At 72.8% G+C, this 56,058-nt stretch carries 55 protein-coding genes and 1 riboswitch (1 of these 56 running past the window's edge); of the genes, 28 read left to right on the top strand and 27 right to left on the bottom strand.

The window, feature by feature from the left end; translation table 11 throughout:
- The 8 genes from ACIQNU_RS07995 to ACIQNU_RS07960 form a co-directional block, all read right to left on the bottom strand.
- Positions 1-458, bottom strand: the beginning of a protein-coding gene (locus ACIQNU_RS07995) for a zinc-binding dehydrogenase (protein ID WP_401362200.1). It extends 586 nt beyond the left edge of the window; 458 of the gene's 1,044 nt are visible here — the first part of the coding sequence; the start codon lies at positions 456-458; its stop codon lies beyond the left edge, outside the window.
- A gap of 56 nt (positions 459-514) precedes the next feature.
- Complete coding sequence (locus tag ACIQNU_RS07990; protein WP_401362198.1) at positions 515-1,261, bottom strand: lysoplasmalogenase; 747 nt, start codon at positions 1,259-1,261, stop codon at positions 515-517.
- On the bottom strand, positions 1,258-2,136 hold the full coding sequence (locus tag ACIQNU_RS07985) for a sterol desaturase family protein (RefSeq protein WP_401362196.1): 879 nt from the start codon (positions 2,134-2,136) through the stop codon (positions 1,258-1,260). The genes ACIQNU_RS07990 and ACIQNU_RS07985 overlap by 4 nt, the downstream gene beginning before the upstream one ends.
- A gap of 63 nt (positions 2,137-2,199) precedes the next feature.
- The gene (locus ACIQNU_RS07980) at positions 2,200-2,928 is read right to left on the bottom strand and encodes a VIT family protein (protein ID WP_401362193.1); all 729 of its coding nucleotides are present in this window, start codon (positions 2,926-2,928) and stop codon (positions 2,200-2,202) included.
- 92 nt (positions 2,929-3,020) lie between these two features.
- The gene (locus ACIQNU_RS07975; protein WP_401362191.1) at positions 3,021-4,361 is read right to left on the bottom strand and encodes an amidohydrolase family protein; all 1,341 of its coding nucleotides are present in this window, start codon (positions 4,359-4,361) and stop codon (positions 3,021-3,023) included.
- Positions 4,358-5,716 (bottom strand): amidohydrolase family protein, encoded by a 1,359-nt coding sequence (locus tag ACIQNU_RS07970; protein ID WP_401362188.1) that lies wholly within the window; start codon positions 5,714-5,716, stop codon positions 4,358-4,360. Before ACIQNU_RS07970 ends, ACIQNU_RS07975 begins: the two co-directional genes overlap by 4 nt.
- Positions 5,717-5,726: 10 nt before the next feature.
- On the bottom strand, positions 5,727-6,611 hold the full coding sequence (locus ACIQNU_RS07965; protein WP_401362185.1) for an SDR family NAD(P)-dependent oxidoreductase: 885 nt from the start codon (positions 6,609-6,611) through the stop codon (positions 5,727-5,729).
- Positions 6,611-7,417, bottom strand: coding sequence for an acetoacetate decarboxylase family protein (locus ACIQNU_RS07960; protein WP_401362182.1), 807 nt, complete (start codon positions 7,415-7,417; stop codon positions 6,611-6,613). Before ACIQNU_RS07960 ends, ACIQNU_RS07965 begins: the two co-directional genes overlap by 1 nt.
- Before the next feature lie 107 nt (positions 7,418-7,524).
- Between ACIQNU_RS07960 and ACIQNU_RS07955 the strand changes: the two genes are divergently transcribed.
- From ACIQNU_RS07955 to ACIQNU_RS07940, 4 genes are all read left to right on the top strand, one after another.
- Positions 7,525-8,178, top strand: coding sequence for a TetR/AcrR family transcriptional regulator (locus ACIQNU_RS07955; protein ID WP_401362180.1), 654 nt, complete (start codon positions 7,525-7,527; stop codon positions 8,176-8,178).
- Positions 8,179-8,263: 85 nt separating this feature from the next.
- Entirely contained in the window at positions 8,264-9,241 is a 978-nt protein-coding gene (locus ACIQNU_RS07950) for a DEDDh family exonuclease (RefSeq protein WP_401362177.1), read from the top strand.
- Between the two features lie 97 nt (positions 9,242-9,338).
- The gene (locus tag ACIQNU_RS07945; protein WP_401362174.1) at positions 9,339-10,127 is read left to right on the top strand and encodes an SURF1 family protein; all 789 of its coding nucleotides are present in this window, start codon (positions 9,339-9,341) and stop codon (positions 10,125-10,127) included.
- Between the two features lie 54 nt (positions 10,128-10,181).
- Positions 10,182-10,937: an SDR family oxidoreductase gene (locus ACIQNU_RS07940; RefSeq protein WP_401362171.1), complete on the top strand. Its 756-nt coding sequence runs from the start codon at positions 10,182-10,184 to the stop codon at positions 10,935-10,937.
- Between the two features lie 37 nt (positions 10,938-10,974).
- On the opposite strand, the gene amaP is transcribed toward ACIQNU_RS07940, so the two are convergent.
- From amaP to ACIQNU_RS07895, 9 genes are all read right to left on the bottom strand, one after another.
- Positions 10,975-11,562, bottom strand: coding sequence for an alkaline shock response membrane anchor protein AmaP (amaP, locus tag ACIQNU_RS07935; RefSeq protein ID WP_401362168.1), 588 nt, complete (start codon positions 11,560-11,562; stop codon positions 10,975-10,977).
- Positions 11,559-12,260 carry a DUF6286 domain-containing protein gene (locus tag ACIQNU_RS07930; protein WP_401362165.1) on the bottom strand — a complete coding sequence of 234 codons (702 nt, stop codon included), beginning with the start codon at positions 12,258-12,260 and terminating at the stop codon, positions 11,559-11,561. Before ACIQNU_RS07930 ends, amaP begins: the two co-directional genes overlap by 4 nt.
- Positions 12,257-12,613: an Asp23/Gls24 family envelope stress response protein gene (locus tag ACIQNU_RS07925; RefSeq protein ID WP_401362162.1), complete on the bottom strand. Its 357-nt coding sequence runs from the start codon at positions 12,611-12,613 to the stop codon at positions 12,257-12,259. Before ACIQNU_RS07925 ends, ACIQNU_RS07930 begins: the two co-directional genes overlap by 4 nt.
- Entirely contained in the window at positions 12,610-12,795 is a 186-nt protein-coding gene (locus ACIQNU_RS07920) for a hypothetical protein (protein WP_389890953.1), read from the bottom strand. Before ACIQNU_RS07920 ends, ACIQNU_RS07925 begins: the two co-directional genes overlap by 4 nt.
- Positions 12,796-12,895: 100 nt before the next feature.
- Positions 12,896-13,387, bottom strand: a complete 492-nt coding sequence (locus ACIQNU_RS07915; RefSeq protein WP_401362158.1) for an Asp23/Gls24 family envelope stress response protein — start codon at positions 13,385-13,387, stop codon at positions 12,896-12,898.
- Positions 13,388-13,642: 255 nt separating this feature from the next.
- Entirely contained in the window at positions 13,643-14,458 is an 816-nt protein-coding gene (locus ACIQNU_RS07910; RefSeq protein ID WP_401362155.1) for an enoyl-CoA hydratase/isomerase family protein, read from the bottom strand.
- 132 nt (positions 14,459-14,590) lie between these two features.
- Positions 14,591-14,812 (bottom strand): helix-turn-helix domain-containing protein, encoded by a 222-nt coding sequence (locus ACIQNU_RS07905; RefSeq protein WP_401362153.1) that lies wholly within the window; start codon positions 14,810-14,812, stop codon positions 14,591-14,593.
- A 335-nt stretch (positions 14,813-15,147) separates the two neighbouring features.
- On the bottom strand, positions 15,148-16,746 hold the full coding sequence (locus tag ACIQNU_RS07900) for an ABC-F family ATP-binding cassette domain-containing protein (RefSeq protein WP_401362150.1): 1,599 nt from the start codon (positions 16,744-16,746) through the stop codon (positions 15,148-15,150).
- 91 nt (positions 16,747-16,837) lie between these two features.
- Positions 16,838-17,767 carry a hypothetical protein gene (locus ACIQNU_RS07895; RefSeq protein WP_401362147.1) on the bottom strand — a complete coding sequence of 310 codons (930 nt, stop codon included), beginning with the start codon at positions 17,765-17,767 and terminating at the stop codon, positions 16,838-16,840.
- A gap of 284 nt (positions 17,768-18,051) precedes the next feature.
- Between ACIQNU_RS07895 and ACIQNU_RS07890 the strand changes: the two genes are divergently transcribed.
- Together ACIQNU_RS07890 and ACIQNU_RS07885 are read left to right on the top strand one after the other, a co-directional pair.
- Positions 18,052-18,939 carry a neutral zinc metallopeptidase gene (locus tag ACIQNU_RS07890; protein WP_401362144.1) on the top strand — a complete coding sequence of 296 codons (888 nt, stop codon included), beginning with the start codon at positions 18,052-18,054 and terminating at the stop codon, positions 18,937-18,939.
- Between the two features lie 94 nt (positions 18,940-19,033).
- Positions 19,034-19,447: a VOC family protein gene (locus ACIQNU_RS07885; RefSeq protein WP_401362142.1), complete on the top strand. Its 414-nt coding sequence runs from the start codon at positions 19,034-19,036 to the stop codon at positions 19,445-19,447.
- Positions 19,448-19,494: 47 nt separating this feature from the next.
- Here the strand turns inward: ACIQNU_RS07885 and ACIQNU_RS07880 are convergent, their stop codons facing one another.
- The 3 genes from ACIQNU_RS07880 to ACIQNU_RS07870 form a co-directional block, all read right to left on the bottom strand.
- Entirely contained in the window at positions 19,495-20,913 is a 1,419-nt protein-coding gene (locus tag ACIQNU_RS07880; protein WP_401362140.1) for a hypothetical protein, read from the bottom strand.
- A 133-nt stretch (positions 20,914-21,046) separates the two neighbouring features.
- A complete protein-coding gene (locus tag ACIQNU_RS07875) occupies positions 21,047-22,207 on the bottom strand; it encodes an alpha/beta hydrolase family protein (protein ID WP_401362138.1) in 1,161 nt (386 codons plus the stop codon).
- Between the two features lie 58 nt (positions 22,208-22,265).
- The gene (locus tag ACIQNU_RS07870) at positions 22,266-22,925 is read right to left on the bottom strand and encodes a class II aldolase/adducin family protein (protein ID WP_401362136.1); all 660 of its coding nucleotides are present in this window, start codon (positions 22,923-22,925) and stop codon (positions 22,266-22,268) included.
- A gap of 112 nt (positions 22,926-23,037) precedes the next feature.
- Here ACIQNU_RS07870 and ACIQNU_RS07865 point away from each other — a divergent pair, with 112 nt between their 5' ends.
- The 10 genes from ACIQNU_RS07865 to cobI all read left to right on the top strand — a co-directional run bounded on the left by ACIQNU_RS07865 (position 23,038) and on the right by cobI (position 37,616).
- Positions 23,038-23,781, top strand: a complete 744-nt coding sequence (locus ACIQNU_RS07865) for a lysozyme (protein WP_401362134.1) — start codon at positions 23,038-23,040, stop codon at positions 23,779-23,781.
- Positions 23,782-24,015: 234 nt separating this feature from the next.
- Positions 24,016-25,380 carry an anion permease gene (locus tag ACIQNU_RS07860; protein WP_401362132.1) on the top strand — a complete coding sequence of 455 codons (1,365 nt, stop codon included), beginning with the start codon at positions 24,016-24,018 and terminating at the stop codon, positions 25,378-25,380.
- A 13-nt stretch (positions 25,381-25,393) separates the two neighbouring features.
- Positions 25,394-25,678, top strand: a complete 285-nt coding sequence (locus ACIQNU_RS07855) for a hypothetical protein (RefSeq protein ID WP_401362129.1) — start codon at positions 25,394-25,396, stop codon at positions 25,676-25,678.
- Between the two features lie 193 nt (positions 25,679-25,871).
- Positions 25,872-25,997: riboswitch (cobalamin riboswitch) on the top strand.
- Between the two features lie 184 nt (positions 25,998-26,181).
- Positions 26,182-27,165 carry a cobalamin biosynthesis protein gene (locus tag ACIQNU_RS07850; protein WP_401362126.1) on the top strand — a complete coding sequence of 328 codons (984 nt, stop codon included), beginning with the start codon at positions 26,182-26,184 and terminating at the stop codon, positions 27,163-27,165.
- A gap of 14 nt (positions 27,166-27,179) precedes the next feature.
- Positions 27,180-28,796 carry a cobyric acid synthase gene (locus ACIQNU_RS07845; RefSeq protein WP_401362123.1) on the top strand — a complete coding sequence of 539 codons (1,617 nt, stop codon included), beginning with the start codon at positions 27,180-27,182 and terminating at the stop codon, positions 28,794-28,796.
- Complete coding sequence (cobN, locus tag ACIQNU_RS07840) at positions 28,793-32,500, top strand: cobaltochelatase subunit CobN (protein WP_401362121.1); 3,708 nt, start codon at positions 28,793-28,795, stop codon at positions 32,498-32,500. The genes ACIQNU_RS07845 and cobN overlap by 4 nt, the downstream gene beginning before the upstream one ends.
- Positions 32,497-34,665, top strand: a complete 2,169-nt coding sequence (locus ACIQNU_RS07835; protein WP_401362119.1) for a putative cobaltochelatase — start codon at positions 32,497-32,499, stop codon at positions 34,663-34,665. The genes cobN and ACIQNU_RS07835 overlap by 4 nt, the downstream gene beginning before the upstream one ends.
- On the top strand, positions 34,665-35,291 hold the full coding sequence (gene cobO, locus ACIQNU_RS07830; RefSeq protein ID WP_401362116.1) for a cob(I)yrinic acid a,c-diamide adenosyltransferase: 627 nt from the start codon (positions 34,665-34,667) through the stop codon (positions 35,289-35,291). Before ACIQNU_RS07835 ends, cobO begins: the two co-directional genes overlap by 1 nt.
- Before the next feature lie 22 nt (positions 35,292-35,313).
- Entirely contained in the window at positions 35,314-36,831 is a 1,518-nt protein-coding gene (locus ACIQNU_RS07825) for a cobyrinate a,c-diamide synthase (protein WP_401362113.1), read from the top strand.
- Between the two features lie 23 nt (positions 36,832-36,854).
- Entirely contained in the window at positions 36,855-37,616 is a 762-nt protein-coding gene (cobI, locus tag ACIQNU_RS07820) for a precorrin-2 C(20)-methyltransferase (protein WP_401362551.1), read from the top strand.
- Positions 37,617-37,642: 26 nt separating this feature from the next.
- Here cobI and ACIQNU_RS07815 read toward each other — a convergent pair whose 3' ends face one another.
- Positions 37,643-38,371 (bottom strand): ZIP family metal transporter, encoded by a 729-nt coding sequence (locus ACIQNU_RS07815; protein ID WP_401362110.1) that lies wholly within the window; start codon positions 38,369-38,371, stop codon positions 37,643-37,645.
- Between the two features lie 95 nt (positions 38,372-38,466).
- On the opposite strand from ACIQNU_RS07815, the gene cobM reads away from it, so the two are divergent.
- Genes cobM through cobC form a run of 6 tightly spaced genes read left to right on the top strand, consistent with a single transcriptional unit; the run spans position 38,467 to position 45,000 of the window.
- Positions 38,467-39,399 carry a precorrin-4 C(11)-methyltransferase gene (gene cobM, locus ACIQNU_RS07810; protein ID WP_401362107.1) on the top strand — a complete coding sequence of 311 codons (933 nt, stop codon included), beginning with the start codon at positions 38,467-38,469 and terminating at the stop codon, positions 39,397-39,399.
- Complete coding sequence (gene cbiE, locus ACIQNU_RS07805; RefSeq protein ID WP_401362105.1) at positions 39,396-40,682, top strand: precorrin-6y C5,15-methyltransferase (decarboxylating) subunit CbiE; 1,287 nt, start codon at positions 39,396-39,398, stop codon at positions 40,680-40,682. The genes cobM and cbiE overlap by 4 nt, the downstream gene beginning before the upstream one ends.
- The gene (gene cobJ / locus ACIQNU_RS07800; protein WP_401362103.1) at positions 40,679-42,409 is read left to right on the top strand and encodes a precorrin-3B C(17)-methyltransferase; all 1,731 of its coding nucleotides are present in this window, start codon (positions 40,679-40,681) and stop codon (positions 42,407-42,409) included. Before cbiE ends, cobJ begins: the two co-directional genes overlap by 4 nt.
- On the top strand, positions 42,406-43,014 hold the full coding sequence (locus tag ACIQNU_RS07795; protein WP_401362100.1) for a precorrin-8X methylmutase: 609 nt from the start codon (positions 42,406-42,408) through the stop codon (positions 43,012-43,014). Before cobJ ends, ACIQNU_RS07795 begins: the two co-directional genes overlap by 4 nt.
- Positions 43,011-43,934 (top strand): sirohydrochlorin chelatase, encoded by a 924-nt coding sequence (locus tag ACIQNU_RS07790; RefSeq protein ID WP_401362097.1) that lies wholly within the window; start codon positions 43,011-43,013, stop codon positions 43,932-43,934. Before ACIQNU_RS07795 ends, ACIQNU_RS07790 begins: the two co-directional genes overlap by 4 nt.
- Entirely contained in the window at positions 43,924-45,000 is a 1,077-nt protein-coding gene (gene cobC / locus ACIQNU_RS07785; RefSeq protein ID WP_401362094.1) for an Rv2231c family pyridoxal phosphate-dependent protein CobC, read from the top strand. Before ACIQNU_RS07790 ends, cobC begins: the two co-directional genes overlap by 11 nt.
- A 410-nt stretch (positions 45,001-45,410) precedes the next feature.
- Here cobC and ACIQNU_RS07780 read toward each other — a convergent pair whose 3' ends face one another.
- The 3 genes from ACIQNU_RS07780 to ACIQNU_RS07770 form a co-directional block, all read right to left on the bottom strand.
- Positions 45,411-46,370, bottom strand: coding sequence for an SCO1860 family LAETG-anchored protein (locus tag ACIQNU_RS07780; RefSeq protein WP_401362092.1), 960 nt, complete (start codon positions 46,368-46,370; stop codon positions 45,411-45,413).
- Between the two features lie 350 nt (positions 46,371-46,720).
- Positions 46,721-47,812: an amidohydrolase family protein gene (locus ACIQNU_RS07775; RefSeq protein WP_401362089.1), complete on the bottom strand. Its 1,092-nt coding sequence runs from the start codon at positions 47,810-47,812 to the stop codon at positions 46,721-46,723.
- Between the two features lie 80 nt (positions 47,813-47,892).
- Positions 47,893-48,282, bottom strand: a complete 390-nt coding sequence (locus ACIQNU_RS07770; RefSeq protein ID WP_401362086.1) for a hypothetical protein — start codon at positions 48,280-48,282, stop codon at positions 47,893-47,895.
- A gap of 98 nt (positions 48,283-48,380) precedes the next feature.
- Here ACIQNU_RS07770 and ACIQNU_RS07765 point away from each other — a divergent pair, with 98 nt between their 5' ends.
- Complete coding sequence (locus tag ACIQNU_RS07765; RefSeq protein WP_401362569.1) at positions 48,381-48,545, top strand: hypothetical protein; 165 nt, start codon at positions 48,381-48,383, stop codon at positions 48,543-48,545.
- 73 nt (positions 48,546-48,618) lie between these two features.
- On the opposite strand, the gene ACIQNU_RS07760 is transcribed toward ACIQNU_RS07765, so the two are convergent.
- From ACIQNU_RS07760 to ACIQNU_RS07750, 3 genes are read right to left on the bottom strand one after another with little or no spacing between them, the layout of a single operon-like run.
- Positions 48,619-49,401 carry an amino acid ABC transporter ATP-binding protein gene (locus tag ACIQNU_RS07760; RefSeq protein WP_401362083.1) on the bottom strand — a complete coding sequence of 261 codons (783 nt, stop codon included), beginning with the start codon at positions 49,399-49,401 and terminating at the stop codon, positions 48,619-48,621.
- Entirely contained in the window at positions 49,398-50,294 is an 897-nt protein-coding gene (locus tag ACIQNU_RS07755; RefSeq protein WP_401362081.1) for an amino acid ABC transporter permease, read from the bottom strand. Before ACIQNU_RS07755 ends, ACIQNU_RS07760 begins: the two co-directional genes overlap by 4 nt.
- Positions 50,291-51,145 (bottom strand): ABC transporter substrate-binding protein, encoded by an 855-nt coding sequence (locus tag ACIQNU_RS07750; RefSeq protein ID WP_401362079.1) that lies wholly within the window; start codon positions 51,143-51,145, stop codon positions 50,291-50,293. The genes ACIQNU_RS07755 and ACIQNU_RS07750 overlap by 4 nt, the downstream gene beginning before the upstream one ends.
- Positions 51,146-51,340: 195 nt before the next feature.
- Here ACIQNU_RS07750 and ACIQNU_RS07745 point away from each other — a divergent pair, with 195 nt between their 5' ends.
- The 5 genes from ACIQNU_RS07745 (at position 51,341) to thpD (ending at position 56,032) form a co-directional block, all read left to right on the top strand.
- Positions 51,341-52,396: a pyridoxal-phosphate-dependent aminotransferase family protein gene (locus ACIQNU_RS07745; protein ID WP_401362076.1), complete on the top strand. Its 1,056-nt coding sequence runs from the start codon at positions 51,341-51,343 to the stop codon at positions 52,394-52,396.
- Positions 52,397-52,802: 406 nt separating this feature from the next.
- Positions 52,803-53,357: a diaminobutyrate acetyltransferase gene (gene ectA / locus ACIQNU_RS07740; protein ID WP_401362074.1), complete on the top strand. Its 555-nt coding sequence runs from the start codon at positions 52,803-52,805 to the stop codon at positions 53,355-53,357.
- A 16-nt stretch (positions 53,358-53,373) separates the two neighbouring features.
- A complete protein-coding gene (ectB, locus tag ACIQNU_RS07735) occupies positions 53,374-54,645 on the top strand; it encodes a diaminobutyrate--2-oxoglutarate transaminase (RefSeq protein ID WP_401362072.1) in 1,272 nt (423 codons plus the stop codon).
- Between the two features lie 77 nt (positions 54,646-54,722).
- Positions 54,723-55,121 (top strand): ectoine synthase, encoded by a 399-nt coding sequence (locus ACIQNU_RS07730; RefSeq protein WP_401362069.1) that lies wholly within the window; start codon positions 54,723-54,725, stop codon positions 55,119-55,121.
- Positions 55,118-56,032 (top strand): ectoine hydroxylase, encoded by a 915-nt coding sequence (gene thpD / locus ACIQNU_RS07725; protein WP_401362066.1) that lies wholly within the window; start codon positions 55,118-55,120, stop codon positions 56,030-56,032. Before ACIQNU_RS07730 ends, thpD begins: the two co-directional genes overlap by 4 nt.
- The last annotated feature ends 26 nt before the right edge of the window (positions 56,033-56,058 follow it).

Raw genomic sequence — 56,058 nt, 5'->3', positions numbered from 1 at the left:
TCGGAGAGGGCGAGCAGCGCGGACAGCAGACGGTCGTCGGACGCGGCGTCGGCGGGCAGCCGGACGAGGGTCGGGTCGGCGTAGGGCACGCGCACGGCCTCGCCCTGGCCGCCGTCGTAGCCGACCGCGCCCCAGATGCCGCCGTGCACACAGGACGTGGTGAGTCCTTCGCGGCAGAAGTCGCAGACGCCGTCCGACCACATGAAGGGCGCCACGACGAGGTCCCCGCGCCGTACGCCGGTCACCTCGGAGCCGGTGTCCTCGACCACGCCCAGGAACTCGTGCCCGATCCGCTGCCCCGGCTCCCGCGCGGCCACCCCGCGATACGCCCACAGGTCGCTGCCGCAGACACAGGCCCGTACGACGCGCACGATCGCGTCCGTCGGGAGCTGGACGAGGGGTTCGGGGACGTCGTCCACGCGCACGTCGAAGGGGGCGTGGACGGTGGTGGCGCGCATGGGGTCCTTCGGCTGGTTCCGGGAGCGGGGCGCTCGTTCGGGGAGCGGGGCGCTCCTCAGGTTTCCTCACCGTACGCCGGGGCCGGGTGCTGTCGCGCGCGCGGGACGTCGGCGGCGGCAAGCACGCCACGGGCCAGCAGCGCCTGGGCGGTGAGGTAGGTGAGCATGATCCAGAAGTCGGGGCGCGGGAGCTGCGGCCAGTCGGCGATGCCCGTGGCGATGAGGGTGTCGGACAGCAGGAACAGCGCGCCACCGACCGCCGCGGCCGGGCCCAGCCGGGTGGCGCGGAAGGCCATCGCGGTGAGCAGCAGGCTGTAGCCGGCCATGGGCACCCGCATGTCCCCCGGCAGGTCGGACCAGAGCAGGGCGACGGTGCCGACGAGGGCCACGGCGTAGACACCGGCGAGAGACGCGGTACGCGCGCGGGACGGCCCGTACGGCGGAAACCCGTATCGCTGGAACCCGTACCGCTGGAAGAGGACGAGGTAGCAGACGTGGCCGAGGGCGAAGGAGCCCATTCCGGCGAGGAAGAGGGGGTCCCGGTCGGCGAGCAGCAGGACGTCGCCGCCCCAGCCGAAGAGCAGCGCGGCGGTCAGCAGCGGCGGTCCGCCACGGGTGGCCGCCCAGGCGGCGAGGAGCGGCAGCAGCAGCGGTTTGAGCAGGGTGTGCCCGAGGTCGGCGGCGGCGAGCAGGGCGACGAGGTCGGCGAGCGCGACGACGGCGTACGCGGTCAGCAGCGCGCGGGCGAGCGTGTCGCGGCGTACCGCGCGCGGGGCCGCGGGACCGGTGAGCGGGCGGGTCACGCGGCGCCCTCCGGGACCGTGGCGGTGTCGGGAGCGGATTCCCTGGGGCCCGGCTGCCAGCCAGGTCCCCGGAACACGCGTCCGGCCCGCTCCCCCCAACCGGCCGCCCCGCGCACGTCCTTGGCGATGGCGGCGTACTCATGGGTGGCGACGCGCAGCGGGTTGTACGTGGTGATGTTCTTGGTGAGGCCGAACACGGGCCGCGCCGTCTCGGGCACGAACGAGCCGAACAGCCGGTCCCACACGATGAGGATCCCGCCGAAGTTACGGTCCAGATAGCTGCCCTGGGACGCGTGGTGGACGCGGTGGTGCGAGGGCGTGTTGAGGACGAACTCGACGGGGCGGGGCAGTTTGTCGATGCGCTCGGTGTGGATCCAGAACTGGTAGACGAGGTTCACGCCGGAGCAGAACGCGAGCGCCGCCGGATGCACCCCGCACAGGATCAGCGGCACGTAGAACGGCCACACCGTGAGGGTCGTCCAGGGCTGGCGCAGCGCCGTGCTCAGGTTGAACTTGCGGCTGGAGTGGTGCACGACGTGGCAGGCCCACAGGACGCGGACGACGTGGTGGCCCCGGTGCGACCAGTAGTAGAAGAAGTCCTGCGCGAGCAGCATCAGCGGGACGGTCCACCACAGCACGGGCACGCGCAGCGGCGTGAGTTCGTACAGGGCGGTGTAGATCGCGACTATCGGGATCTTCCACAGGAAGTCGAAGACGAGACTGCCGAGCCCCATGGTGATGCTCGTGGCGGCGTCCTTCGTCTCGTAGCCGGCCGCGTCCTCGTCCGGATGCAGCCGGTAGCTCACGATCTCGACGACCGTGAGCACGACGAAGGCCGGTACGGACCACAGCACGGCATCGGGCAGGTTCGGCATGCGTGCACCGTAGAGGCGCCTGTGCGGTCACCGCCAGACGTTGTTACCGACAAGTATTACCGGTCAGGCCCCCACAGCCCCCAGCGCGGCGCCCGCCCCATAGGTGACGGCCATGGCGAGCGCGCCGCCCGCCACGTTCCGCACGATGGCGCGCCGGGGGGACGCGGCGCCGAGGCGGGCGCCCGCGTAGCCGGTGAGGGTGAGGGCGGCGAGCACCGACAGAACGGTGACCGGCAGCCGCCACACGTCGGGCGGCAGGACGATCGCGAGCAGCGGCAGCAGCGCGCCCGCCGTGAAGGCGAGGAAGCTGGCCCAGGCGGCGTGCCAGGGGTTGGTGAGTTCGTCGGGGTCGATCCCCAGCTCCACATCGGCGTGGGCCCGCAGCGCGTCCCGTTCGGTGAGCTGTACGGCGGCCTCGCGCGCGACCTCGTGGCTGAGGCCCCGGTCCTCCAGGAGCCCGGTCAGCTCCTGGAGTTCGGCCTCGGGCTGCTCCCGCAGCTCCCGTTTCTCCAGGGCGATGGCGGCCTTCTCGGAGTCGCGCTGCGTGGACACGGAGACGTACTCGCCGGCCGCCATCGACATGGAACCGGCGAGCAGCCCCGCGAGGCCCGCCGTCAGCAGGGTGCCCCGGTCGCCGGTGGCGCCCGCGACGCCGACGACGATTCCGGCGGTGGACACGACACCGTCGTTGGCGCCGAGCACGGCGGCCCGCAGCCAGTTGAGACGCCCGCCGAGACCCCCGCCGTGCGCTTCGTCGTGGTCCGGCCCGCCCCGCGCTCCCTGTTCGCTCACGCGGGGAAGGGTCTCACCCCCGGGTCCGCCACCTCGGCACCGGCGCACCGGACGCGGCGAGCCCGGGGTTCGCCCGGTGCCGTCACCACACGTCACCACACGCGTACCGACGCTCCCTTCGCGAACACAGGGCTCGTCGCGTCCGGTGGGGGTGTGGTGAGGGGTTCGTCCAGCTCCTGGACGGTCGGGCCGACCCGGGCGGCCAGGCGGTCCAGGCGGTCGAGGTCGAAGCCGTACACGCGGGCCGCGTTGCCGCCGACCATGGCGGCGATCTCCGCGCGCGGGAGGCCCGCGTAGGCGATGCGCAGGCCCTCGCGCGTGTAGGGGTACGTTCCCTCGTCGTGCGGGTAGTCGCTGCCCCACATGATCTTGTCGAGGCCGATGCGGTCGCGCAGCGGCACCTCGTGCGGGCGCATGAAGCTGGCGCCGACGAAGCAGTGCGCGCGCCAGACGGCGGACGGGGACTCCCCCATGGCGTCGGCGAGCCCCGCGCCGAACTTCGCCTCGGCGGACACCTTTCCCGCACCGGACGCACCGGATACCGTCACCGCTTTTGTCACCGCGGAATTCGTCGCCGCCTTTGTCACCCCGGACGCCTTCGCCGCCGCGTTCACCAGCCGCCCGTGGTAGTAGTCCAGCATGTCGAGCACCCCCGGGATCCAGCCGGAGCCCTGTTCGGTGAGGACGAGCCGCAGCCCGGGGTGGCGCCGGAAGGCGCCGCCGAAGACGAGGTGCCACAGGGCGCGGTGCGAGAACCAGGTCGTCTCGACCATGAACACCGCACGCGCCGCGGGCTCGTCACCGAGCGGCGGGGACGCCGATCCCGCGTGGTGGTTCACGGGGACGCCCAGCTCGGCGCAGACCGCCCAGATCGGGTCGTAGACGGCCGAGTACAGCTCGGGCAGCCCCGAGCCCGGTGGGGTGCCGGGCAGCAGCACACCGCCCGTCAGGCCCGCGTCGACCGCCCACCGGATCTCCCGTACGGCCTCGTCGACGTCGTTGAGGAAGATCTGGAAGACGCCCGCGCGGCGCCCGGGGGCCTCGGCGCAGAAGTCGGCGAGCCAGCGGTTGTGCGCGCGCAGCCCGGCCCAGCGCCGGTCGAACTCCGCGCGCGTGGGGGCCGGTGCCATCAGGGACGCGGACGGGAAGAACGGCGGCACGGTGTTCGGGAAGACGACCTCCGCGACGATGCCGTCGGCCTCCAGATCGGCGATCCGGCGGGCGGAGTTCCAGTTGCGGTCGGCGGTGTCCGCAAGCAGATCCGCGTACGGATTGACATAGGTGGCCGCCCACGCGTCGAAGGCGTCGTGGTGGCGGCGCTCCAGATAGGGCCGGTAGTCGAGGAGATCGGCGCCGGCGTGGCAGTCGGCGGAGATCACCGTGTAGCGGTCGACCGCGCCCCGCACTCCGGTCGGGTCGGCCGGGCCGGTCACGGGGTCACCCCCAGGGTGGGGAAGTCGTGGTCCGTCAGCCAGTGCCGGCCCACCTCGCGCGAGCGCGCCCAGGACGCCTCGACGGCCGACTGGTCCGCGGGCTGGCCGAGTTCGGCCGGGGTGGGGCCGATACGGGCCGCCAGCGGGGCGAGTTTCGCGGTGTCGAAGCCGAACACCTCGGCGGCGGCCAGGCCGAGCATCCGGCGGGTCTCCGTGACGGGCATGTCGTGGAAGGTTCTCCGCAGCCACGCGCGCGTGTCGGGCCAGGTCCCCTCGGGGTGCGGGAAGTCGCTGCCCCAGAGGATGTTGTCGACGCCGATCTCGTAGCGCTGGGCGAGTTCACGGCGCTTGGTGTTGGTGGCGCAGATGAACACCTGCCGGTCCAGGTACGCGTGCGGGGGACGCTTCAGCTCGGCGAACGGGGAGAGCTTCTTGCCGCCGTGGGCGCCCAGGTAGAGCCGGTCCATGAACCACAGCAGATTCGGCAGCCACCAGCAGCCGGACTCGGCGATCCCGAACCGCAGCCCGGGGTGCCGTTCGAAGACACCGGACCACAGCAGGAACCACAGGGGGCGCGCGGGCCACCAGGTGACCTCGGAGACGAAGATCCCGAGGTGGTCCCCGTACTCGTGGCGGGGTGACGCCCCCGAGTGCGTCATGACGGGCATCCCGCACTCGGCTGCGGCGGCCCACACGGGGTCGTAACGCCGGGCGTGGTACGGGTCCTTGTCGACCCACATCGACGGGATCATCAGGGCGCCGAGCCCGGACTCCTTCGCGCGGTGGATCTCGGCGACGACCCGTTCGGTGTCGGCGGTGACGGGCAGCAGGGCGACCCCGCAGTGGCGTTCGGGGTGGTCGGCGACGAATTCGGCCAGCCACCGGTTGTGCGCCTGCGCGCCCGCCATGCCGAGGTCGGGGTCCTGGTCGCCGGAGAGGCCGAGGCCGACCCCGAAGGGCGCCGCCGTACGGCTGTCCACGGCGTCCGCGTCGGGGAAGACGACCTCGGCGGCCACCCCGTCGCCGTCGAGTTCCTTGACGCGCTGCGCGCTGTCCCAGCCGCCGCGCAGGCCCTCCTCGTGCTCCTCGAACCAGCGGTCGGCGAACGCGTCGTTACGGATGCCGAGCCGGGTCGCCTCCTCGCGGCGGGCGTCGCGCTGCCCGAGGAAGTCGTCGAAGGCGCGGTGGAAACGGCTGTCGAGATAGGGCCGGTACTCCTCGGTGGGAAGCCCGGCGTGGCAGTCGGACGAGACGATCAGATAGGGCTGTTCCCGCTGTTCGGGCCGGTCGGGCCGGTCCCTCTGTTCGGGCCGGTCGGGCCGGTCGGGCCGGTCGGGCTGTTCGTCGGCGGTCATGCCGGCTCCCTCAGTCCAGGATGAAGCTCTCCAGATACGACGGGTTGGCGCGGTCGAGCATCGACCGGGACCTGGCGCGGATCTGCCGGTCGCTGTGCTCGCTCTCGGGCAGCAGCCAGAACCGGTCGGCGGCGATACCGTCGGCGACGAGGTCCGCGACGTCCTCGACGGGGGTGAACGCGATCTCCTGCCCCGCCTCGCGCATCGCCGCCTCCCACTGGCCGAGGCTGCGGTAAGGGGCTTTGCGGGGGCGGGACTTGGCGTACTTCTCGGGCCGGTTGCGATGGGACTCCCACAGTCCGGTACGCAGCATGTGGGGTCCGGGGAAGAGCACCGACGCACCCACGCGCGCGTGCTCCGCCCTCAGATGCGCGTACAGGGACTCGGTGAGGGTGACGACGGCGGCCTTGGTGACCGCGTACACGGACGCCGTCGGCAGTGGGGCGATACCGCCGTCGCCGGACGAGGTGTTGACGACATGACCGGGCTCGCCCCCGGCGATCATGCGGGGTACGAACGCCTGGATGCCGTGGAAGACGCCCCACACGTTGACCGCGAAGGCCCACTTCCAGTCGTTCGGGTCGTGCTCCCACATCCGGCCCTCGGCGCCGGAGCCGACGCCCGCGTTGTTGCACAGCACATGGACGGCGCCGAACTCCTCGTACGCCGCGTCGGCCAGGGCGAGCACCTCCGCGCGTTCGCCGACGTCGACCACGCGCGCGAGGACCCGCGCCCCGTCGGCGCGCAGCCCGGCCGCCGCCTTCTCCAGGGCGGCCTCCTCGACATCGGCGAGCACCACCTTGAGGCCGCCGGCGGCGAACCGCCGGGCCAGGGCGAGCCCGATGCCGCTCGCCGCGCCGGTGACCACGGCGACCTGTCCCTCCCGCAGCTCCATCAGGCACTCCCCCGCGCCGTCTCGGGCGGCCCGTCGTGGATCTGAAGGGGGTCGTCGTAGCGCTGGTGGACGTACGGCAGCAGGGCGTCGGCGTCGACCCGTTCGACCACCCGGCCCCGCTGGTCGGTGGTCTTCTCGCCGAGCGTGATCCCGATCAGCCTGCGCACCGGCAGATCGGCGACCGGGTCGTACATCGACTCGCGCAGCACCACGTCCCCGGTGATCCGCTCCAGGGCGCGCACCCGCTCCCGGCGCTCGCAGTGCACGAGCACGGGGTCGCCGTCGAAGCCGGAACCGTCCACTGCGGGCAGGAACTTGAAGTAGAAGTCCGTCCTGCGCTCCGGCTCCGGCAGCGGCAGCGGCCCGCTCACGGCGCCGCGCACCTCCACAAAGGCGATGCCGTGCCGGGCCAGGGACGCCCGGACGACCAGACCGTCCCGCTCGACGGTCACCTCGCCGAGCTTCTTCGGCTCGCCGAACACCTCACGGCCCCCGGTCAGGGCCCGTTCGTGCGTCATCGGCATCACCAGCGGATACCAGCCCTCGACCCCGCCGTGCGCCGCGGCGACCGAGAAGGAGCCGGCGCCCAGCGGATAACCGGGCAGGTCGACCTTGCTGATGGTGGCCCGCACCAAGGGGCGCGGGGCGGGCTTCAGCGGCGGCGGGAGGACCGCGGCGACCACATCGGGGTCGCTCTCCCACACGGCGACGACACCGGTGGACCAGATGTCGGGGAGGCTGCCGCTCGTGGTGCGCGCCGCCGCGATCTCCGCCGCACCGCGCGCGCCGTACCGTACGCGTGCCATGACGTACCGCCCTTCGTAGGTCGAAGCGTCTGTAACACAGTTACACCGAGCGCGATGAAGGGTAAAGAGGCGTGCACGACGGGGAATTCGGCGAAGGGAGCGCGCGCATGGCGAGGGCGGCGCTCTCCCGTGACGAGGTCCTGGACGCCGCCACGGCCCTGGTGAAGCAGCACGGGCCGCAGGCGCTGACGATGCGGAAGCTCGCCGCCGAGCTGGGCACGGCGGTCACGTCGATCTACTGGCACGTCGGCAACCGCGAGTCCCTGCTCGACGCCCTGGTGGAGCGCACGATGGCCGAGCTGGGCGAGATCCGCCCCCGGGGCCGCACCCCGGCCGCGCGCGTGGTGTCCGTCGCCCGTACGCTGCGCCGCCGGCTGCGCGACCATCCGCACCTGATCGCGATGGTCCACGAACGCGGTCTGACGGAGCGCATGTTCCTGCCCGCCCGGCGCGCGCTGGTGCGCGAGGTGCACGCGGCGGGGCTGCGGGGCGCGCGCGCCGCCGACGTGGTGCGGGCCGTGCAGGTCCAGGTCGTCGGCTTCGTCCTCGTCGAACGCAACCGCGAGCGCGCACCCGTGCAGCGCCCCGCCGACGAGGGCCTGTCGGCGCCCGGCACGGCGGACGACGACCCCGCGCTGGCCCGCGCCCTCGCCCGCCCGATCGACCCGGAGCGGCTGTTCCTGACGTCGGTCCGGGCGCTCGTGGATTCGCTGCTGCCCGGGGACGGCCCGGCACCGCCCGGCCGACCCACCGTCAACTGAACCCCATGGGCGGCCACTCGGCGCGACCCGCGCGTGAGGGTGGTGGCGGACGGAGTGTCAGTCCCGGGCCGTATCCTCAGTGACCATGCTCGACGACCGTACGACCGCAGCTTCCCCGGCCGAGTGGCCGACCGCGTATCCCCGGGGGTACGCGGTCGTCGACGTCGAGACGACCGGCCTGGCCCGGGACGACCGGATAGTGTCCGCCGCGGTCTACCGGCTGGACGCGCGCGGCGAGGTCGAGGACCACTGGTACACGCTGGTCAACCCGGAGCGCGACCCGGGTCCCGTGTGGATCCACGGCCTCACCCGTGACGTCCTGTCGGACGCGCCCCTCTTCGCGGACATCGCCGACGAGTTCGCCGCCCGGCTCGCCGACCGCGTCCTGGTCGCGCACAACGCGGTCTTCGACTGGTCGATGATCGCCCGGGAGTACGCGCGCGCGAGCAGCGTCCCGCCGGTCCGTCAGAGGCTGTGCACCATCGCCCTCTCCAAGGAGTTGGGGCTGCCGCTGCCGAACCACAAACTGGAGACGCTGGCCGCGCACTTCGGGGTCGTCCAGCAGCGCGCGCACCACGCGCTGGACGACGCGCGCGTGCTCGCCGAGGCGTTCCGGCCCAGCCTGCGGGCGGCGGCCCGCAGCGGAGTGCGGCTGCCGCTCCTGGAGTGCCGGCCGCTGACGGAGTGGTCGGACAGCCCGGCGACCCCCCGGATCGGCCGTCAGTCGTCGTACCGGCCGGGCAGTTGGCGCCCGGCCCGCAAGCGCCCCCCGTGCCCGTATCCGAACCCGGGGCGGTATGTACCGGGCGGGCCGCTGCGGCAGGGCATGCGGGTGGCGTTCTCCGGGGACACCTCCGTCGAGCGGGACCTCCTGGAGGACCGGGCGGCCGAGGCGGGGCTGCACATCGCGACGAGCCTGTCCCGGCTGACCAGCCTCCTCGTGACGAACGACCCGGACTCGGGCACCTCCAAGACCGCGAAGGCCAAGGAGTACGGCACACCGGTGATCGACGAGGCGGCCTTCGGCCAGCTCCTGCGGGACGTCGCCCCGGCCGAGGGGTGACGGCCCGCGCCGCGGTGGCACACCCCCCGGCAACCCCCTGACACGGCAGGGGCACCCCTGGCGAAGGCCCCGGATGTGCCGGTTGTACGGTCGTGGGGTGTACCGCTTCCTGTTGTCCCGGCAGTGGGTGATCCTCACCCTCCTCACCCTCGTCCTCATCCCGACGATGGTCGAACTGGGCTTCTGGCAGCTGCACCGGCACGAGCACCGCGTGGCGCACAACAAGCTGATCTCCGACGCCCTGGCCGCCCCGCCGGTCCCGGCCGAGCGGCTGACGTCCCCGGGGCACGCCGTGACCGACGCCGAGCGCTACCGCCGGGTGACCGCGAAGGGCACGTACGACACGGCGCACGAGGTCGTCGTGCGGCGCCGCACCAACGCGGCCGACGAGGTCGGCTTCCATGTCCTGACCCCACTCGTACTCACGGACGGCAAGGTGCTGCTGGTCAACCGGGGTTGGATCCCGGCGGACGGCGCGCAGACGGAGTTCCCGAAGATCCCGGCGCCCGCGCGCGGTGAGGTCACCGTGACCGGGCGGCTGATGGCCGACGAGACGACCGCCGCGAGCGGCATCAAGGACCTCAAGGGGCTCCCCGACCGGCAGATCATGCTGATCGGCAGCGCCCAGATGGCGACGACCCTCGGCAAGCCGGTGCTCGGCGGCTTCATCGAGCAGACGGCGCCCGAGGCGCGCGACAACACACCGCAGCTGATCGGCGACCCCGACCACAGCGGCATCGGCCCGCACATGGCGTACGCGGTCCAGTGGTGGCTGTTCGCGGCGGGCGTGCCCGTGGGATGGGTGATCCTGGTACGCCGTGAGCGCCGGGACCGCGCCGCCGCACCGGACCCGGCACCCGAGGTGGCGGCCCCCGCCCCTGTCTGACGGCACCCACGGGCACCCTCGCCACCGCGATCGCCGCGAGGCAGGATGTCCCCCATGGATCTTGGACTGAAGGACCGTGTCTACGTCGTCACCGGGGCCTCCCGTGGACTGGGCAACGCCACCGCGCGCGCCCTTGTCGACGACGACGCGAAGGTCGTCGTCTCGGGGCGCGACCCCGAGCGGATCGCGGCGGCGGAGAAGACGCTCGGCGCGAACGCCGTGGGGGTCGCCGCCGACAATGCCGACCCGGCCGTCGCGCAGCGCCTGATCGCCACCGCGCGCGAGCGGTTCGGCCGCTTCGACGGCGTCCTGATCAGCGTCGGCGGACCGGCGCCCGGATTCGTCGCCGACAACACCGACGAGCAGTGGCAAGCCGCCTTCGAGTCGGTGTTCCTGGGCGCGGTGCGACTCGCGAGGACGGCCGCCGCGGAACTCGGCGAGGGCGGTGTGATCGGTTTCGTCCTGTCCAGTTCGGTCCATGAACCGGTCCCCGGTCTGACCATCTCGAACGGTCTGCGGCCGGGTCTCGCGGGCTTCGCCAAGTCCCTCTCGGTCGAGCTGGGGCCGCGCGGCATCCGGGTCGTGGGCCTGCTTCCGGCCCGCATCGACACGGACCGGGTACGCGAGCTGGACGGCCTCTCGCCCGACCCGGAGGCGGCCCGCGCGGCCAACGAGTCCCGTATCCCGCTGCGCCGCTACGGCACCGCCGACGAGTTCGGCCGCACGGCGGCCTTCCTGCTGTCGCCGGCCGCGTCGTACCTCACGGGGGTGATGCTTCCGGTGGACGGGGGCGCGCGGCACGGGTTCTAGGGCGGGCGACGGTGGGTCGGGCCGGCTCGGGTGGGGGTCAGGTGACGCGTTCCGCCCGGTGTTTGACGGCTCGTAGCTGCACGGTGGCGGGCAGGCGGACGAGGCCCGCCGAGTCCCGCGCGTGGGCCAGTGCCTCGTCGGAGACCCGGCGCAGGGCCTCGCCCGGCACTCCGTGCGGCGCGAGCAGCAGCCGCATCCGTGCCCGCGGTGCGCTGCGCCGCCCGGTGAGGGTCACCTGGGCCCGCTCCACGCCGTCCAGCGCCTCGGTCTCGTCGGCGAGTACGGACTCCATGGCGGGCCCGCGCAGCAGCGCGCCCTCTCCGTCGCCGGTGTCCACCAGGACCTCCGCGAGGCGGCGGCGCCGCAGATTCGCCGAGAGCCACCACAGGGCGAGCAGCAGCAGGACGGCGAGCGCGGCGATGACGGCCGGCCACCACCAGCCCTCGTCGCGCCACCGGGTGCGCCGGGCGGCGGTGAGCAGGACGTCGCTCTTGTCGCCGTGGATCCACCACGAGGGCAGTGCCGCGCCGAGGCCGACGGCGAGTACCGAGCCGCCGAGGAGCAACAGGCCCACGCCGAGCAGCCCGATCAGGACACGGTTGACGGTACGCAGCACGGGTCTCACCCCTTCCTACCGGGCCGCCGCACCCGCACCGAGAGGGCGGGCGGCCGGCCGAGGCCCAGGGAGCGGATGGTGTCGGCGAGTACGGCGTCCAGGTCGGCGCGTACCTCGTCGAGGGGGCGGAAGTGCGAGTGGGCGCGCACGTCGACCTTGTGGCGCTTCATGCGGACCCGGACCGACTGCACGCCGGACACCTCCATCGCGCGGTCGCGCAGCACCATCGCGGCGGCGGCCCGGTGCAGCCCCGCGCGGACGTCGGCGGTGGGCCGCATCGGCAGGACGGCGCGCAGACCGGGCGTGACGGCGAGCACGATCAGCCAGAGTCCGATGACGGCGGCGGCCCCGGCGCCGATCATGACCCACACGTTGTCGACGGGCCGCTGGGCGAGTTCCCGCGTGAGTACTGTGCGCCAGTACATCGCGGGCTGTCCGGCGCGGACGGCGGCGACGTCGTAGAGGAGCAGTCCGCTGCCGCCAAGGACGAGCAGCGCGACGATCGCGGCGGGGACCCGGCGCCCCGCCCAGAAACGGCCGGGCACGGGCGAGGTGAGGAAGGGTTCGTACGCGGCGGCCGACGCGGACTGGTCGAGGTCGCCGTCGGACTTGTCCAGGACGGGGATCCGCCGGGCACCGCCGGACTCGGCGGCGGGCTGCTCGACGGCGGGCCCATCGGGCTCACCGACCTCTCCTGCCTCGCTCATCGTGTCCTCCCCTGTGCCGCTTCACGGGACTGCGGCGAGTGCAGCCGCTCCACATGGACGGTGACCTCGGGCACCTCCATCCCCGCCAACGCCTCTACCCGCTCGGCGACTTGGCGACGCACCTCGCGGCACCGGGCACCGATGTCGGTGGGGTAGTCGAGTTCGAGGCTGACGCGGACGCGCGCGGTGTCGCGGTGCACGGTCACCGTGGCGTGCGGGGGCAGGCCGTCCTCGGGCACGGCCGGCAGCGCCTCACGCGCGGCGCGCGCGGCGATCTTGGCGACGACGCGGTCGGCGATGTGGGTCGCGCCCCGCTCGCCGGGTTCGACGGCCTGACCGGGCACCGCGGTCACCGCCGCCGGTCGCCACGACCGCGGAAGAACTCACCGGGCTCCAGGTCGCCCTCCAGGAACCGGCCGGCGACGAAGCCGACGGCGCCGAGCGCCGCCACCAGCAGGAAGGCGCCGAACCCGCCGAAGTATCCGGCGAAGGCCAGTGCCATTCCGGCGATCATGCCGATCACGGCCATGCTCATCGTGCGCTCCCTCTGCGAGTCTGCACCGTCTGCACCGTCTGCACCGGTCTGCGAGTCCCCACCGGTTGGTTCACCTCTGTTCGGGTGCCCGCGCCGGACCCTACTGAAGCCGCGTCTCCGGTTCTTCTTCCTCTTCGTCCGGCAGCTTCACATCACTGACGGCGATATTGACCTCGACGACTTCGAGGCTGGTCATGCGCTCGACGGAGGCGATGACGTTCTCGCGTACGGCGCGGGCGACCTCCGCGATCGAGACGCCGTAGTCGACGACGATTTCGAGGTCGAGCGCCGTCTGCACCTCGCCGACCTCGGCCTTGACGCCGCGCGCCACGGACCTGGTGCCGCCGGGGACCCGGTCGCGTACCGCGCCGAACGTACGGGAGAGGCCGCTGCCCATGGCGTGCACGCCGACCACGTCACGGGCGGCGAGTCCGGCGATCTTCTCCACGACGCCGTCGGCGATGGTGGTCCTGCCCCGCGCCGCCGGGTCACCCCCGCCGCGCTTGACGGCGCCGCTCCGCCGGGGCGGCTCGCTCTCGTCCGAGGACCGCGGGGAACCGTCCGGCCCTTTCCGATGTGCCATGTCGGTCATCGCCGTTCGTCCCTCTCCGCGCCGGATGTGGTCCTGCGCCCACAGTAAGCGCGCGGGAGGTGTCGCGCGCCGGGGATACGGCAGGCTGGAGGAATGACGGCTGACGCTCAGTTCGTGCCCGGCAGGGCGCGGCAGCCCAGTTCGTCCAACAGGCGGCGATCAGCCGTACCATCCGCAGCTTCTGTTCGCGGGCGTAGGAGTGGGCCGCGCTCGCCTCCACCACGACCTTCCACGACTGACCCGGACGTCGATCGCTCAGTCGCCGAGGCCCGCCAGGTCGCGGAGTCGGCGGGACTGGGCCGCGCGTTCGGCGGCGCGCTGGGCGTCATAGGTGCGGTCGGTCGCGCCCTGGAGCAGCGCCTTCGTCTCGATGAGGGCGTCGCGGGGCGCTGCGAGGAGCGCGGCGGCCAGGTCCTGGGTCGCGGCGTCGAGTTGGTCGCCGGGCACGACGAGGTTGGCGAGGCCGATCCGCTCGGCCTCGGCGGCCTGGACGAAGCGGCCGGTCGCGCAGATCTCCAGCGCACGTCCGTAGCCGACGAGCCCCACGAGGGGGTGCGTTCCGGTGAGGTCGGGCACCAGGCCCAGGCTGGTCTCACGCATGGCGAATTGGGCGTCGTCGGCGGCGATGCGCAGATCGCAGGCGAGCGCGAGCTGGAACCCCGCGCCGATGGCGTGTCCCTGTACGGCGGCGATGGACACGAGGTCACGGCGGCGCCACCAGGTGAACGCCTCCTGGTACTCGGCGATGGCCGTGTCCAGCTCCTCGTCCGTACCGCGGGCGAGGTCGAGGAACGACGGTTCGCCGTCGAAGCCCTCCGGGGTGAACGCCTGCCGGTCGAGCCCTGCGGAGAAGGACTTGCCCTCACCGCGCAGCACGACGACACGGACGTCTCCGGGGACGGCGCGTCCGGCCTCGACCAGGGCCCGCCACAGGGCGGGGCTCTGGGCATTGCGCTTGGCCGGATTGGTCAGCGTCACCGTGGCGACCTGCGCGTCGACGGTGAGCCGTACGCCGTCCTGGTCGACGACCGGGTCGGTGTTCTTGTCGCGTACCGGGTCGAGCGAAGCCATGGGGCGCCTCCGATGTGTGCGGCCGGTCGGGGTGCGCCGTTCCCGGGCACCCCTAAGTGACTGCACAGTAACCACCCGGTCGACCTGCGAATCGACCGGGTGGCACCACCGAAGCCGGTGAGCCGCCCGGCATCAGCCGGTGGCGGCCTTCTTCCCTCGGGTCGCCCCGCCGCGTCCGCGCAGCACGACCCCGGACTCGCTCAGCATCCGGTGCACGAAGCCATACGAGCGGCCGGTCTCCTCGGCCAGCGCCCGGATGCTCGCACCGGAGTCGTACTTCTTCTTCAGGTCTGCCGCGAGCTTGTCGCGCGCGGCGCCGGTTACCCGGCTGCCCTTCTTCAGAGTCTCGGCCACCCGTGCCTCCTCATGGGAAGTGCGCTCTGGACTTCTCATGATCACCCCTCCCGGGCTTCCTGGCCACCCATTCGGCAAGGTCCGTACGACATGGCTGGCCGCGACGGAAGGGATCCCCACGAACGGAATGCCTCATTCCGGTCAACGGCGGACGCCATTTCTCACGTGTTCACGAGCGAATCGGCAGGTCAGCGCGGGGCCACCGGCCGGGCCCCGGCGAAACGGGCCCTGGCCAGGTAATCCATGGAGGACACACCGCTGTACGAGGAGATCTCACACAGATGGTGGATCACCGCTCGGCCGAATGATCCATACGCAGTGGATCACTCTTTCGATCAAGCGAGCGCGACGAGGTCCGCGTAGTCGGCGCCCCACAGGTCCTCGACGCCGTCGGGCAGCAGGATGATCCGCTCCGGCTGGAGCGCCTCGACGGCGCCCTCGTCGTGTGTGACGAGGACGACGGCGCCCTTGTAGGTGCGCAGGGCGCCGAGGATCTCCTCGCGGCTGGCCGGGTCGAGGTTGTTGGTGGGCTCGTCGAGCAGCAGGACGTTGGCCGAGGAGACGACGAGGGTGGCGAGGGCGAGGCGGGTCTTCTCACCGCCGGAGAGGACACCGGCGGGCTTGTCGACGTCGTCGCCGGAGAACAGGAACGAGCCGAGCGTCTTGCGTACGTGGACCAGGTCGAGGTCGGGCGCGGCCGAACGCATGTTCTCCAGGACCGTACGGGACGGGTCCAGGGTCTCGTGCTCCTGGGCGTAGTAGCCGAGCTTGAGTCCGTGGCCCTCCAGGACGTCGCCCGTGTCGGGCTTCTCGACCCCGGCGAGCAGGCGCAGCAGGGTGGTCTTGCCCGCGCCGTTCAGACCGAGGATGACGACCCGTGAACCCTTGTCGATGGCCAGGTCGACATCGGTGAAGATCTCCAGCGAGCCGTACGACTTGGACAGGCTCTCGGCGGTGAGCGGGGTCTTGCCGCAGGGCGCGGGCTCGGGGAAGCGGAGCTTGGCGACCTTGTCGGACTGGCGGACGGCCTCCAGGCCCGACAGCAGGCGGTCGGCGCGGCGGGCCATGTTCTGCGCGGCGACCGTCTTGGTGGCCTTCGCGCGCATCTTGTCGGCCTGCGCGTTGAGCGCGGCGGCCTTCTTCTCGGCGTTCTGCCGCTCCCGCTTGCGTCGCTTCTCGTCGGCCTCGCGCTGCTGCTGGTAGAGCTTCCAGCCCATGTTGTAGATGTCGATGCTGGAGCGGTTGGCGTCCAGGTAGAAGACCTTGTTGACGACGGTCTCGACCAGGTCGACGTCGTGGGAGATGACGATGAAGCCGCCGCGGTACGTCTTGAGGTAGTCGCGCAGCCAGACGATCGAGTCGGCGTCGAGGTGGTTCGTCGGCTCGTCGAGCAGCAGGGTGTCGGCGTCCGAGAAGAGGATGCGGGCCAGCTCGATCCGGCGCCGCTGACCGCCGGAGAGCGTGTGCAGCGGCTGGCCGAGCACCCGGTCGGGCAGGCCGAGCGCCGCGGCGATGGTGGCGGCCTCGGCCTCGGCGGCGTATCCGCCCTTGGTGAGGAACTCGGTCTCCTGGCGCTCGTACTGCTTCATCGCCTTGTCGCGGGTCGTGCCCTTGCCGTTCGCGATGCGCTGTTCGTTGTCGCGCATCTTGCGGAGCAGGGTGTCGAGGCCGCGGGCGGACAGGACGCGGTCGCGGGCGAGCATGTCGAGGTCGCCGGTGCGCGGGTCCTGGGGCAGATAGCCGACCTCGCCGGAGCGGGCGACGGTGCCGGCGGCGGGGATGCCCTCACCGGCGAGGACCTTGGTGAGGGTGGTCTTGCCGGCGCCGTTGCGCCCGACCAGACCGATGCGGTCGCCCTTGGCGATACGGAAGGTGGCGGACTCGATGAGGACGCGGGAACCGGCGCGCAGCTCGATACCGGATGCGGTGATCACGGACAGACTCCTGGGCAGGGTGGACGGCGAAAGGGCGGGCTGAGGGCGATCACGCCGTCTAGTGCGTGAGGAGAATGGCCATGGAGCCAGTCTAACGGGGTCGCGCAACCACTTTTTCAGGCACGGTCGGGGCGCTGGTCGGACCGGGGACGGACCGGGGGCGGGACCCGGGGATGTCGTTGCCCAGGGGGTTGCGGCGCGGGACGATCCGGCCGATGTCGTCGACGGCGACGAGCTGCGCGGTCCAGGGTTCGGCGGCCTCCCGTCCACGTCCGGTGCAGGGCTGGGCGATCAGCAGGGCGTGACCCACGCGCGCGGCGCGTGCCGGTTCGAAACGGCATCCTTCGCGCGCGGGCAGCACCCAGCGCAGGTCCCCGTCGGCGACGCGGTACGCGGTGATCCGGCGCGGGGTGACGACGGCGAGCATGCGCGCGTCGGGGCCGAGCACGCGCAGGACACCGGCGCCGGGGCGGGCGGCGCGGCGGGTGAGCCAGGGGGCGGCGTCGGGGAGGGCGCGGTGCCAGCGGACGTGCGGGGCGTGCCGCGCGGAGGCGGGCGGAGTGGTCGCCGTGACGAGGCCGTCGTCCCAGAGCGCGACGGCGTGCCCGCGCGCGGGCACCACGGCGAGCGGCCGGTGACCGTCGCGCGCGTAGCTCCAGCCGTGCGGCAGGGGCACCGCCCGGTGGTCGTCGGCCCCGCGCGCATGGAGCGTGAGACGGTCACCGAAGGGCGCGGGGCGCGCCTCGTGCGCGAGGGCGAGCAGCGGGACGGCGGCGAGCGCCAGGAGGCCGGTCAGCAGGCGGCGCGCACGGCGGGCACGGCGCGCGGGCGCGCGCGGGGGCTCCTGCCGGGGTCCGGGGACGGCCCCGGGACGGGTGCCTGTGCCCGGCGCGGACGTCCCGTGTTCCGTGGCACCCGACGCATGTTCCGTTACGCCCGACGCGTGTTCCGTCGCGCCCGAAGCGTGGGACACCCCGGCCTTCGCGAACACCGCGAACGCGGCGATGGACACAGCCGCCACTCAGCCCCCTAGCCCCGTCAGCCTGTCAGCCCTGTCAGCTTGTCTGAACCGTTCCCGACGGGCCCGCACGGTCGGACAGGACCTCGGCCGACCCGGCACCGCATTCACTCGCGCGCGGCCCCCTGAGCCGTCACGACACGGCGGGCCCGTCGCGGCACGTCCCCCGTTCGGCGGTCCGCCCGGCGCCGTCCGCCGTGTCCCGGCACAGGATGAGGGCACAGTGCCGTTCTCGGCACCGGACGGCGGGCCGCCGTCCCGGACGTGGCACGGAGGGCGGTGCGGCCATGCAGTTCGACGACGACGCCGGTCTGGACACCTCCGAGGTACGGGATGTGCGCGGCAGCCGGATCCCCGGCGGCCGGAAGACGGTCGGCGGCGGTATCGCGGGCCTGATCGCGCTGCTGCTCGGTCTGTTCCTCGGTGTGGGACCCGAGCAACTGGGCCTGTCGTCGGGCGGCGGCGCGGCGCCGACGTCCTCGACGGCGGCCCAGGTCTCCCAGAGCTGCCGGACCGGACGGGACGCCAACACCAAGGAGGACTGCCGCATCGTGGCGGTGGTCAACAGCGTCCAGGACTTCTGGCGCGCGGAGTACGCGCGCAGGGGCGGCCGTTACACGGACGCGCAGACGGTGCTCTTCACGGGGCACGTGTCGACGGGGTGCGGCGAGGCGACGTCGGCGGTGGGCCCGTTCTACTGCCCGGCCGACCGGAAGGTCTACCTCGACCTCGGGTTCTTCGACGAGCTGCGGTCGAAGTTCGGCGCCAGTGGGGGGCCGTTCGCGCAGGCGTATGTCGTCGCGCACGAGTACGGGCACCACATCCAGAACCTGATGGGCACGCTCCAGCGCGCGCAGGACGGGCGGACCGGGCCCGACAGCAACGCGGTCAAGGTCGAGTTGCAGGCCGACTGCTACGCCGGGGTGTGGGCGCACCACGCGACCCGGACGCCCGATCCGACGACCGGCAGGCCGCTCATCACGAGCCTCACCGACGCGGACATCCGGGAGGGTCTGGACGCGGCGGCGGCGGTCGGCGACGACCGGATCCAGGCGAGGTTCCAGGGCCGGGTGACCCCGGAGTCCTGGACGCACGGCTCGGCCCAGCAGCGGCAGCAGTGGTTCTACCAGGGCTACCGCACGGGCGACATGGCCCGCTGCAACACCTTCGGCTGAGCCCGCCGGGCGGCTTCGCCGGGGCGTTGTCAGTGCCGGGTGCCAGACTGTTTCGCAGGTCACGATTCGATAACTGGAAGAAGGAGTGATCCCCATGGCCGGCAAGGACGGCGGACCCCCGACGATCTACCCGACGCTGCTGTACACCGACGCGAAGGCCGCGATCAAGCAGCTCACGGAGGCGTTCGGTTTCACGGAGAGGAGTGTGTACGAGGGTGAGGACGGCCAGGTGATGCACGCCGAACTGGCCCATGGCGCGGGCGTGGTGATGCTCGGTTCGAAGGGGCGCGGCGGACTCTTCGACAAGGCGATGAAAGGAGCGGGCCCCGCCGGGATCTATGTCGTGGTGGAGGACGTGGACGCCCACCACCGGCGGGCCGTGGAGCACGGCGCGGAGATCCTGATGCCCCCGACGGACCAGGACTACGGCTCGCGGGACTACATGGCCAGGGACGCCGAGGGCAATGTGTGGAGCTTCGGGACGTACGCACCCGAGCCGCACGGCTGAGCCGCGCCCGTCCCGCCCGTCGGGCGAGGGGGCGCGGCCCGTATGCGTCAGGCGCCTCCGGTGTGCACCTGGAAGGCGGCCCTGCGCACGGCCTTGGCGAGCGCGGGGTCGGGGTGGGCGGCGGCGAGCGCGACCAGCACCTGCACGGTACGGGGGTGCCCCACGCGGCGTACCTCGTCGAGGAGGGCGGGGACGGTCGGCTGCACCGCGGACTCCAGGTGGCGTACGAGGAGTCCGGCGTCCCCGTGGTCGGCGACGGCCGCCGCGGTGTCCACCCAGAGCCAGGTCGCCTCGTCCCGGGTCAGTACGGCGTGGGTGTCCTCGGGGTCGACGCCCTCCATCTCGGCGAGCCACAGCAGCGCGTAGGGCCGCAGCGACGGCTCGTCCATGATCTGCCGGACGCCCGCCTCGGCGGGGGCGCCGACGACGCGCAGCGCCTCGAAGGCGAGGCCACGCAGCAGGGCGTCCTCGCCGCGCGCCGCGTCGAGCAGTTCGGTGACGGCGCTGCCGACGGTGCGGGCGGCGAGCCAGGCGCGGTATTCGGCGCGGGCCGCGTTGGGCCGCAGCCCCGCGCAGCCGCGCAGCATGCCGTCGGCGGACTGCTCGATGTTCCCCGCCGGGCTCTGTGCGGCGACGCAGATCTGCTCCAGCTTGACCCACACCGCCCAACTGCCCAGCGCGGTGAGGGTCGCCTGGCCGGCGGCGCAGGTCAGCGCGCCGACGGCGGCCAGCGCGTGCAGGGCCCAGTCGAGGAGTTCGGGCAGCGCGGAGTCGTCCGTGACGGTGGGTTCGGGCTGCGGGCCGTAGGGGATCTCGCAGCGCTCGGTGCGCAGCTCCTTGACGCGCTGTTCCAGCAGGTCGAGCAGTTGCGGTACGGGCACGGGGCCCGCCGACAGCTGGAGGAAGGAGAGGAGTTGCGGCATGGCCTCGACGACCTCGGCGACGGACGCCGCGACATCGGGGCCCGGTCCGTCCGGCGCCGGGTGGGCCAGTGACCAGGCGTCGAAGAGGGCGACCCAGCCGCGCAGGACGGCGGAGTCGTCGCGGTCCCAGGCACGCAGCCGCCAGCCGGGGCGCGCGTAGTCGCCGTGCACCTCGACGAGGCCTGCCAGGCGGGCGGTGTCCCAGTCCGCCCGTACCTCACCGACCGTCAGGCCGAGGTCGGTGGCGGCCCGTTCGGCGGTGGTGTCGGAGAGCGTGCCGCCGCCGTCGGGGGTGGTGCCGGGGCCCGGGGGCCTGCCCCGGCGGCCGGGGCGCAGTTCGGTGTCGGCCCAGCGCGCGACCCGGACGGCGCCCGCGAGACCGGCGCGGGCCGTGCGGGCCAGCTCGGCGGGTGCGGGGGTGCCCTCGGGGGGACGCGGGGCGGGGCGCCGGGAGCGCCGCTGGCCGACCGCGCGGGGAGCGGCGGCAAGGGGTCGCGGGCGGACGAGTCGGAGCCTGGAGTCGCGCGGGATACGGGACGTCACGGGAGCAGTCTTCCGGTTGACGGTCCGAAAACCCAAACGGAACGCCACGCGGGTAGATCGCGGGCCCCTCCGCCGTGGATCGAGGCCGGTTCGACCGAGGGGAAACGGAGGCGCGGGTGCGGGGGCCGTGGCGCTACATCAGGGGGGTGAGGAAGCGGCGCAGGACCTCTTCGTAGGTATCCGGATCGGCGTTCCACATGGCGCCGTGCGGGGCGTTCGGCACGGTGTGCAGGGTGACCAGGTCGGGGCGGCGGGCGGCGAACCGGCGGGACAGGCGCCAGGGCGCGACCGTGTCGCCGGGGCCGTGCACGAGCAGCGTCGGGACCGCGACGGCCTCGGGGGCGACGCCGTCCATCAGCGGTCCGCCGTTCTGCCGGCCGTGCCCCGCGACCAGGCCCGTGCGGCCCTCGGCGGCGCGGACCGCGAGCGGGAGCAGGGGACCGGGCGTGCGCCGGGCGGACGCGAGGGCGCGCAGCGTGGTCTCCCAGTCGAGTACCGGCGAGTCCAGGACCAGGCCGGAGACCCGGTCCTTGAGCGGGGAGTACGCGGCGGCGCGCAGGGCCATCGCGGCGCCGGTGGACCAGCCGTGCAGGACGACCCGCTCGGCGCCGTAGCGCACGGCGTAGCGGATGGCGGCGTCCACGTCCCGCCACTCGGTCGCGCCGAGGTGCCCGAGGCCGTCGGGCAGCGGCGGGGCGCCCAGGTCGCCGCGGTAGGCCACGTCGAGTACGGGGAAGCGCTGGCCGTGGAGGAAGTCCATCAGCACCATCGGGTGCTCGCGGGTGGTGCCGAGCCCGTGCACGGTGATCACCCAGGTGTCGCGGGAGGCGGGCACGAACCAGGCGGGCAGCCCGCCGAGTTCACCGGGTACGTCGACGTCGGCGTGGTCGAGGCCGAGCGCGGCGGCCGGGTCGCCGATGTACACCTGGGGCGTGAGCCAGACCTTGGCGCCGGGTTCGAGGGTGCCGTGCGTGACGCGTTCGAGCCGGCGTACGACGGTGTCCGCGGTGTCCGCCGCCTCGGCGATCACCGGGCCCACGACGGCGTGCATGCCGTCGCCCGCGAGGCCGTAGCGGCCGGGGCGCAGCGAGGCGAGGGAGCGGGTGAGCGTGATCCGGCCGGGGCCGGTGGCGTGCACCGTGAGGCGGGGCTCGGTGGGGAGGGGGCGGCCCGGGGGCGCCTTGAGGGCCGCGTCGCTGGCGTAGCGCCCCACGGCGACGGCGGCGGCACCGAGCGCGGCCGTGCCCACCGCCGTGAGCGCCGCGGTGGCTGCGGTTGCTTTGGCTGGACCCACCTGACCAGTCTCCGGCCGGTTCGCCGCCCGTGCCACCTCAGCCCGTCGAGGGCAGGCCCTACCCCCGCTGCCCGTACCCCCTCAGCTTCTCCCCCACCTCCGCGAGCTGGAGTCCGGTCAGGAGGTGCGGGGTGCGGTGGGGGGCCGCTGTCGCCGTCAGCCAGACCTGGCACATCCATTCCAACTGGGCCGTGCGGTCGTACGCCTGGGGCAGGGAGTCGCCGTACGTGACGGTGCCGTGGTTCTGGAGGAGGCAGCCGGTGCGGTCGGTCAGGGCGGTGAGCATGTGCGCGGCCAGCTCGTCCGAGCCGTACAGCGCGTACGGGGCGACGCGGACCGGGCCGCCGAGCGCCGCCGCCATGTAGTGGATCAGGGGCAGTTCGGGCACCAGGGTCGAGACCGCGGTGGCGTGCACGGCGTGGGTGTGGACGACGGCCCGCGCGCGGGTGGTGCGGTAGATCGCGAGGTGCATCGGCAGTTCGCTGGTCGGGACGAGGTCGCCGAGCACCTGTACGCCGTCGAGGCCGACGCCGAGTACGTCGGCGGGGGTGAGCCGGTCGTAGGGCACGCCGCTGGGTGTGGTGAGGACGGTGTCGCCGACCCGGACCGACACATTGCCGGATGTGCCGACGACGAGGCCGTCGGTCACCGTTCTGCGGGCCGTCGCGACGAGGTCGTCCCAGGCCCGCGCCACCGCTTCGTCCGCCGTACGCGCCATGCGGGGAAAAGTACCGGGCCAGGGGGCCGAACGGGCGTATCTGCGGGGACACGCGCGTCCGTCGCGTCCGCTTCGGGCAGGCATGTACCTCTCTACTACCTCCGGGGGATTCATGGCGTGTGACCGCACTTCGACCCTTCGCCGTCTCCGCGTGCTCGCGGTGTCCTTGGCGACGCTCACCTTCGGGGGCACGGCCCTCGCGGGCGTACCGGTCTCGGCGGCGGACAAACCCAAGGGGCACGATGTCTCGTCGCACCAGAAGAACGTGAACTGGAAGTCGGCCCGTGACAAGGGCGCGCGATTCGTATACGTCAAGGCGACCGAGGCCACCAGTTATCGCAACCCGTACTTCTCGCAGCAGTACAACGGCGCGCGGGACGTGGGCATGGTGCGCGGCGCGTACCACTTCGCGCTCCCCGACCGGTCGTCCGGCTCGGCGCAGGCCGCGTACTTCGTGCGCAACGGCGGCGACTGGCGGGCGGACGGCTGGACGCTGCCGCCGGCGCTCGACATCGAGCACAACCCGTACAGCTCGAAGAAGTGCTTCGGCCTCAGCAAGTCCCGGATGGTCTCCTGGATCCGGTCCTTCAGCGACGAGGTCGACCGGCTCACCGGCCGACGGCCCGTCATCTACACGACGGCGAACTGGTGGAACGACTGCACGGGAGCCAGCCGCGCCTTCGCGGCGGACCACCCGCTGTGGGTGGCCCGCTACAGCTCGTCACCCGGCGCCCTGCCCGCGGGCTGGGGCTACTGGACCTTCTGGCAGTACGACAACGGGAGGGGCAGCCTGCCGGGTGACCAGAATCTCTTCAACGGGTCGATGGACCAGCTCAAGCAGTTCGCGCGGGGGTAGCGCGGCCCGGTGAAGCCCCTCGCGCGCAGGGCGTGAAGGGCTCGGAACCCGGCATCCGGGCGGTACGGAGGGTCGGGTTCCGGAAGCCGGGGCGGGCGCGGGTCGACGGGCGGGCGCGGACGGCATACCGTCACCCCGGACGGAGACACCGCAGCGCCCTATTCAGTTCATCTTCCGTTCACTCAGGTTGCCTACGTTCCAACCGCCACTGACGTCCAACAGAAGCCTGGGTAAATGGAAAACATCACGCTTCTCCTCGGGATCGTGATCATCACCGCTCTCGTGTTCGATTTCACGAACGGTTTCCACGACACGGCCAACGCGATGGCGACGACCATCTCGACCGGCGCTCTGAAGCCCAAGACGGCGGTGGCCATGTCCGCCGTGCTCAATCTCGTCGGTGCCTTCCTCTCCGTGGAGGTCGCCAAGACGATCTCCGGCGGGATCGTCAGTGAAGAGGGCATGCGGACCGAAGTGATCTTCGCGGCGCTCGTCGGCGCCATCCTCTGGAATCTGCTGACCTGGCTCGTGGGGCTGCCGTCCAGCTCCTCGCACGCCCTGTTCGGCGGTCTGATCGGCGCGGCCGTCATGTCGGCCGGCTGGTCGTCCGTGAACGGTTCGACGGTCGTCACCAAGGTGCTGCTGCCCGCCATCGCCGCGCCCCTGGTGGCCGGTCTCGCGGCGCTGCTCGCCACCCGGCTGACGTACCGCATCGGCCGCCGCGCCGACGAGCGGGCCACCGCCAAGGGCTACCGCGCCGGACAGATCGCGTCGGCCGGCCTCGTCTCGCTGGCGCACGGCACCAACGACGCGCAGAAGACGATGGGCATCATCACGCTGGCCCTGGTCACGGGCGGTGTCCTCGCCCCGGGCTCCAACCCGCCGGTCTGGGTCATCACGTCCGCCGGTGTCGCCATCGCGCTCGGCACCTACCTCGGCGGCTGGCGCATCATCCGCACCATGGGCAAGGGCCTCACCGACCTCGCGCCGCCGCAGGGCTTCGCCGCCCAGACCAGCGCCGCGACGGTCATCCTGGCCTCCTCGCACCTGGGCTTCTCGCTCTCGACCACCCAGTCCTGCTCCGGCGCCGTGATGGGCGCGGGGCTCGGCCGCAAGGGCGGTGTGGTCCGCTGGTCCACCGCCACCCGGATGTTCGTCGCCTGGGGCCTGACCCTGCCGGCCGCCGGACTGGTCGGCGCGGGCGCCGAGTTCCTGACCAAGCAGGGCACCTGGGGTGTCGTCGTCACCGGCGCGCTCCTGGTCATCGGCTCGGCCGTGATCTGGGGTCTGTCCCGCCGCCGGCCGGTCACCCATGACAACGTCAACGACGTCGACGGTGAGCCCGCGGGCGTGGTCACCACCGCCATCGCCGCCGTGACGCCGCCCCCGGCGGGCACCTTCACCGCTCCGGAGCCGGGCGACACCGAAGTGGCCGCCGACGCGACCGCCGCGGCAGGAACCGACAGCACCGGCAGCACTGGCAGCACCGACGGCACCGACGGCACCGACGGCACCTCGGGCGACGAGGACCTGAAGACGACCATCCCGGCCGGGAACGGCCCTTCCGCTGAGCCCGCGCCGCGGGCCGCCACGGTGTGAGGAACCATCAGCCATGAAGATCGACTGGGCAGCTCTCGGCTCCGTGTTCGGAGTCAGCCTCGTGGTGACGGTGGCCCTCGTGGGCCTGTTCACGCTCGGCATCGTCGGACTCTCGCAGCGGAGTCCGGCGCCCGCGGCGGGCGGTGAGGCCGCCGCGGCCGACGCCACCACACCGCAGGGGACGGCCGCGCGCGGGGGTGCCGGTAGCGGTGGCGCGATGGCGCTCGTGGGTGCCTACACGTGCTTCGCGCTGTGCGTGGCGGCCGTCGGCTACGGCATCTATCTGATCGTCGCCTGACCGTCGCCTGACAGGGTTCCGGGGGCCGCGCGGCTCCCGTCGGACGTACTCCGTGTGGGGTGCGGGACACATGTGATGTCCCGCACCCCACACGCGTGTGTGGGGCTTCGCACACTCTCCCTTCGCAGGTCAACTGTGAGTTGACGGGTGTTCTCGGGGCGTGGTGGACTGCCGGGGCCATCACGGCGGCAGGAGAGGAAACCGGTGCGAATCCGGTGCGGTCCCGCCACTGTTACCGGGGAGCACTCCCCCACCGGACGTCACGGCCCGCACGGGCTGGAAGACCGGGGGAGCCGCGGATCCGGGAGCCAGGAGACTCTCGCCGTCGTGTCCGTCGAACCAGGGCGCGGACCCTGAGTGAGGACATAGCGCGATGCCGGGCTGCCCGCCTCCCCTGCCCTTCGGCCCTCTCGGCCCTCTCGATCTCGTCGTACCCGCGGTAGTACACGTGGTAGTACCCGTGGTAGTACCCGTCCCCCGAGGCGTCTCGGCCGGCTGAACCCATGCGTGCCGAGCGAGTCTTCGCTTACGGCGCCGCCGCCGGCCTGCTCGGCGACCTGATCCTCGGCGATCCCCGCCGAGGTCATCCGGTCGCCGTGTTCGGCCGGGCCGCGGGCGCCGTCGAACAGGTCCTGTGGCGTGACCACCGCGCGTGGGGCGCCCTCCACACGGCGGTGTGCGCCGGTGGCGCGACGGGCGCCGCCGCGCTGGCGTCCCGCGCGGTACGGACGTCTCCTTCCGCTTCCGTCGCGCTGACCGCCGCCGCGACCTGGTCGGTGCTCGGCGGGACGACCCTGGGCCGGGAGGCGCGGGCGATCGGCGCGGCGCTGGCCGCCGGGGACATCGCGGGCGCGCGCGAGCGGCTGCCGCATCTGTGCGGCCGGGACCCGCAGTCCCTGGACGGTCCCGGGATCGCACGGGCCGTCGTGGAGTCCGTCGCCGAGAACACCTCCGACGCCGTGGTGGGCGCCCTGGTGTGGGGCGCCGTCGGCGGTGTGCCCGGCCTGGTCGGGTTCCGTGCCGTCAACACGCTGGACGCGATGGTGGGTCACAAGTCGCCCCGCCACCGGCGGTTCGGGTGGGCCTCGGCGCGCCTCGACGACGTGGTGGGCGCGCCGGGTGCCCGGCTGACGGCTGCTCTCGCGGTGCTCGCGGGAGGCGACCCGGGCGGCGCCACGCGCGCGTGGCGTGCCGACGCCGGACGGCACCCCAGCCCCAACGCCGGTCCCGTGGAGGCGTCCTTCGCGGGCGCCCTGGGCGTACGGCTCGGCGGAACCCTCTCCTACGGGGGCCGGGTCGAGCACCGGCCCGTGCTCAACACCCATGGACGCGCCGTCGAGGTCCGGGACATCGAGCGGGCGGTACGGCTGTCGCGGCGGGTCGGCGTGCTCGCGCTCGGCGTGTCCGTGGCCGGACGGCTGACGTGGGCGGGGGCCGTGAGACGCGGACAGGCCGGGCGACGTACGCGCGCGGGAGGACGGGGATGAGCGGAGGGACAGGGGTGAGCGGGACCACGAGCGCCGGAGGCGTACGCAGGGGCGGTGGCCTGTTGGTCGCCGGGACCACGTCCGACGCCGGGAAGAGTGTCGTGACCGCCGGGATCTGCCGGTGGCTGGTGCGGCAAGGGGTCAAGGTCGCGCCGTTCAAGGGGCAGAACATGTCCCTGAACTCGTTCGTCACGCGCGAGGGCGCCGAGATCGGCCGGGCCCAGGCGATGCAGGCCCAGGCCGCCCGCGTCGAACCGACCGCGCTGATGAACCCCGTACTCCTCAAACCGGGCGGCGACCGCAGCAGCCAGGTCGTGCTGCTCGGCAAGCCGGTGGGCGAGTTGAGCGCGCAGGGCTTCTTCGGCCGGCCGGGCGCGCCCGGACACCACGACGGACCCGGTACGGACGGGCTGCGCGGTGGCCGGCAAGAGGCCCTGCTCGACACGGTCGTGGACTGCCTGGAGCGGTTGCGGGGCAGCCATGACGCCGTGATCTGCGAGGGGGCGGGCAGTCCGGCCGAGATCAATCTGCGGCGCACGGACATCGTGAACATGGGCGTCGCGCGGGCCGCGCGGCTGCCGGTCCTGGTGGTCGGCGACATCGACCGCGGCGGCGTCTTCGCTTCCTTCTTCGGTACGACGGCCCTGCTGGCCCCCGGGGACCAGGAGCTGCTGGCCGGGTATCTGGTCAACAAGTTCCGCGGCGACGTGTCCCTCCTCGAACCGGGCCTGGAGATGCTCCGGGGGCTCACCGGCCGTGCCACGTACGGCGTGCTGCCCTACCGGCACGGCCTCGGCATCGACGAGGAGGACGGGCTGCGGGTCTCGCTGCGCGGCGCGGTCCGTGAGTCCGTGGTCGCTCCCCCGCTCGGCGACGACGTGCTGCGGGTCGCGGTGTGCGCGGTGCCGTTGATGTCCAACTTCACCGACGTCGACGCGCTGGCCGCCGAGCCGGGTGTCGTGGTGCGTTTCGTGGACCGGCCGGAAGAGTTCGCCGACGCGGATCTCGTGATCGTTCCTGGAACCCGGGGCACGGTACGGGCGTTGGAGTGGATGAGAGAACGGGGGCTTGCGGCGGCGCTGGGGAGAAGGGCCGCCGAGGGGCGTCCGGTGCTGGGGATCTGCGGGGGATTCCAGCTCCTGGGCGAGCACATCGAGGACGAGGTCGAGTCACGCGCGGGCGCCGTGGACGGCCTGGGACTGCTGCCGGTGCGGGTCCGGTTCGCCCGCGAGAAGACCCTCACCCGCCCGTCCGGTCATGCCCTGGGCGAGCGCGTGGAGGGATACGAGATTCATCACGGTGTCGCCGATGTGCGAGGCGGCGACACCTTCCTGACCGACGACCGGGGACGCCCCCTGGACGGCTGCCGCTCCGGCGCCGTGTGGGGCACCCACTGGCACGGCTCGCTGGAGTCCGACGGCTTCCGGCGCGCCTTCCTGCGCGAGGTCGCGGCCACCGCGGGCCGCCGCTTCGTGCCGTCGCCCGACACGTCGTTCGGAGCGCTGCGCGAGGAGCAGTTGGACCTGCTCGGCGATCTGATCGAGGAACACGCGGATACGGACGCGCTGCTGCGGCTCATCGAGTCGGGCGCTCCGTCGGGACTGCCCTTCATTCCACCGGGAGCGCCATGAGCACCGTGCTGTTGTTGTCCACCGCCGACACCGATCTGCTGGCGGCGCGTGCCTCCGGCGCGCCCTACCGGATCGGCAACCCGACCCGGGTCGACGTGGGGGCCGAGCTGCCGGCGCTGGTCGCGGGCGCCGACATCGCCGTGGTGCGGCTCCTGGGCGGCAAGCGGGCGTGGGAGGACGGGCTCGCGGCGCTCAGGGCGTCCGGGATCCCGACGGTGCTGCTCGGCGGCGAGGCGGTGCCCGACGCGGAGCTGATGGCCGAGTCGACGGTGCACGCGGGCGCCGTCGCCGAGGCGCTGCGGTATCTCGTGGAGGGCGGCCCCGGCAATCTCGTGGAGCTGTCCCGGTTCCTGCTCCAGGACGTGCTGCGGGCGGGGCGGGGCGGCGGTACGGGGGACACGGCGGGCGACGGTTCCGTACGGCACAGCGCGGAGCCGCGTACGATGCCCGCGCACGGCGTGCACGGGACCCCCGCGCGCGTGGAGGGCCGTCCCACGGTGGGCGTGCTGTTCTACCGGGCGCACGAACTGTCGGGGAACACGGAGTTCGTGGACACCCTGTGCGAGGCGATCGAGGAGCGCGGCGCCAACGCCCTTCCGGTGTACTGCGGTTCGCTGCGCGGCGCCGACCCCGCGCTGTACGAGCTGCTGGGGCGGGCCGACGCGCTGATCGCGACGGTGCTCGCGGCGGGCGGCACGCACGCGTCGGACGCGTCGGCGGGCGGCGACGAGGAGGCGTGGGACATCGGCGCGCTCGCCGACCTCGACATTCCCGTGCTCCAGGGCCTGTGCCTCACGTCGTCGCGCGCCGCGTGGCAGGCGTCGGACGCGGCGCTGTCCCCGATGGACGCGGCGATGCAGGTGGCCATCCCGGAGTTCGACGGACGGCTGATCACGGTCCCGTTCTCCTTCAAGGAACAGGGCCCGGACGACGTGCCGGTGTACCGGGCCGATCCGGAGCGGGCCCGGCGGGTCGCCGGAATCGCCGTACGCCACGCGCGTCTTCGGCACAAGCCGCAGGTCGAGAAGCGGATCGCGGTCGTCTTCACGGCGTACCCGACGAAGCACTCGCGCGTGGGCAATGCCGTGGGGCTCGACACCCCGGCGTCCGCCGTCCGCGTCCTCGACGCGCTGCGCGCCGCCGGGTACACGGTGGAGGGACATCCGGACCAGGGCGACGAGTTGATCCACCGGCTGATCGCGGCGGGCGGTCACGACGTGGAGTGGCTGACCGAGGACCAGTTGGCGGCGGCCCCCGCGCGCGTGCCGCTCGCGGACTACCGCGCGTGGTTCGACACCCTCGACCCGGAGCTGCGCGCCGGCATGGTGGAGGCGTGGGGCGAGCCACCGGGCGGGCTGTACGTGGATGGCGACGACATCGTCCTCGCGTCGCTGCGGTTCGGGAACGTGGTGGTGATGATCCAGCCGCCGCGCGGCTTCGGCGAGAACCCGATCGCGATCTACCACGACCCCGACATGCCGCCGTCGCACCACTACCTGGCCGCGTACCGCTGGCTGGAGAACACCCCGGAGGACGGCGGGTTCGGCGCGGACGCGGTCGTGCACATGGGCAAGCACGGCACCATGGAGTGGCTGCCCGGCAAGGGCCTCGGCCTGTCGCGGGGCTGCGCGCCGGACGCGGTGCTCGGCGAACTGCCGCTGGTCTACCCGTTCATCGTCAACGACCCGGGCGAGGGCACCCAGGCCAAGCGCCGGGGCCACGCCACGGTGGTCGACCATCTGGTGCCGCCGATGGCCCGCGCGGACACCTACGGCGATCTGGCGAAGCTGGAGCAACTCCTCGACGAGTACGCCTTGGTGAGCGATCTCGACCCGGCGAAGGCCCCGGCGGTGCGCGCGCAGATCTGGACGCTCGTCAAGGCGGCCGAACTCCATCACGACCTGCATGTGGACGAGCAGCCGGACGACGGCGACTTCGACGAGTTCGTGATGCACATCGACGGCTATCTGTGCGAGATCAAGGACGTCCAGATCCGTGACGGACTGCACATCCTCGGCGGCGGCCCGGTCGGTGAGCCGCGCGTGAACCTGGTCCTGGCGGTGCTGCGGGCGGCCCAGGTGTGGGGCGGGCAGGCGAACGCGCTGCCGGGCCTGCGGGCGGCGCTCGCCGCGCACTTCGGGCTGGTCGAGAAGGACCTTCTCGGTGAGCCGGGCGCGCCCGTGAAGGTGCCGGTGGAGCTGACGGACCTGGTGGCGGGCCCCGCCCGGACCGGTGCCGACGCGATCGACCTCCTGGAGCAGGTGTGCCGACGGCTCGCGGAGGGCATGGAGGCGCGCGATTGGGAGGTGCCGGCGGTGCCCGCGCTGGTGCGCGAGGCGGTGGGTACGGAGGTCGCGGACGCGGTGGCGGTGCTGGAGTTCGCGTGCCGTGAGGTGGTGCCCCGGCTGGCCAGGACGACGGACGAGATCGGGCACATCCTGCGCGCGCTGAACGGGGGTTACGTCCCGGCGGGCCCCTCCGGCTCCCCCACGCGCGGCCTGGTGAACGTACTGCCGACGGGACGCAACTTCTACTCGGTCGACCCCAAGGCGATCCCGTCCCGGCTGTCCTGGGAGGTCGGCCAGGCGCTCGCGGACTCCCTGGTGGCCCGCTATCTCAGCGACACGGGCGACTATCCGAAGTCGGTCGGCCTGACTGTCTGGGGCACGTCGGCGATGCGGACGCAGGGCGACGACATCGCGGAGATCCTGGCGCTGCTCGGCTGCCGTCCCGTCTGGGACGACGCCTCGCGCCGCGTCACGGGCTTCGAGATCGTGCCCCTGGCCGAACTGGACCGGCCCCGTATCGACGTCACGGTCCGTATCTCGGGGTTCTTCCGGGACGCGTTCCCGCATGTCGTCGGCCTCATCGACGACGCGGTACGCGCGGTGGCCGAGCTGGACGAACCGGCCGACCGCAACCATGTGAAGGCGCACGCCGACGAGGACACGGCAGCGCACGGCGACCGGCGCCGCGCCACGTCCCGCATCTTCGGCTCCAAGCCGGGCGCGTACGGCGCGGGCCTGCTGCCGCTGATCGACGCCCGCAACTGGCGCTCCGACGAGGACCTCGCCGAGGTGTACGCGGTATGGGGCGGCTATGCGTACGGGCGGGGGCTCGACGGGCGCCCCGCGCGCGGGGACATGGAGACGGCGTTCCGCAGGATCGCGGTGGCCGCGAAGAACGTCGATACGCGCGAGCACGACCTGGTCGACGCCGACGACTACTTCCAGTACCACGGCGGCATGGTCGCCATGGTGCGCCATCTGACCGGGACGAGCCCCGAGGCGTACGTCGGGGACTCCGCCGTGCCCGACCAGGTGAAGACGCGCACCCTCGGCGAGGAGACGCACCGGGTGTTCCGCGCGCGGGTGGTCAACCCGCGCTGGATGGCGGCGATGCGCCGGCACGGCTACAAAGGCGCGTTCGAGATGGCGGCCACCGTGGACTACCTCTTCGGGTACGACGCGACGGCGGGCGTGGTCGACGACTGGATGTACGAGAAGTTGTCGGCGGAGTACGTGTTCGACGCGGAGAACCGGGACTTCATGAAGAAGTCCAACCCGTGGGCGCTGCGCGGCATCACCGAACGCCTCCTGGAGGCGGCTGAGCGGGGCCTGTGGGCGGAGCCGGACGCGCGGACGCTGGAGCGGCTGCGTGCGACGTATCTGGAGCTGGAAGGCGACCTGGAGGGCGACGAGTGAGTACCCCCTATCCGTTCACGGCGATTGTCGGGCAGGACGATCTGCGGCTCGCGCTGCTGCTGAACGCGGTGTCGCCGGCCGTCGGCGGTGTCCTCGTACGCGGCGAGAAGGGCACCGCCAAGTCCACCGCCGTCCGCGCGCTGTCGGCGCTGCTGCCCGCGGTGGACGTGGTCGCGGGCTGCCGGTTCTCCTGCGCGCCGGGCGCCCCCGACCCGGCCTGCCCGGACGGCCCGCACGAGACCGGTACGGGTGTGGAGCGGCCCGCGCGCATGGTCGAACTGCCCGTCGGCGCGTCCGAGGACCGGCTCGTCGGCGCGCTGGACATCGAGCGGGCGCTCGCCGACGGCGTCAAGGCGTTCGAGCCGGGGCTCCTTGCCGACGCGCACCGGGGCATCCTCTACGTGGACGAGGTCAACCTCCTCCACGACCACCTGGTGGACCTCCTCCTGGACGCGGCGGCCATGGGCGCGTCGTACGTCGAGCGGGAGGGCGTGTCCGTGCGGCACGCCGCGCGGTTCCTGCTGGTCGGCACCATGAACCCCGAAGAGGGCGAGCTGCGCCCGCAGTTGCTCGACCGGTTCGGACTGACCGTCGAGGTCGCGGCGTCGCGCGAACCCGATCTGCGGGTCGAGGTGGTGCGGCGGCGCCTCGGGTACGACGACGACCCGGAGGGTTTCGCCGGGCGCTGGGCGGACGAGGAGTCCGCGCTGCGCGCGCGGATCGTCGCCGCACGCGCCCTGCTGCCGCAGGTGCGGCTCGGCGACGGTGCGCTGCGGCAGATCGCGGCGACCTGTGCGGCCTTCGAGGTCGACGGGATGCGCGCCGACATCGTCATGGCGCGTACGGCGACGGCGCTGGCCGCATGGGCGGGGCGTACGGACGTGCTGGCGGAGGACGTACGGCAGGCGGCGCTGCTCGCGCTCCCGCACCGCAGGCGCCGCAACCCGTTCGACGCGCCGGGCCTGGACGAGGACAAACTCGACGACACGCTGGAGGAGTTCGGGGCGGGCGACGACCCGGACGGACCGGACCCCGAGAACCCTGAGAGCCCCGAGGACCCCGACTCCGACCCGGATCCGGACGGGCCGGGCGGAGGCGGCGGGCAGCCGCCCCGGGACGGCGGACCGGACACACCGCCTCCGCCGACCACGGACGCGGGCACGGACACGGACCCGGGTCCGCAGGGTGCCGACGAGCAGCCGCCGCCCTTCGGCGACGAGCCCGCGCGCGCGGAGGCCGGTGCCGAGGACGGGCAGCCGGGTGCGGGCGGTGGCGGAGGCGAGCAGGCGGCCGTGCGGGCCGCCGACCCGTTCCGGGCGAAGACCCTGACCGTGCCGGGGCTCGGCGAGGGCGCGGCCGGGCGGCGCTCCCGCGCGCGTACCGAACACGGCCGCACCACCGGCGCGCACCGGCCCCGGGGCGCGCTGACCAAGCTGCATCTGGCGGCGACCGTGCGGGCGGCGGCGCCGCACCAGGTGGCGCGCGGCAGGTCGGGGCCCGGTCTCGTCGTCCGCAGGGACGACCTCCGGCAGGCCACGCGGGAGGGCCGTGAGGGCAATCTCGTGCTGTTCGTGGTCGACGCGTCGGGGTCGATGGCGGCACGGCAGCGGATGAGCGCGGTGAAGGGCGCCGTCCTGTCGCTCCTGCTTGACGCCTACCAACGGCGGGACAAGGTGGGCCTGGTGACGTTCCGGCGCGCGGCGGCCGAGGTGGCGCTGCCGCCGACGTCGTCGGTGGACGCGGCGGCGGCCCGCCTGGAGTCGCTGCCCACGGGCGGCCGGACCCCGCTGGCCGCCGGGCTGCTGCGCGCGCACGACGTACTGCGCGTGGAGCGGCTGCGCGATCCCGCGCGGCGCCCCCTGCTCGTCGTGGTGACGGACGGGCGGGCGACGGGCGGCGTCGACCCGGTGCCGAGCGCCACGCGCGCGGCCCGCCTGCTCGCCGCCCAGGGCACGGCGTCCGTGGTCGTGGACTGCGAGGCGGGCCCGGTGCGGCTGGGTCTCGCGGGCCGGCTCGCGACCGACCTCGGCGGCACGGCGGTCACGCTGGACGAGCTGCGCGCGGACGCGCTCGCCGGGCTGGTCAACGAGGTGCGGGGCGTACGGGACATGGCGGGTGTACGGGGCGTACGGGGCGCGCCAGGTGCCGGGAAGAGGGTCGCGTAATGCCGCAGGGACAGCCTTCCGTCGTGCCGGACGACGGGCTCACCACCCGCCAGCGACGCAACCGGCCCCTGGTCGTCGTCCATACGGGGATCGGCAAGGGCAAGTCGACGGCTGCGTTCGGCCTCGCCCTGCGCGCGTGGAACCAGGGCTGGCCGATCGGGGTGTTCCAGTTCGTCAAGTCGGCGAAGTGGAAGGTCGGCGAGGAGAACGCACTGCGGGTGCTCGGCGCCAGCGGCCAGGGCGGCACGGTGGCCTGGCACAAGATGGGCGAGGGCTGGTCGTGGATCCAGCGGGGACCCGCCGACGGCGACCCCGGAGCGGCCACCAATGAGGAGAACGCGGACAAGGCGCGCGAAGGGTGGGCACAGGTCAAGCGGGACCTCGCGGCCGAGACGTACCAGCTCTATGTGCTCGACGAGTTCGCGTACCCGATGCACTGGGGCTGGGTCGATGTCGCCGAGGTCGTGGAGGTGCTGCGGGCGCGGCCCGGGACCCAGCATGTGGTGATCACCGGGCGCAACGCCCCTGCCGAACTCGTGGAGTACGCGGACCTCGTCACCGACATGTCGAAGGTCAAGCACCCGATGGACGCCGGGCAGAAGGGCCAGAGGGGGATCGAATGGTGACGACCCGAGCGGTGATGACCGGATGGTGATCTCGGTGCCCCGGATCGTGGTGGCCGCGCCTTCGTCGGGCAGCGGCAAGACGACGGTCGCGACGGGGCTGATGGCGGCGTTCACGGAGCGCGGGCTGCGGGTGTCGCCGCACAAGGTGGGGCCCGACTACATCGACCCGGGCTATCACGCGCTCGCGACGGGCCGGCCCGGCCGCAATCTGGACGCCTACCTGTGCGGTCCCGACCTGATCGCCCCGCTCTTCGCGCACGGCGCGCGGGGTGCCCGACTCGCCGTGATCGAGGGCGTGATGGGCCTGTTCGACGGTGCGTCGGGGCAGGGCGAGCTGGCGTCCACCGCGCAGGTCGCGAAGCTGCTGCGGGCACCGGTGGTGCTCGTCGTGGACGCGTCGTCCCAGTCCCGGTCGGTGGCCGCCCTGGTGCACGGTTTCGCCTCCTGGGACCCGGAGGTACGGATCGGCGGGGTGATCCTCAACAAGGTGGGGTCCGACCGTCACGAAGCCCTTTTGCGGGCGGCGTTGGACGAGTCCGGGGTGCCGGTGCTGGGTGTGCTCCGGCGCGCGCCGGAGGTCGTCTCGCCCTCCCGCCACCTCGGGCTCGTCCCCGTCGCGGAGAGGCGTGTCTCGGCGGTTGAGTCTGTTACGGGGATGGGGGCGCTGGTTCGTCAGGGGTGCGACTTGGATTCTCTGCTGGCCCTCGCTGACGCGGCGCCTCCGCTTGCCGTCGACCCGTGGCACCCCCAGGGGGCTCCGCCCCCGGACCCCCGCTCCTCAAACGCCGGAGGGGCTGGTTTTGGCTCCGCCGGCTCATCAGCCAACCAAGACTCCGCAATTGGCTCCGCCGGCTCGTCAGTCGCCCGAGGGGCTCCATTTGGCTCCGCCGGCTCCTCAAACGCCGGAGGGGCTGAAAATGCCCCCGCCCCCGCTCACCGCCCCGTCGTCGCCGTCGCCGCAGGCCCCGCCTTCTCCTTCCTCTACGCCGAGCACACCGAGCTGTTGACCGCCGCCGGGGCCAAGGTCGTCGTGTTCGATCCGTTGCGGGACGAGGCGCTTCCCGAGGGGACGCGGGGGGTGGTGATCGGGGGCGGGTTCCCCGAGGTGTACGCGGGGGAGCTGGCCGCCAACGAACCGCTGCGGAAGGCAGTCGGGGAGCTGGCGCGTTCGGGCGCCCCGGTGGCCGCCGAGTGTGCCGGGCTGCTGTATCTCGCGCGGTCCCTGGACGGCAGCCCCATGTGCGGGGTGCTGGACGCGGACGCACGGATGTCGGATCGGCTGACGCTCGGGTACCGGGACGCGGTCGCCGTGTCCGACAGCGTGCTCGCGCCGGCCGGGACACGGATGCGGGGGCACGAGTTCCACCGCACCGTGATCGAACCGGGCGCCGGCGCGGCGCCCGCGTGGGGGGTCCGCGCACCCGAACGGCGCGTCGAGGGATTCGTACAACGGGGTGTGCACGCGAGTTATCTGCACACGCACTGGGCCGCCGAGCCCGGTGTCGCCCGCCGGTTCGTGGAGAGGTGCGCGCAGTCATGAGCGACGGGAACAGCGGGAGTGTCATGACGGGCGGCGGCGGTCGGCTGATCGGCGTCGGCATGGGGCCCGGCGACCCCGAGTTGGTGACCGTCAAAGGCGTGAACGCGCTGCGGGACGCCGATGTCGTCGTGGTGCCCGTGATGGCGTCGGCGGACGGCACGGACGGCGGTGAACCCGGCCGGGCCGAGGCGACCGTACTGCACTACGTACCGGCGGAGCGCGTCGTGCGGGTGGTGTTCGCGCTGAACGAGCGGTCGGACCGGGCGCGCCGTGAGGCGGCGTGGGACGCGGCGGGCGGGCGCGTGGCGGAGCTGTTGCGGGCGCACCCGGTGGTGGCGTTCGCGACGATCGGGGACCCGAATGTGTACTCGACGTTCACGTATCTCGCGCAGACCGTGGGCGCGTTGGTGCCCGGGACCGTGGTCGAGACGGTCCCCGGGATCACGGCCATGCAGGACCTCGCCGCGCGCAGCGGTGCCGTCCTGACCGAGGGCACCGAGCCGCTGACGCTGGTGCCGGTGACGGCGGGCGCGGGGGTGCTGAAGGACGCGCTGGCGGGTCCGGGCACGGTCGTGGCGTACAAGTTCGGGCGGCTCGCGGGTGAGGTGGCCGCCGCGCTGCGGGAGACCGGGCGGACCGGCGACGCGGTGTGGGGGTCCGCGCTCGGGCTGCCCGGCGAGTCGATACGCCCCGCCGCCGAGCTGACGGACGACGGACCGCTGCCGTATCTGTCGACGCTGATCGCACCGGCCCGGCGCGATGGCGGGCGCGGGGGAAAACTGTGACCCGCCCCGCCGCCGACCGGGGGCTGTCAGTCCACGGCCGTCCCGATCACCACCCACATCAGCACCGCCCCGGCGACCGTGCACAACAGCGTCGAGCGTGCAGGATGGCGATGGCTGGCCTCCGGCAGGATCTCGGCCGCCGCGATGTAGAGCAGGGCGCCGCCGAAGAAGCCGAGATAGCAGGCGAGGGCTTGCGCCGGAATGGTGAAGAACAGCGTCGACGCCGCGCCGACGACGGGTGCGCAGGCATCGGCGAACAGCATCAGGAGCGCCTTGCGGTCGGCGTTCCCGTAGGCGCGCGTGACGGTGTACGTGTTGAAGCCGTCCGCGAAGTCATGGGTGATGACGGCGAGCGCGACGGTCAGCCCCATGGCGCTGTCGACCTGGAACGACGCCCCGATCGCGACCCCGTCGGCCATGCTGTGGCCGACCATCGCGGAGGCCGCGCCCATGCCGACCTGCGGCACCTGGCCCGGCTGATGGGCCCCGTGTTCGGCCTGACGCAGCGCCAGCAGCCGTTCCAGGATGTGCGCGACGAGGAAGCCGCCGACGAACAGCAGCAGTGCGGCGGGGACACCGTAGATCCGCTCGGGCGCGCCTTCCATCGCCTCCGGCAGCAGATCGAAGCCGACCACGCCGAGCATCAGTCCGCCGGCGAATCCGAGCACCAGATGGCGCCGGTCGGACACGTGCTGGGCCGTCCAGCCGCCGACCAGCGTCATCACGAACGATCCCAGCGCCACGAGCACGGCCATGGTCCCTTGCTAGCCCATCGCCCGCCCCCGCGCACGCACAAGTCCCCCTGACCACCCGCACCGCCCACCCGCACCACCCCCGAGAGGAACCTCCCATGGCCGAAGCGACCACCGACAAGGCCACCGAAGCGACCACCGACAAGGTCACCGACGAGGCCACCCCGCCCACCCCTGAGGCAACCGGCAAGGTGACCTTCGTCGGCGCAGGACCGGGCGCCGCCGACCTCCTCACCTTCCGCGCGGCGCGCGCCATCGCCGACGCGGACATCGTCATCTGGGCGGCGAGCCTCGTACAGGCAGAAGTCCTCGACCACGCGCGCGGGGGCGCCGAGATCCTGGACTCGGCGGCGATGTCCCTGGAAGACGTCGTCGCGGTGTACGCGCGCGCGGCGGCGGACGGTCTGAAGGTCGCCCGGGTCCACTCGGGCGACCCGGCGCTGTGGGGCGGCACGCAGGAGCAGCTCGACCGGTGCGCGGAGATCGGGGTGGCCACCGAGGTGGTCCCCGGGGTCTCGTCGTTCTCGGCGGTCGCGGCGCTCGCGCGGCGGGAGCTGACGATCCCGGAGGTCGCGCAGTCGGTGATCCTCACCCGGCTCGGCGGCGGCAAGACGCCGATGCCGCCGGGCGAGGAGGTACGGGAGTTCGCGCGGCACGGCACGACGATGGCGCTGTTCCTGTCGGCGGCGCGCAGCGGCCAGCTCGTCAGGGAACTGCTGGAGGGCGGGTATCCGGAGTCGACGCCGGTCGTGGTCGCGTACCAGGCGACCTGGCCGGAGGAGCTGATCGTGACGTGCACGGTCGGCACGCTGGAGGAGACCGTCAAGGAACACCGGCTGTGGAAGCACACCTTGTTCCTGGTGGGTCCGGCGCTCGCCGCACACGGCACCCGTTCCCACCTCTACCACCCGGGGCACTTCCACGGCTTCCGCCGGGCCGAGCCCGGGGCGCGGGCCCGGCTGCGCGCGGAGCGGGCCGAGCGGGACGCACGCCAGGAACCCGACGTAAGGGCGGAGCCGTCCGGATCATGATCACGGTCATCGGTACGGGCACGGGCGCACCGCTCCCCCCGGACGCGCGGGCCGCGCTGGCCGGCGCGGGCCTCGTCGTCGGCGCGCGCCGCCACCTCGAAGCGGCCGGACTCGCCGACGGTACGGAACGGATCGTGCTCGGTCCGCTCGCCCCCGCGCTCGACGCCATCGAGGCCCGGCGTACCGCCGATGCGGAGGGGCGGGGCCGGATCGTGGTGCTCGCGTCGGGGGACCCCGGGTTCTTCGGGATCGTGCGGGTGCTCGCGGAGCGGTTCGGGTCCGGGGCGCTGGACGTGCGGGCCGGAGTGTCGTCGGTGGCCTGGGCGTTCGCGCGGGCCGGGTTGGAGTGGGCCGACGCGGTGGTCGTCAGCGCGCACGGGCGCGACCCGCGCACGGCGGTGAACGTGTGCCGGGCGCACCCCAAGGTCGCCGTACTCACCGGTCCCGGCGCGGGCCCCGCCGAACTCGGCGCCGCACTGGCGGACGGGACGACGGACCGCACCCTCATCGTGGCGCGCGCCCTGGGCGACCCCGCGCACGAGTCCATGGAGCGGGTGACCCCCGCCGAGGCCGCCGCGCGCGACTGGGGCACGGCGGTCAGCGTGGTCCTGTGCCTGGACGCGGCCCTCCCCGAGCCTGGCCCGGCGGCCGGTTCCGCATCCGGCCCCGTGACCATCGCGGGCCCCCGCCCCGGACCCGACCGCTGGGCCCTGGAGGAGGACGCGTTCGCGCACCGCGACTCGATGATCACGAAGTTCGAGGTACGGGCCCTCGCGCTGGCCCGGCTCGGCCCCCGCACCGGCGACCTGGTGTGGGACGTGGGCGCGGGCTCAGGGTCGGTGGCCGTGGAGTGCGCGCGGTTCGGCGCGGCGGCCGTCGCCGTGGAGAGGAGCGCGGACGGGATCGCCCGTATCCGCGCCAACGCCGACGCGCACGGCGTGTCCGTACGGGCCGTGCACGGCTCGGCGCCCGCCGTCCTGTCCGAACTCCCCGAGCCGGACGCCGTGTTCATCGGCGGCGGGGGCGCCGAGCTGCCGGCGATCGTCACGGCGTGCGCGCGGCGGGCGCGGCGCGCGGTGGTGGTCGCGATGGCCGCGCTCGACCGGGTACCGGCCGCACGCGCGGCGCTGACCGGCGCCGGTTACTCGTGCGACGGCGTGCTGCTCCAGTCGTCCCGGCTCGCGCCCCTGCCCGGGGACGTCACCCGGCTCGCCGCCGCCAACCCCGTCTTCCTGCTGTGGGGCACCCGCCCCACGCCGTCTTTGCGAGGAGAGAACAAGTGATCGGCCTGATCTCCGCGACCGGGGCGGGCGCCCTGGCCCGCGACCGGCTGGCGACCGCGTGGCCCGGCAGGACCCGGGTGTACGAGGGTCCCGTGGCGGACGCCGTTCGGCGGGCGTTCGGCGAGTGCGAGCAGGTGGTGTGCTGTCTCGCGACGGGCGCGGTGGTCCGGATCCTCGCCCCGCTGCTGTCCGACAAGGCGACCGACCCCGGTGTGGTGTGCGTGGACGAGGCCGGGCAGTTCGCGGTGTCCCTCGTCGGCGGTCACGAGGGCGGCGCCAACGCGCTGGCGCGGGAGGTCGCGGACGTGCTCGGGGCGCGGCCCGTGGTGACGACGGCGACGGACGCGGCGGGCATCCCGGGCCTGGACACGCTGGGGATTCCGTACGAGGGCGATGTCGCCGGGGTGTCCCGGGCGCTGCTCGACGGGGAGCCGGTGGGGCTGGTGGCGGAGGTGTCCTGGCCACTGCCCGCACTGCCGTTCACGAGCGTACTGCCGTTCACGGCCGGTGAACCGGTTACCGGGGCCGCCGTCGTACGGGTCACCGACCGGCTGGTCCCGTCGGCGGACGGCGAGGTCGTGCTGCGTCCCCCGTCCCTGGTCGCCGGGGTCGGCGGCTCCCGGGGCGTGTCCGTGGACGAGGTCGCGGGGCTGGTGCGCGACGCGCTCCGGGACGCCGGGCTGTCCGCCCGCTCCCTCGCCGCGCTGGCCACGGTCGACGCGAAGGCGGACGAGCCGGGGATCACGGGGGCCGCCGCGCTCCTCGGAGTGCCCCTGCTGACGTACTCCGCCGGGGAGTTGGCGGGCGTGGACGTGCCGAATCCGTCGGACGCGCCGCTCGCCGCCGTCGGCACCCCGTCCGTGGCCGAGGCCGCCGCGCTGATCGGCGGCGGTGAACTCCTCGTACCGAAGCGGAAGTCGGTGCGGACGGACGGTTCGGCCGCGATGGCGACGTGCGCGGTGGTGCGGCGGGCGGCGCGGGGGCGGCTCGCCGTGGTCGGGCTCGGGCCCGGCGCGCGGGATCTGCTGACACCGCGCGCGAAGGACGAACTGCGCCGGGCGTCGGTCCTGGTGGGCCTCGACCAGTACGTGGACCAGATCCGGGATCTGCTGCGGCCCGGTACGCGGGTCCTGGAGTCGGGGCTCGGCGCCGAGGAGGAACGGGCCCGTACCGCCGTCGCCGAGGCGCGCGCGGGGCACGCGGTGGCGCTGATCGGCAGCGGGGACGCGGGTGTGTACGCGATGGCGTCGCCGGCGCTCGCCGAGGCGTCCGACGACATCGACGTGGTCGGGGTGCCGGGGGTGACGGCGGCGCTCGCGGCGGGCGCGCTGCTCGGGGCGCCGCTCGGCCACGACCATGTGTCGATCAGCCTCTCCGACCTGCACACCCCGTGGGAGGTGATCGAGCGGCGGGTGCGGGCCGCCGCCGAGTCCGATCTCGTGGTCACCTTCTACAACCCGCGCAGCCGGGGCCGGGACTGGCAGTTGCCGAAGGCGCTGGGCATCCTCGCCGAGCACCGGGCGCCGACGACGCCCGTCGGGGTCGTCCGCAACGCCTCGCGTCCGGACGGGTCGACGCGGGTGACGACGCTCGCCGGGCTCGGTCCGGAGGCCGTCAGGAGTGTCGACATGATGACCGTGGTGACCGTCGGCAACACGGCGACCCGGGAGATCGCGGGCCGTATGGTCACGCCGCGCGGCTACCGCTGGCAGGAGGAGCCGAAGTGACCGGGACCGAGAACCGGGTCGTGCACCCCATCGAGCAGGAGTCCTTCCGGCGGCTGCGGGCCCGCCTCGACACCACAGGGCTGCCGCCGCTGACCCGGGCCGTGGTCGAGCGCGTCATCCACTCCGCCGCCGACCTCGACTACGCGGCCGACCTCGTCCTCGACGAGGACACGCTCCGCCCGGCGCACACCGCGCTGCACGCGGGGGCGCCCGTCGTCGTGGACGTCGAGATGGTCGCCGCCGGGATCACCCGCCGATCCACCGTGTGCCGGCTGAAGGATGCCGTGGCGGGCCCGGGGCTGACCCGGTCCGCGCACGCGGTGCGGCTGGCGTACGAGGAGGTCGGGCCCGGCGCGCTCTGGGTGATCGGCTGCGCGCCGACCGCCCTGGAGGAGCTGCTCACGCTGGACGCCGCGCCCGCGCTGGTGATCGGGCTGCCGGTCGGGTTCGTCGGCGCGGCCGAGTCGAAGGCGGCGCTGCGGGCGAGCGGGCTGCCCGCCGTCAGCAATGTCTCCGAGAAGGGCGGCTCGGCGGTGGCCGCTGCTGCCCTCAACGCCCTTCTGTACCACCCCGTTTCCGTATCCGCTCTGGAGGAGAAATCGTGACCACCCCCCGCCCCGCACTGCTCATCGCCGGACACGGCACCCGGGACGAGGGGGGCGCCGAGGCGTTCCGCGCGTTCGTCCGGGAGCTGGGGCGCCGGAACCCAGGGCTGCCCGTCGCCGGCGGCTTCATCGAACTGTCGCCGCCGCCGCTGGGCGAGGCGGTGGCCGAGCTGGTGGAGCAGGGGGTACGGCGGTTCGCGGCCGTACCGCTGATGCTGGTGTCGGCCGGGCACGCGAAGGGGGACATTCCGGCGGCGCTGGCCCGCGAGAAGGAACGGCACCCCGGGATCTCGTACACCTACGGCCGTCCGCTCGGTCCGCACCCCGCGCTGCTGCGCGTCCTCGAACGCCGCGTCGACGAGGCGCTGGGCGGCGCGAACGGCGAGGCGGTGGACCGCTCCGGGACCACGGTGCTCCTGGTGGGGCGCGGGTCGACGGACCCGGACGCCAACGCCGAAGTCCTCAAGGCGGCGCGGCTGTTGTGGGAGGGGCGGGGGTACGCGGGCGTGGAGACGGCGTTCGTGTCGCTGGCTGCGCCCGATGTGCCGTCGGGCCTGGAGCGCTGCGTGAAGCTGGGCGCACGCCGGATCGTGGTGCTGCCGTACTTCCTGTTCACGGGCGTCCTGCCGGAGCGGGTGCGGCGGCAGACGGCGGACTGGGCGGCGGCGCATCCCGGGGTCGAGGTGCGGTCGGCCGAGGTGATCGGTCCGGAGCCGGAGCTGCTGGACCTGGTGATGGAGCGGTACGAGGAGGCCGCGCGCGGTCAGGTGCGGATGAACTGCGACGCGTGCGTGTACCGGATCGCGCTGCCGGGTTTCGAGGACAAGGTGGGGCTCCCGCAGCAGCCCCACTTCCACCCGGACGACGACGGCCACCACGGACATGGGCACGGGCACGGGCATCATGCGCATGCGCACTGAGGGGGAAGGGGGCTCGGCGGGCGGGCCGGATCTGCGGCACCACGGGGACGCGGAGGTCCGCGACGACGGGCGCAACCTCGTGGACCTCGCGGTGAACGTCCGTACGGACACTCCCCCGGCCTGGCTGCGGGACCGGATCGCGGCGTCCCTCGTGGGGCTCGCGGCCTATCCGGACGGGCGTGCGGCGCGGGCGGCGGTGGCGGCACGGCACGGACTACCTGCGGAACGGGTGCTGTTGACGGCCGGGGCCGCCGAGGCGTTCGTCCTGCTCGCGCGGGCGCTGAAGGTGGTACGGCCGGTGGTCGTGCATCCGCAGTTCACCGAGCCGGAGGCCGCGTTGCGGGACGCGGGGCATGAGGTGGGGCGGGTGCTGCTGCGCCCGGAGGACGGATTCCGGCTCGACCCGGCCCTCGTCCCCGAGGACGCCGACCTGGTGATGATCGGCAACCCTACGAACCCGACATCGGTCCTGCACCCGGCGTCGCTCATCACCGAACTGGCCCGCCCCGGGCGGACGGTGGTCGTGGACGAGGCGTTCATGGACGCGGTACCGGGTGAACGGGAGTCCCTGGCCGGGCGCCTGGACGTCCCCGGCCTGATCGTCCTGCGCAGCCTGACGAAGACGTGGGGGCTGGCCGGGCTGCGGATCGGGTACGTGCTGGCGGCGCCGGAGACGATCGCCGCGCTGGAGCGGGCGCAGCCGTTGTGGCCGGTGTCGTCGCCGGCGCTGGTGGCGGCCGAGGCGTGTGTCGGGGGCGGGGCCCTGGCCGAGGCGGCGCGGTGCGCGGACCAAGTGGTCCGCGACCGCGAGGTGTTGCTCACGGGCCTGGCCCGCCTCGCCCCCACGGGCCTCCGAGTGGCGGCCCACCCGGAGGCCCCCTTCGTCCTCCTGACCCACCCCGAGGCGACGAAGCTCCGCACCCGCCTGAGAGAGGCGGGCTACGCGGTCCGCCGAGGCGACACGTTCCCGGGCCTGAACGAGACCTACCTGAGACTGGCGGTCCGCCCCCCGACAACCACCACGAACTTCCTCCAGGCCCTGACCCAAGCGACAACGGAGCCCTGACAGCCACCCCCACGCCGGAAGGAAACCTCGCCGACGCCAAAGGAAACGAACGCCGACAGCCGCCCGGCGGACGGGTTCGACCCCGGACGGAGACTCCCGCACCACGGACAAGGCTCCTCCCGCCACGGAGAGAGCTTGTCCCGCCGCAGTGGATGCGTTGTCCCGGCGGAGACAAGGCTCCTCCCGCCGCAGACAGAGCCCCCCGCCCCGGACGGGCCCTTCTCCCGCCGCAGGCGGATGTTTCAAATCCGCCGCAACGGCGAGCACCCCCGCCGCCCCCTGACCGGCGGTCATCACTCACCGCAAGTCACGGAAGGACCCGCCGTCCCGGGAAAGGCGGCGCCCCCCGGCCCCCGCACCGCCGCCATCCGCCCCGCAGGGGCGGACCAGTCACCCCGGTATCACGACCGTCACCCCCGGCGGGCCCGCCGCGCAAGGGCGACAGCCCCGGCACCCCCGCCCAACAGGACAATCGCCCCGCCCGCGATGTACGGCGTCGCCGAACTGCCCCCGGTCTCCGCGAGGTTCTCCCCGGTGCCGCCCTGCGGCTTCACCTCCGGCTTCTCCTCGGCCGGCTTGTCGACGGCCGGCTCCGGCGCGGGCTTCGATGTCGGAGTCGAGGTCGGCGTCGGGTCCGTCTTCGCCCCGGCCGGCGGAGCCTCACACGTGGCGCCCGCGAGGGTGACCGTCCCCTCGACCTCGGCCACGTTCAGCTTGAGCGGGTTCACGGACACCTTCAGCTCCAGCGCGGACGCGGCAGCCGTACGGGACGTCGTCTCCGTCTTGGACAGGTCGAGGCGGACCTCGCCCACGCCCGGCACCTTGACCTCGGTGGTGCCGCCCGCGGAGAGGGTGATCTTCTTGCCGAGCACGGTGACGGGTCCGAGCACGTTCGACTCGGCGACCGGCTTCCGGCCCGCCTCGCAGACCGCCCTGGACGTGACCTCCTGGACCTCGATCAGGGAGAGCAGCGGAAGCCCGGGGAGGTGGATCTTGGCGTGCGCGAGATTCGTGTACCCCTCGGCCTTCTTCTTGTCCACGGTCGCCTTGGCCTGGGCGACGTCGGCGCGCAGCACGCTGAACGGCTTGCCGCCCTCGACACCGTCCAACTGGACGGTCAGCGCGGTCTTGTCGGCGTTCGCGGGCGCGTGGACCTCGTTCAGGGTGACGGCCAGCGGCACGTTCACGGTCTTGTTGAGCAGGGAGACGTCGAGCCCGGTGCGGAGCACGACGGCGCTCGCCCGGCCCTGGTCGCCGGTGGCGTGGGCACTGCCGGCGCCGGCGAGGACCGCGGGCCCGGCGACGAGCACCGTGGCGGCCGTGGTGGCGGCGAGTCGGCGTGCGGGCAGGCGGAAGGCGTTGCTGTTCAAGGTGGTGGGACCCCCACAAGAGACATCGGAAGAGACACGACGTCATCGGGGACCGCGTCGAACGGGGACCAAGGCGGTCACCCGACGACGTCGTTCCCGGAATAATTACGCACGGAGAGTGAACGGTCAGCGACCTGACGTGAGTTCACCCCAAAGTGATGTTTCCGAGCCTTTGTTTGAATATTCCGGCACGCGCGTTCCCTCAGGTCACCCGGTTCACGTACGGCGAAGTGCCCTTGCGGAGTGCGCCGGTTGACGGAACGGGAGTGCGCCGGCCGTGCGCCGGAGGTGTTCAACGAATCGCCGTACGCGCACGTAACGCCCCGTCAACCCGGCGCCCCGGCCGCAGGTCAGCCGACGATCCGGCCGTTCAGCACGATGCGTCGCGGCGCCGTCAGGACCCGTACGTCCGCACGCGGGTCCGTCCCGTACACGACGAGGTCGGCCGGGGCGCCCTCCACGAGCCCGGGGCGGCCGAGCCATGCGCGGGCGCCCCAGACGGCGGCGGAGAGCGCGTCGACGGCGGGCAGCCCTGCGGTGACGAGTTCGGCGACCTCACCGCCGACCAGACCGTGGGCGAGCCCGCCGCCCGCGTCCGTACCGGCGTAGACGGGCACTCCGGCGTCGTAGGCCGCGCGGACGGTGTCGTAGCGGCGCTCGTGCAGTCGGCGCATATGGGCCGACCAGCGGGGGAACTTGGACTCGCCGCCGTCCGCGAGGGCGGGGAACGTGGCGATGTTGACGAGCGTCGGCACGATGGCGACGCCGTGTGCGGCGAAGAGCGGGATCGTGTCCTCGGTGAGGCCGGTGGCGTGCTCGACGCAGTCGATGCCCGCCTCGACGAGGTCCCGCAGGGAGTCCTCGGCGAAGCAGTGCGCGGTGACGCGGGCACCGAGCCGGTGGGCCTCGGCGATGGCCGCCTCGACGGCTCCGCGCGGCCAGCAGGCGGTGAGGTCCCCGGCGTCCCGGTCGATCCAGTCGCCGACGAGCTTGACCCAGCCGTCGCCCCGCCGGGCCTCCTGGGCGACGTACGCGACGAGGTCGGCCGGCTCGATCTCGTGGGCGTAGTTACGAATGTAACGGCGGGTACGGGCGATGTGCCGGCCCGCCCTGATGATCTTCGGGAGGTCTTCGCGGTCGTCGATCCAGCGGGTGTCGGACGGGGAACCGGCGTCGCGCAGGAGCAGCGCGCCGACATCGCGGTCGGTGAGGGCCTGCTTCTCGGCGACGTCGGCGGAGACCGGGCCGTGGGCGTCGAGGCCGACATGGCAGTGCGCGTCGACCAGACCGGGCAGCGCCCAGCCCTCGACGGTGGTCACGTCGCGGGCACCGGCCGGCCGGTCGTACGTCACCCGCCCGCCGACGACCCACAGCTCGTCCCGGACGTCCTCGGGCCCGACGAGCACCCGCCCCTTCACGTGCAGCACCGCGCGATCACCCATACGGAAACCCTAGGCCGTAGGGCCCCGAGCCCGATACGAGCCCCCGGCCCCTTTCGCACCGCCACCGGGAACCCCGTGGATCACGCCAGCCACATGAGCACCGCAAACGGGACCGGGATCAGTACCGCCGTGCCGAGCCAGGGGGCCGGCCGCCGGCCGCGTCGCCGGGGCAGAACCACATTCACGACGAGCGCCACCGCCAGCAGCAGCCCTCCGGTAACGACCGCCAGGAACATCACGACACCCGAGTGGTCGAGCGTGGTGTAGTTGCAGTTGACCGTGTCGGGCCGGGCCGCTTCCGCGAAGCTCCGGCAGTCCATCGGCAGGTACTTGGTCAGCAGCCACCACACCAGGTACAGCGGCAGGACCGCGGGCACGCCGATGCCGAGATTCACGAGACCGGGAACCCAGGGAACGCCTCCGCCGCGACCGCCGCGATCCTCATCCACCCCGACGGTTTCTTCACTCATGGCCCCATGCCTATCGGCGGCGACCGAAGCCCGCCAGTGGTTTCGGTTCGGACGAGCCTCAAAGGTACGTAGCCTTCAGAGGGAAAGGAGTGACGCCTGTGCCCGATGCCAATGCCCCTGACCCTGAGGAGGCCGGGGAGCAGCCGGCCGAGAAGGCCCTGACCGTGTTGCGCGAGTGGAACGGCTACGCGCCGACCGCCGCCGAGAAGCAGGACCTCGACAGCGAACTGGACCGGCGCCTCGCCCGGGTGACCGACCGGTGAGCGACGTCCCGTAGACAGCCCTGCCCATCGCCCTGAACATCGCCCCGGACGAAGCCCGCCGGTACCGGCCCGTTCAGGATTCCCCGGCCGGAGGCCCCTGTGCTGTCGTCGGATTCAGGACCCGGGACAGGAAGTCCTGCGTGCGGGGGTGTTCGGGGGCGCCGATGACCTGGGCCGGGGTGCCCTGTTCCACGATGACGCCCTCGTCCATGAAGACCACCCGGTCGGCGACCTCGCGGGCGAAGCTCATCTCGTGAGTGACGACCATCATGGTCATGCCCTCGTCGGCGAGCATCCGCATCACGGCGAGTACGTCACCGACGAGTTCGGGGTCGAGCGCCGACGTCGGCTCGTCGAAGAGCATCACCTCGGGGCCCATCGCGAGCGCGCGGGCGATGGCGACGCGCTGCTGCTGACCGCCCGAGAGCGCGGCGGGATACGCGGTGGCCTTGTCGGAGAGCCCCACGCGCCGCAGGTTGTCGGAGGCGACGGCCGCCGCCTCCGTCTTGCCCCGCCCCAGGACCCGCCGCTGCGGCAACGTGAGGTTCTCGGTCACGGACAGGTGCGGGAAGAGGTTGAACTGCTGGAAGACCATGCCGATCCGGCGCCGCACGGCATCGATGTCGACGTCGGGGTGCGTGACTTCGCTGCCGCCGACGAAGACCTGCCCCTCGCTGGGCGTCTCCAGCAGATTGACGCAGCGCAGCAGCGTGGACTTGCCGGAGCCGGAGGGTCCGATGACGCAGACGACCTCGCCGGGGGCGATCTCCAGGTCGATGCCGCGCAGGACATGGTTGGCGCCGAAGGACTTGTGCAGGGACCGGACCAGGATTTCGGGTTCCGGGGTCGTACTCATCGGGCCTCCGCGGCACGCGCTTCGAGTCGGCGGACGACGAAGCCGAGCGGCACCGTCACCAGCAGGTAGCAGAGCCCGGCGACGAGGATCGGGGTCGAGTTGGCGGTCTCGCTGGCGAGGTCGCGGCCGAACTTGGTGAGTTCGCGCTCCTGGAGCGTGACGCCGAGGAACAGCACGAGCGAGGAGTCCTTGAAGAGGAGCACCAGCTCGTTGGTGAGCGGCGGGATCACGATACGGAACGCCTGCGGGATCACGATCGACACCATGGCGCGGGTGTGCGAGAACCCCAGCGAACGGGCCGCCTCCAACTGCCCCTTGGGCACGGCCTGGATACCGGCCCGGATCGTCTCGGCCATGTACGCGGCGGAGACGAGTCCGAGCGCGAGCGCGACCTTGCCGTAGGTGCCGCCGGGGATCTCGGTGCCGGGGAAGGCCAGCGGTACGGCGACGCCGACGAAGATGAAGATCAGCAGGGCGGGCAGTCCGCGGAAGATCTCGATGTAGATCCCGGCGACCCAGCGGTAGGGGCCGACCGACGAGAGCCGCATCAGGGCGACGACGACGCCGAGGACGAGCCCGAAGAGGAACCCGGACAACGTGTACAGGACGGTGTTGCGCAGAGCCGTCGTGATGATGTCCGGGAACAGCTGTTTCGCGAGGTCGGTCTGCGCGAACTGGTTCGCCAGGCGCCCCCAGTCCGCGGTGGCGCCGAGGGCGATGACGACGGCGGCGAACACCGCGTACTGGATGCCCTGGGACAGCGCGCGCCGCTGCCGCTTGCTGAGCCCGGAGCGGGTGGGGGTGCCGGGGGACGGCGCGCGCCGCTTCTCGGGCGCCGGGGCGTCCGGCACGGGGGCGTCCGGCAGAGGGGTGCCCGGTTCGGCCGCGCTCATGAGGCGGAGGGCGACGCGCCGGACGTCCCGCCGGGCGTGTAGGGGCCGATCCACTGCTCGTAGAGCTTCTTGTACGTGCCGTCCGCCTTGGCGTCCGCGAGGGCCTTGTCGACCGCGGCGAGGAGCTTGGTGTTGCCCTTCTTCACCGTGAAGCCGTACTGCTCACCGGTGTCGAGGTTGTCCACGATCTCGAAGGCGCCGGAGTTGGCCTTGTCCTTGAGCCAGCCCTGGACGACGGGGTAGTCGATGACGACGGCGTCGACCTGGCCGGTGCGCAGGCCGTTGAGCACGGCGTCGGAGCTTTCGAAGGAGATCGGGTCGAAGCCCTTCCCGCGCGCGTACTCCTCGCCGGTCGTCTGGGCCTGCGAGCCGAGCTTCTTCCCCTTCGACTTGAGGTCGGCGAGCGAGGCGACACCGGCCTTCTTGTCGGCGAGTACGGCCTGCGTGGCGTCGAAGTACGGCTCGGAGAAGTCGACGTTCTTCTTGCGCTCGTCGGTGATGGTCATGCCCGCGGCGGCGAGATCGCACTGCCCGGAGTTGAGGAAGGCGCCCGTCTTGAAGTTTTCGAACGGGGTGTCGACGATCTCCTGCTTGACGCCGAGATCCTTGGCGACGAGGTCGACGAGGGCGACGTCGAACCCGTCGACCTTGCCGTTCACCTCGGACTGGAACGGCGGGTACGGGAGGTGCGTGCAGGTGGTGAGCTGACCCGCCTTGACGACCGGAACGCCGTTCGCGGTGGACGCCTTGTCGCCGTCGCCGGATGAGCAGCCGGCGAGGAGGACGGCGCCCGCTGCCACGGCGGCGGCGGTCGAGATACGGGCCCGGCGGCCGAGGACCGTCGTGTTCAAGGGGAGCCTCCTGAGGAGTGGGGGGCGTGAGTGGGGGCGTGAGTGGGGCTTCGATTATAAGGAAATCTTTGGGTACCTCAAACCAAACATAGGTGGGGTATCAGCCAGGCCGACGGTTACGCTCGATGCGCCCCACCCACCCCTCCGGGAACCCGACCGACCCGGGGGCCCGACCGAACCGAAGAGAGCACCGCCGTGAGCCGCCACCCCTTCCTCGACTTCCTCGACCTGCCGCCGCTGACCGCCGCCGGTTTCGCCGCGATCGAGCAGCGCGTGGCGCGCCTGCTCGCCCCCTCGCAGGACGTCGTGATCACGCAGGGCGAGGCCCTGTTGCCGCTGGAGGGCTGCATCCGGGGCGCGGCGGGCCCGGGGACGACGGCGCTGAACGTGATCACGGGTCCGTACGGGCAGACCTTCGGCGGCTGGCTTCGGGACTGCGGCGCGACGGTGATCGATCTGGCGGTGCCGTTCCACACGGCGGTCACGGCGGAGCAGATCGGGCAGGCCCTGAGCGAGCACCCGGAGATCGACTTCGTCTCGCTGGTGCACGCGGAGGCGGCGACGGGCAACACGAACCCGGTCGCGGAGATCGGTGCGGTGGTACGCGCACACGGCGCCCTGTTCATGCTGGACGCGGTCGCGTCGGTGGCCGCGGAGCCGCTGCTGCCGGACGCGTGGGGCGTGGACCTGTGCGTGATCGGCGCACAGAAGGCGATGGGCGGCCCGGCGGGCGTCTCGGCGGTGTCGGTGAGCGAGCGGGCCTGGCGGCGCATGGCCGCCAACCCGACGGCGCCGCGCCGCTCCTACCTGTCGCTCCTGGACTGGAAGGAGCGGTGGATCGACGCGGGCCGCAAGGCGCTGCCGCACGCGCCGGCGCAGTTGGAGATGCTTGCGCTGGACGCCTGTCTGGAGCGGATCGAGTCGGTGGGCCTGGACACCGTGGAGGCGCGGCACGCGACGGTGGCCGCCGCGACCCGCGCGGGCGCGCGCGCCCTGGGCAACGGTCTGGAGCCGTATGTGTACGAGGCGCGGGACGCGGCGCCGGTGGCGACGACCCTGCGGGTACCGGCGGGTGTGGACGCGTCGGACGTGGTGGCGCGGGCGCTGGCCGCACACCCGGGGCTGCCGCTCGTCGCGGGTGGCGGTGCGTTGAGCAAGGAGATGATTCGCGTCAATCACTACGGTCCCGACGCGACGGCGGAGACGGTGGACGCGTGCCTGGCGGCGCTCGGCGAGGCCCTGGCCGGATAAGCGGACGCCGGGCACCGGACGCAGGACACAAGACGCCGGGCACCGGGTGCCACACGGAACTCTCCCCGTATTCACTTTCCGTGCATTCATGAATCAACAAGCTCCCGGCGGGAATTAAGAAATGGTTCCGGCGCAGCTTCCCGCATTCTCCTGCCCGGTTTCCTGAAGGCTAAACACTAAGATTTCGCTAACGCTCGGAGACGTAATTCCGGTAGGTCTCACAGGAGTTACGTTCTTGTGACCCATCACACATCAGGCCCGTTTCGCCCCATAAATCCGGGATGAAGCGGGCTTTTTGCCGCCCTCTCGCGCGTCCACACGCGCCCGCGTGATAACACGGCACCGCTCCGCACGTAACCCCGACCACCGATGCAATCCAAGAAATTGCTCGGTAAATTCAATCTGCATGACCGCCGCCCAAGCAGACCTGCAAGCGCAATTCCTGGAAATGCCGGACGGCCTGCGGATCGACCGTCCGGAGGTGGCCGACGGTGGAGCGATCTGGCGCATCGCCAGGGACTCGAAGGCCCTCGACCTCAACTCCTCGTACAGCTATCTCCTGTGGTGTCGCGACTTCGCCGGGACATCCGTGGTGGCACGCGGTGCCGATGACGAGCCGGTCGGTTTCATCACCGGCTACATCCGGCCGTCGCGCCCCGGGACGCTCGTCGTGTGGCAGGTGGCCGTCGACGCGGCGCACCGGGGGCGCGGTCTGGCCGCCGCGCTCCTCGACGGCCTCACCGCCCGGGTCGCCGCCTCCCAGGCCGCCGCCGAGTCCGCGCTGACCTCCGTCGAGACGACCATCACGCCCGGCAACACCGCCTCCGAGCGCCTGTTCACCTCGTACGCCGAGCGCCACGGCGCCCCCGTCGCCCGTGAGGTGCTGTTCGGCGCCGGGGTGTTCCCCGACGGCGCGCACGACCCCGAAGTGCTGTACCGCATCGGCCCGTTCGGCCACTGAACCCAGGAGAGATGCTGTGACCATCACCCAGCCCGACCTGAGCGTCTTCGAGACCCTGGAGTCGGAGGTGCGCAGCTACTGCCGCGGTTGGCCCACCGTCTTCGACCGTGCTCGGGGCAGCCGCATGTACGACGAGGACGGCCACACCTACCTGGACTTCTTCGCCGGGGCCGGCTCCCTCAACTACGGCCACAACAACCCCGTACTCAAACGCGCCCTCATCGACTACCTGGAACGCGACGGCGTCACCCACGGTCTCGACATGTCGACCACCGCGAAACGCGCCTTCCTGGAGTCCTTCCAGAATCTGGTGCTGCGCCCGCGCGACCTGCCGTACAAGGTGATGTTCCCGGGCCCGACCGGCACCAACGCCGTGGAGTCGGCGCTGAAGCTGGCGCGGAAGGTGAAGGGCCGGGAGTCGATCGTGTCGTTCACGAACGCCTTCCACGGCATGTCGCTCGGCTCGCTCGCCGTCACGGGCAACGCGTTCAAGCGGGCGGGCGCCGGTATCCCGCTGGTGCACGGCACGCCGATGCCGTTCGACAACTACCTCGACGGGCAGGTACCGGACTTCCTCTGGTTCGAGCGGCTGCTCGGCGACCAGGGCTCGGGGCTCAACCAGCCGGCGGCCGTCATCGTGGAGACCGTACAGGGCGAGGGCGGCATCAATGTCGCGCGCCCGGAGTGGCTGCGCTCGCTCGCCGACCTGTGCGCCCGCCGCGACATGCTGCTGATCGTCGACGACATCCAGATGGGCTGCGGCCGTACCGGCGCCTTCTTCTCCTTCGAGGAGGCGGGCATCGTGCCGGACATCGTGACGGTGTCCAAGTCGATCAGCGGCTACGGACTGCCCATGTCGCTCTGCCTGTTCAAGCCGGAGCTGGACATCTGGGAGCCGGGCGAGCACAACGGCACCTTCCGCGGCAACAACCCGGCGTTCGTCACGGCCGCCGCCGCCCTGGAGACGTACTGGTCGGACGGGCCCGCGATGGAGAAGCAGACCCTGGAGCGCGGCCAGCAGATCCAGGAGGCGCTGGGCGCGCTCAGCGACGGACACCGCGCCGAGATCAAGGAGTTCCGGGGCCGGGGCCTGGTGTGGGGCGTCGAGTTCCACGACAAGGAGCGCGCGGGCGCCGTGGCGCGACGCGCCTTCGAGCTGGGCCTGCTCATCGAGACGTCGGGCCCGGAAGGTGAGGTGGTCAAGCTCCTGCCGGCCCTGACCATCACCCCCGACGAGTTGGACGAGGGCCTGCGCACCCTGACCCGCGCGGTCCGCGAAACGGCCTGACCCACCACGACGGAACCGACAGAACGACAAAGCGAGCGACAGAAGCGACCTAAGCAACAGGAAGGCGTCGAACCACCGTGATCGTCCGATCGTTCAAGGACATCGAAGGCACCGACCGGCATGTGAAGTCCCGCTCCGGCACCTGGGAGAGCAAGCGCATCGTGCTCGCCAAGGAGCGCGTGGGCTTCTCGCTGCACGAGACGGTCCTGTACGCGGGTACGGAGACGTCGATGTGGTACGCGAACCACATCGAGGCGGTCCTCTGCGTGGAGGGCGAGGCCGAACTGACCGACGAGGAGACCGGCGAGAAGCACTGGATCTCGCCCGGCACGATGTATCTGCTCGACGGCCATGAGCGGCACACCCTGCGCCCGCGCACCGACTTCCGGTGCGTGTGCGTCTTCAACCCGCCCGTGACGGGACGGGAGGACCACGACGAGAACGGTGTCTATCCGCTGCTGACCGAGGAGGTATGACGACGATGACGACGACGGCCATGACCGGGTCGGCGACCGACCTGTATCCGAGCCGGGGCGACACCGAGGTGTCCGTACCGCGCCGGGACCCCGTGGTCTGGAGCGCGCCGGGCGCCCCGGGGCCGATCACGTCCGGCGACCTGGCGGCGTACGAGCGGGACGGGTTCCTGCCTGTCGAGCAGTTGATCGGGCCCGATGAAGTCAGCGTCTACCACGCCGAGTTGGAACGGCTGATCGCCGACCCGGCGGTCCGCGCGGACGAACGCTCGATCGTGGAGCCGAAGTCCCAGGAGATCCGCTCCGTCTTCGAGGTGCACCGGATCAGCGAGGTGTTCGCGCGGCTGGTGCGGGACGAGCGGGTGGTCGGCCGGGCCCGGCAGATCCTCGGCTCGGACGTGTACGTGCATCAGTCCCGGATCAATGTGAAGCCCGGTTTCGGTGCCTCCGGTTTCTACTGGCACTCGGACTTCGAGACCTGGCACGCGGAGGACGGGCTGCCGCGGATGCGGACGGTGTCGGTGTCGATCGCGCTGACCGAGAACCTCGCCACCAACGGCGGCCTCATGATCATGCCGGGCTCGCACCGGACGTTCCTCGGCTGCGCGGGCGCGACACCGGAGGACAACTACAAGCGGTCGCTCCAGATGCAGGACGCGGGCACCCCGTCGGACGAGGCGCTGACGGCGTTCGCGGATCTGCACGGCATCCGCCTGTTCACGGGCGCGGCGGGCTCGGCGACCTGGTTCGACTGCAACTGCATGCACGGCTCGGGCGACAACATCACCCCGTATCCGCGCAGCAATGTGTTCCTCGTGTTCAACAGCGTGGAGAACGAGGCGGTCGAGCCGTTCTCGGCGCCGGTGCGGCGGCCGGAGTTCATCGGGGCGCGGGATTTCACGCCCGTACGGTGAGCCTGTTGGCCGGTGTGGGCCCGGTG

It is taken from the genome of Streptomyces sp. NPDC091292, assembly GCF_044757265.1.
Taxonomy (GTDB): Bacteria; Actinomycetota; Actinomycetes; order Streptomycetales; family Streptomycetaceae; genus Streptomyces.
The sequence above is the reverse complement of the archived record's forward strand: the minus strand, read 5'-3'. Positions and strand labels throughout refer to the sequence as shown.

What these genes read in the sequence shown, in the direction of transcription:
- cobI (WP_401362551.1), top strand. Translation starts at nt 36,855, where the DNA reads ATGACGGGCGGCGGCGGTCGGCTGATCGGCGTCGGCATGGGGCCCGGC.
- ACIQNU_RS07940 (WP_401362171.1), top strand. Translation starts at nt 10,182, where the DNA reads ATGGATCTTGGACTGAAGGACCGTGTCTACGTCGTCACCGGGGCCTCC.
- ACIQNU_RS07770 (WP_401362086.1), bottom strand. Translation starts at nt 48,282, where the DNA reads ATGAGTGAAGAAACCGTCGGGGTGGATGAGGATCGCGGCGGTCGCGGC.
- cobN (WP_401362121.1), top strand. Translation starts at nt 28,793, where the DNA reads ATGAGCACCGTGCTGTTGTTGTCCACCGCCGACACCGATCTGCTGGCG.
- cobM (WP_401362107.1), top strand. Translation starts at nt 38,467, where the DNA reads ATGGCCGAAGCGACCACCGACAAGGCCACCGAAGCGACCACCGACAAG.
- ACIQNU_RS07870 (WP_401362136.1), bottom strand. Translation starts at nt 22,925, where the DNA reads ATGGCGCGTACGGCGGACGAAGCGGTGGCGCGGGCCTGGGACGACCTC.
- ACIQNU_RS07970 (WP_401362188.1), bottom strand. Translation starts at nt 5,716, where the DNA reads ATGACCGCCGACGAACAGCCCGACCGGCCCGACCGGCCCGACCGGCCC.
- ACIQNU_RS07915 (WP_401362158.1), bottom strand. Translation starts at nt 13,387, where the DNA reads ATGACCGACATGGCACATCGGAAAGGGCCGGACGGTTCCCCGCGGTCC.
- ACIQNU_RS07910 (WP_401362155.1), bottom strand. Translation starts at nt 14,458, where the DNA reads ATGGCTTCGCTCGACCCGGTACGCGACAAGAACACCGACCCGGTCGTC.
- ACIQNU_RS07760 (WP_401362083.1), bottom strand. Translation starts at nt 49,401, where the DNA reads ATGAGTACGACCCCGGAACCCGAAATCCTGGTCCGGTCCCTGCACAAG.
- ACIQNU_RS07930 (WP_401362165.1), bottom strand. Translation starts at nt 12,260, where the DNA reads ATGAGCGAGGCAGGAGAGGTCGGTGAGCCCGATGGGCCCGCCGTCGAG.
- ACIQNU_RS07850 (WP_401362126.1), top strand. Translation starts at nt 26,182, where the DNA reads ATGCGTGCCGAGCGAGTCTTCGCTTACGGCGCCGCCGCCGGCCTGCTC.
- ACIQNU_RS07860 (WP_401362132.1), top strand. Translation starts at nt 24,016, where the DNA reads ATGGAAAACATCACGCTTCTCCTCGGGATCGTGATCATCACCGCTCTC.
- ACIQNU_RS07825 (WP_401362113.1), top strand. Translation starts at nt 35,314, where the DNA reads ATGGTGATCTCGGTGCCCCGGATCGTGGTGGCCGCGCCTTCGTCGGGC.
- cobC (WP_401362094.1), top strand. Translation starts at nt 43,924, where the DNA reads ATGCGCACTGAGGGGGAAGGGGGCTCGGCGGGCGGGCCGGATCTGCGG.
- ectA (WP_401362074.1), top strand. Translation starts at nt 52,803, where the DNA reads ATGACCGCCGCCCAAGCAGACCTGCAAGCGCAATTCCTGGAAATGCCG.
- ACIQNU_RS07775 (WP_401362089.1), bottom strand. Translation starts at nt 47,812, where the DNA reads ATGGGTGATCGCGCGGTGCTGCACGTGAAGGGGCGGGTGCTCGTCGGG.
- ACIQNU_RS07920 (WP_389890953.1), bottom strand. Translation starts at nt 12,795, where the DNA reads ATGAGCATGGCCGTGATCGGCATGATCGCCGGAATGGCACTGGCCTTC.
- ACIQNU_RS07950 (WP_401362177.1), top strand. Translation starts at nt 8,264, where the DNA reads ATGCTCGACGACCGTACGACCGCAGCTTCCCCGGCCGAGTGGCCGACC.
- ACIQNU_RS07965 (WP_401362185.1), bottom strand. Translation starts at nt 6,611, where the DNA reads ATGGAGCTGCGGGAGGGACAGGTCGCCGTGGTCACCGGCGCGGCGAGC.
- ACIQNU_RS07960 (WP_401362182.1), bottom strand. Translation starts at nt 7,417, where the DNA reads ATGGCACGCGTACGGTACGGCGCGCGCGGTGCGGCGGAGATCGCGGCG.
- ACIQNU_RS07855 (WP_401362129.1), top strand. Translation starts at nt 25,394, where the DNA reads ATGAAGATCGACTGGGCAGCTCTCGGCTCCGTGTTCGGAGTCAGCCTC.
- ACIQNU_RS07955 (WP_401362180.1), top strand. Translation starts at nt 7,525, where the DNA reads ATGGCGAGGGCGGCGCTCTCCCGTGACGAGGTCCTGGACGCCGCCACG.
- ACIQNU_RS07815 (WP_401362110.1), bottom strand. Translation starts at nt 38,371, where the DNA reads ATGGCCGTGCTCGTGGCGCTGGGATCGTTCGTGATGACGCTGGTCGGC.
- cobO (WP_401362116.1), top strand. Translation starts at nt 34,665, where the DNA reads ATGCCGCAGGGACAGCCTTCCGTCGTGCCGGACGACGGGCTCACCACC.
- ACIQNU_RS07755 (WP_401362081.1), bottom strand. Translation starts at nt 50,294, where the DNA reads ATGAGCGCGGCCGAACCGGGCACCCCTCTGCCGGACGCCCCCGTGCCG.
- thpD (WP_401362066.1), top strand. Translation starts at nt 55,118, where the DNA reads ATGACGACGATGACGACGACGGCCATGACCGGGTCGGCGACCGACCTG.
- ACIQNU_RS07885 (WP_401362142.1), top strand. Translation starts at nt 19,034, where the DNA reads ATGGCCGGCAAGGACGGCGGACCCCCGACGATCTACCCGACGCTGCTG.
- ACIQNU_RS07985 (WP_401362196.1), bottom strand. Translation starts at nt 2,136, where the DNA reads ATGCCGAACCTGCCCGATGCCGTGCTGTGGTCCGTACCGGCCTTCGTC.
- cbiE (WP_401362105.1), top strand. Translation starts at nt 39,396, where the DNA reads ATGATCACGGTCATCGGTACGGGCACGGGCGCACCGCTCCCCCCGGAC.
- ACIQNU_RS07865 (WP_401362134.1), top strand. Translation starts at nt 23,038, where the DNA reads ATGGCGTGTGACCGCACTTCGACCCTTCGCCGTCTCCGCGTGCTCGCG.
- ACIQNU_RS07890 (WP_401362144.1), top strand. Translation starts at nt 18,052, where the DNA reads ATGCAGTTCGACGACGACGCCGGTCTGGACACCTCCGAGGTACGGGAT.